The sequence below is a fragment of the Halegenticoccus tardaugens genome, from assembly GCF_004116405.1.
Classification (GTDB): Archaea; Halobacteriota; Halobacteria; order Halobacteriales; family Haloferacaceae; genus Halegenticoccus; species Halegenticoccus tardaugens.
This window is the reverse complement of the sequence record NZ_SDIC01000007.1, coordinates 1-57671: the sequence shown is the minus strand read 5'-3', so window position 1 is coordinate 57671 and position 57671 is coordinate 1. Positions and strand designations below refer to the sequence as shown.

The window sequence follows — 57671 nt, the reverse complement described above, 5'->3', positions numbered from 1 at the left end:
CATCGTATCGTCAAGGACTCGTTGGATGCTGCATCCTTTTTCAGGTTCCAAGCCGGACTCTCGCTCATGACGGGACCTTCTGGTATGTCTTCCGTCGTTTATCATGGATGCTCCAGTTGGCAATGGCATTTCTGCCGATCGTGGTTGGTGCCTTCGAGGATACGGAGGGAGTCGTGGACGTAACGAGTGCGGTCGAATCGAGTTCTTACGCTCCATCGTGGATGGGCGTTGTCAGCATCAATTTCGAGATGCTTGTCCTCTGGGCGACGGCGTTCCCGGTGTTTTTGAACGTTGCGGAGATGCTCAGCGTCGCTGGTTTCACGCTCATTGCCCTTCCATGGACCGTGTTCGTCGTTCGCCTGTGGCAGACGTTCATCGATGATGATCCACATGCCCGCCGCGAGGAACCAGCTGACGCGTCGGCATCTCCTAGCGACTGAACACGACTCGATATTGGATCGGGAAAACGTATTCTGAATATATCACAAAGATAATATTATTAATTATATTATAATATAATTTTATAAATTTAAATCACACGCCGTTTCTACAGTAGAGTTGCGATAACTCAAATCCTGATTAACGGAAGGTGGCCAACGCATAGGTCGGATCGCAGCCTCAATCGATATTTTGTTCGTGGACTTCGGTCAACAAGTCTGCAAGGGCCTGTGTCGTGCCGTCGAAGAGCTGTTTGCCGGTACTCTCATCGGCGAGGCTTGGATCGCCAACCGCACCACTGTCGGAATATTCGTCGAAGGTACGATAGACGGAGAGCGGGCCGCCGCTGACGAGATCTTTTCCACCGAGATCGTAGTGCTCGTCCCAGTATGTAGCAGGCATTTCTTCAGTATCGACCAATTCCGGGAATAAATGCAACATCATCGATGTCTCGAACTCACCGCCATGGGCCATTCCTCCAACATCGCTTTGGCGCACCTTCTCGACGAGATCAGCCACAAGTTCGAAGTATGTGAGACCGAGGATTTCTGTTTCTGAGTGAGTGGCCCCAATTTCCGAGACAGCTGCGTTAATGAGCGGCGTGTTGCCGCCGTGGCCATTTACCAACACCAGTGCGTCGAACCCATTTGAAAGACCTGTGTTGGCCGTGTCACGAAGGAGATTGAGAAGCGCCTCGAAGCTCGCAGAGAGGGTTCCACCGAACGAGAGATGGTGGGGAGAATATCCAGGCCTCACGGAAGGCGTTACTAGCACAGGAATATCGTCAACAACACGTTTGGCAGCCGCTATCGCGACGCTATTCGCGAGCAGTGTATCGGTCATGACAGGGAGATGCTCCCCATGTTGTTCAATACTGCCAACAGGAATAACGAGCACTGAGCCCTCTTCGGCACCGATAGCGGCGATATCGCTTGCGGACTGCGTCCCAAACGAAACTTGTTGGTCCAGCAGTGGAGTCGAACGGGTCATGCGATACGGTACTCCTCGATGGTCTCACGATCGACTTCAACACCAAGTCCAGGCTCTTGTGGAACATGAAGCGCCCCATTGACAATATCGAAAGGGTCAACGATAATGTCGTCCTCCCATCCATAATAGACAGAGTCAGGAGGAAGAGAAAAGCCAGGAATTCCATGCACGGCGTGTAAGATTGCCGCTGTTCTGACCCCAAGATCGAATGCACAGTGGTGAGCCATTGGAATGCCTGCATCCTCAACGATGGCTGCCTGCTGGCGTAGCCCTGTAATTCCACCCGCAGGAGTCAGATCTAAGACTGCAACATCGATAGCTCCCGCGTCGATAAGTCGGCGGAGATTGTGTGGAATGTAGGTGTCTTCATTCGGTCCCAGGGGCTGTCTCGTTTGAGCCTTCAGACTCGCCAAAGACTTGTGTGCATCAACCCGAATTGGCTGTTCCATGTATTGGAGGTAAATCCCAGCATCTGCCAGGGCTGATCCAACACGAATCGCTTGATCGATGGTCCACCCTTGGTTGGGATCGAGACGGAACTCTAATTCCCCCTCGACTTCGGTGTGCATCGCTCTAATACGGGCGATATCCTCTTTCCAATTGCGGCCAGCCTTCGTTTTCAACACGGAGTATCCCTCATTGAGAACCTCAGCAGCCCGTTGTCGCGACTGCTCAGGAGGTAGGATACCCAGACAGTATGCGATCTCAATCTTGTGTGCATCCTCATAGTCACCCTGATGATCCCGGTGTTTCATTTCCGTCTGTGTAGGTGACGTCCAACCACCGAGGAGCTCGTAGACCGGTTTCTCAAGCGCTTTCCCTACGATATCCCAACATGCGACTTCGACTGGTGCGAAGAACATATCGGCGTTCGTGTACTCGATGAACACCTGTCGCCGAAGTTTTTCGAGTTCAAACGGTGACTGTCCGACGACGAGCGGACGGACACCGTCTTCGAGAATGGAAACGGTCGCCTCTGGGGTGAGGAATGCACGAACCTCTCCCCAGCCAGAGATACCCTCGTTAGTATCAACCCGGACGAGAATCCGATCCATATCGGTCAGAGAGTTATGATTGGTCACATACGGCCCGATACCTCCGTTTTCGAATGGAACGAGTGGAACGTTGACTGCGAATGATTCGATATCTGTTATTTTCATGGATGTATTGTTGTGGGTGAATTGATCGTCAGCTCGGTTCGGGTCTGAACTCCGAGTCGTGAACGCTGGCAACGGACACCGGAACCCGTCGCTGCGTGTAAGTAACGTTCCGTCATGCGAGGGGCAGTACCGTTGAAAACATGATAACGAAGATGAGGCCGAAGACGGCAATTAACGTTGTGACAACGGTCCACGTTTTTAGTGCCTCAGCCTGTGTGAGTCCGCCAATTTCAGTGATGATCCAGAATCCACCGTCGTTATACCAGGAGAGAATGTTTCCACCGGCACCAATCGCCATCACAAGGTACGCTGGGTTAACTGTTAATTGCCCAACGAGCGGAGCGATGATTCCGGCGGTAGTAAGCATGGCAACGGTCGCAGAGCCCTGCGCGATGCGAACAGCTGCGGCAATAATCCACGCAGTGACGATGAGGCCAAACCCGACTTCCTGTAGTGCACTGGAGATGTAAGTGCCGACACCAGCCGCGGCGAGCATCCCACCGAATGCTCCTCCAGCACCGACAATTGCAGCGATGTTCCCGCCTTCTTTTAGAGCTTCCGTGAGTTCGGCGGCCCACGCTTCTATATCTAAGGATTTCATCCGATAGAAGGTGACAGCTGAGGCGAGCGCCGCAACGGTGAGCGCGAAGTTTGGGTCCCCGACGAACGCAAAGACAGTGACGAACCACGCACTGCCCGAGAAAAACGTATCCGTGACAGTTTGAGCGCCGACAAGCACGATGGCAAGCAAGATCGGCAGGGACGCCTCCAGTACACCGGGAAGCTTCGATGTAGACTGCTGTGAGAGGTCCTTCAGTTCCTCTGTCGTTGTGCCCATCGTATCACGAAGCGGGATGTCAATCCGTTTTGAGATGAACTTGCCGTAGACAAGTCCTGAAAGGACTGCCGTTGGGAAGCCGACAGCGAGGCCAACCAGGATAGTCGTCCCCAGATTCGCACCAATCTCGCCCGCGACAGCAAGGGGTCCAGGCGTTGGCGGGACGAAAACATGTGTCGTCGCAGCCGCTGCACAGATTGTAATGATGAACAACGCGTAACTGTGGCCAACGCGTACACGCATCGAGCGCGCAAGTGGGGCCAGCAAGTAGAATACGTTGCCAAAGAAGACAGGAATCGCCAGAACGAATCCACTCCCGAATAGGGCATATTCGCCGTGGTCTTCGCCAGTGACGGACGTGAAGGCACGAATTATACGCTCTGCAGCGCCGCTTTCTAACATTGTCTTCCCGATTACTGCTGCCATCAGAATTGGAATCCCCACACCAGCAAACGTGTCACCAAACCCAGTCGCTGTCTGCGTTGCCACGTCTGTGAGCGGAACCTGCGGTGCGACGAGCCCAACTGCAAACGTTGCGATGATGAGCCCGATGAAAGCAGGCAATTTGAGCCGAACAAGCAATAGTACCGTCGTCGCTAACCCTACGACGAACGCTACTAAGGGGGCATCTATGTATGCCATACACCCCCACTATTCTGGACAATTATAAAGTTAATCACGGTTTTTAGATCTATTTCGGAAAAAATTGGCCGATAAGGTTCCGATGATAGTAAAAATGCCAATTAGCCTCAGAAGCCTGCTAATCGGATGACTGCATAGAGACCCGTGAAGCAATGTACTCATTAGCGCCACAAATTCATTCGATGTGGTAGAATCGCCGACCGAAAATTGACACAGGAGCCATCGAGTACTCCGGTTGTTCCGCTGTTGTTGAATACTCAAGCGGAAATCTCAGCTCCCCACAGAAAGTGATGCAGCGCGCGTGAACTGCCAAAATCGTTTCTTTCCCATGAGCGGCAGTTAGCGTGTATGCGCCATTCCTCTGTGAGTTAAAGAGAAGCTCAGTTACTTCGACAGTATCGAAAGAAGATGCGAGAGAGTAGAAAAATCTATGTGTGAGTGGTAACCAGTGGAAAGGACATGCCTGGTACGCCTCAACAAAAGACAATTGGTGCCGTTGAGACTACCTTTGAGGTTCTCACTGTACTCGGGGAAATCGAACCAGCAGGCGTCTCAGAGATCGCTGAACAACTCGATATGTCTACGAGTACCGTCTTCACACATCTGAATACCCTCCTTCAGCAGGGATATCTGATTAAAGAAGGCACTCTGTATCAACGCTCTCTTCAATTTTTAACGGACGCTGGTGTCATCAGAGATCGGTTTGAGGCCGCACGGTTACTTGAGAACAAAGTTGACGAGTTAGCGTCATCAACTGGTGAAATCGTGGGGGCAGCAGTAGAGGAACGAGGACAAAGAGTCATCCTCTATCGAACTGCCGGTGAAATGGCTGCTGGCGATGAAATCCCTGTTGGGAATCGCACCAATATGCACTGGACATCACTTGGCAAAGCACTCCTTGCCCATCTCCCTGCTGTGAGACGTCACGGAATCATCGAACATCATGGACTCCCACGTGGGACGGAGCATACATTTACGACCGAGGACGGTCTGGAAGAGGAACTGAAACAGATACGTCAGCAAGGATATGCGACTGACGATGAAGAGCATCTAAGAGGAGTACGGGGGGTTGCGGTTCCGATTTTCAACGACAAACAAGAGGTTATTGCTTCCATCGGAATCACTGGTCCCCGGAATCGATTTCGATCAAAATATCTCACCTATCTCCTCGGATCATTAGAATACAGTAAAAACGAAATCGAAGTTCGGAACCAGTACTGGACGACCTCGACGGTATGATCGGCCGCAACCGGATGACCATTTAATGACACCGCCTTAAACAGCCATAGTGACCATTGGTTAGAATCGAAGAACGATGTCTCGGGAATTTTCTGCAGCGTTTATTTTAGACCTCGAAGTACATTCCCTTCAGTAGTCAAATAATAATTCTGGCGATCAAGCCGCTCTGGCTCTGAGAAAAGGAGATATAGGTATTTCATATTTTCAGAGAACCAGTATCCCATCGTCAAATCACCCTGTTGCATCGGCCGTGTTGTGACGTCGTCGATGACCGTGTAGCCGGTCGAAACACGGCAATGTTCCTTCATTTGCTTGTAGTGACGGTAAGCACGTTCGCGGTAGACCTCGTCTCCGGTTTCGTCATAGAGTAAGAGTGCCGGGCCAAGGTACTCCGGTCGAAGATAATAAGTTGTGGAAATAGCAGAGAGATCAGAGTAATCGACGTGCCCAGGGGGCAATCCATACAGTTCATGGACTTCAGTCCATGAATCATGGTATTCACCTCCGAGAGCAGGCTGGCCGGACTCGCAGAGAAGGCCCGCGAAAAATTGTGCCAGTTCGCTCTGTTCTCTGTTCACGAGCTCGCCACTGTTCATATCAACACGTTTGAACCACAGGTTCCCATTGTACCGCTCTGCTTGATGGGTGAGAATCCCATCCAAGAGAACACTGTACCAACGGAGGAGATCAGTATCGCCGAAGAGTACCCACCCGTCCCAGAGGTATTCATAGAGGGAGTCCACAGGCGGCCCGATCCGAGCGACTGGGTCGACCCATTCTCCAGTTTCAACATTGATGGTGGCACCAACTAAATCGAGATCTGACCGACGTTCGTACACCGCCTCCAATGCCTTCTTTGCGGCGTTGTAGTATCGATCGTCATTCACAAGCTCAGAGAGGACACCCCATTCAGCGATATGAGTTCCAATCTCGGCCAAGAAATTTTCAGATCCGCTTACCTCCCCCGTGTGGAGGTTCACGAATCGATACGGCATACCTGTAGCTGACTTTTCGAATGCTGGGAGCAAGCGATCTGCAAGATCTGTAGCTAGGTTTACTAGTGTCTCATTATCGGTAGCTAGATACCCAGCTATGAGCCCACCTACGAGACGGATGGTCGCCTCAAAGACTTGAATCTCTTGATCGTAATCAAATGTGAGATGGTTTTCAATCCACTCAACAGCGATTTCCAATTCACCATCGAGCCCCATCAAATACATCGTATCGAGGCTCTCTATAATCGTCAGTCCGAGCGACTCACCTTCAAGGAAAAACTCGTCGAACGATTTGGAAAGTGGTTTGAGTCGATCGTGGCCGAACGCGTATTCTTTGTATCCCTCCCAGGCATGGAGAAATTCGTTACGGACATCGTTCGCGACTGCAGGATCGGCTGGCCGAGTCGAAGAGGCAGACTGCTGCGTTGGCTTTCCAAGTGTCGTTTTGCTCAGAGTGTGCACCCCGAAACTGCCCCCTAGCAGACCTCCTAAGACAGTACGGCGGTTGAGTACGGTCGGCCGATCAGTTTCAGATGTTAGTTTATTATTATTCATGCTGCATTTTTATTCTGATATACTTTTATTTATATCTACCGGCGAGAGGGTGGAATAGTCGGGGAGCCACGGCTACGTGCGAAACCTACTCTCGAACTACTACGCTCGGGAATACGACCTCGTGGCGGTCGAAGACCTCAACGCGAAAGGGTTGATGGAACTTCCGTCGAACAGCCGGAACCGCGCCGGAGCGGCGTGGGGGCACGTTCCTCCAAGCGCTTGAATACAAGCTCGAGCGCGAAGGCACGCACGTTATCGCCGTTGATCCACGAAGAACGACAAAGAAGCGTTCGGAGTGTGGCGTTTCGACCGAGAAACCGCTATAGGTGCGCGAACACTCGTGCCCGTCGTGCGGGTTCGAAGCGGACCGTGACCTCAACGCCACGTACAACATCCTCTCTCGCGGACTCAATCAAGTAGGGATGGTTCACTCTGATTCAATGCCTGCTGAGACTGCGCTCCCTCCGGACACCAATTCGGTGTCTGCACAGCGCGTCGTGGAAACAGGAAGCCCCGTCCTGCTCAGCCTTGCGGCCTCGCTGGGGGCAGGGTAGTTCACCGTTGTTCCCAGCCCGGTCTGGGGGACTCTGGAAGCTCGCCCGTCGCATCGAGTAGCTCATCCTCAGTCGTCCATGGATAACACCGCCCGTGGAGTTCGAAGAGACGAAAGTCGTTCAAGTGAACTCAGCTGTACGAGGGAACGCCAATATGCTGGTCCTCAAGTTCGTTAGCCACGGCGTCGACAGTGATGTCGCTACCTGCTTGTTCTGTACGTTCGACGAGCGCCTCAAGTTCTGCAGTTTTCGTCTCCTCGTCGACGTCTGTGGCAGCCAGAATCTGTGCCCCAGCAGTGATGGGGAGGAGACGGGCTAAAGGAACGTTTGGCACTTCACATCCTGTTACTCTGATTCCTCCCCAAGCGAGGGTATGCCACACAACCACAAATATCTGTTGGCTTATTATTCCGCCATCCTGTACAGCGACAAGACTGAGTAGTTGTAGTGGGACTTAATCACTTGAATCTACAACACACTACTGAAGAGATAAATAGCTCTTTAACCAGCACGATAACATATTTTTCACTTGTTTACGTGCTGAGTAGATACTATAGCCACGGTGAGAGATTTTTCTGTACCAGCGCTTGATTAGGTTGTTGTGGCTCTGTTGAAACCCTCTTGCCATCTTGCGATTTACTGAGAAGTTCGTTCGTATCGGAACCGCGGAATTCGGTGAGAAGAGTAACTCTTCTCAATGTCAACGCTGAAGGATTTCAACAGAGCCGTTGTTGTCAGAAGGGTGGCTACAGCAACAGTGGTGTTTTGTCCTGGCAGACTGCGAGATAGGCATCGATGAGTTCCTGTTTACGGTGGTGTCGATGAAGGTGGCACCGAAGATGATCGTGACTGGTACAATCATAGTGGCATAGTGGACACGTACTCTGGTAAGCGGATGTCATCATACGGGTAATTTGCTGTAGCCACGGGCATAAACGTGTTGCCAGCCAATTGAGATACTATGTTCAGCATACTTCAAGGTGGAGCCTCCGGCCTCACGGAGCGAACCTCGGAGAAGCAAACGAGTCGGTCGGTGAGGGCATCGACATGGTGGGAGGCAACGTCACGTTGCACTCGATCGTACTATCTCGTAGTGCTATGGTGGCATAAGTTCTGCTCAGTACGGCCCGCCGTAGCCCAGCCCCGAATGGTGGGTCCGCCGACTCCGAAGGACGTTCAGGAGACGGGGCGCAAGAAACGTCCTGTCTCGTCATTTGCGGACGAGGACCACATCAAAGCCCTCCCACTTTGCTCGGTCTTGCGACCTCGCTCGTGGAGAGGAGGATCGGTTACACGGGCAATTTTTCGCGTCGTCTCGCGGAACCACTCGAACAGGTCGCGCCCTCGTACAGCAGTTGCGTGTCGATCGTGGTCGTACAGGCGACGAGATTGTTCGCACCAATATCCAAAGCGGCGGTTTTGTCCGCCAATGGTGGTGCTAGCCGAGAAGTGTCGATTGTGACTGGCTGAAAAGCCCCGAATGTCAGTGCGTGCTCGTCCCAGAACAACTCTAACCGACCCTGCTTGTTGTACTCTTTCCAGTTGAGTTCGCCCCGGACTTCGACCGGAGGCATTCCTGTCGTCCGGGTCTGTATTCGTCGTTCAGGTCTTGGCCGACGAAGATTCCGAGCCGGGAATACTCGCTCAACTCAACTGAATACGACGTATTGCGGATGTACGTGCGGAGTTCTCGGCCGTCTTCGGCGTTGCCCCAGAAGCCGGGTTTGCCGTTTGCTTCTCCCTTTTTCTTGAGCGTGAAGAACGACCGCCACGCTTCGCGGTTCTTCCGTTCGATTTGCTGAACGGTCGAAGTCCCAAGCGTGCCGCCGTAGCGGCCGCATACTCGCTGCTGTCCCATACGTCGGCGTAGTTCTCGCGGCGTTCACGAGACCTTCGGTCTCGTGCGCACACAAAATCGCATCGCGATTTTGGGACGCTCGTAGTTGATTTCGTTCCAGAGTGCGGCAGAAGCGTCCAACAGGCGTCGAAGTAACTCCTCGTCCGCGTCGGACTAAGGAACCACCTCGAACGTGTTGGTCCGCGTCATCAACGACTCCTTGAGTTCGAAGGCTGATGTGTATTTGGATTTTGTGTGTATGTATGGCAAAGAACGTCCACGTAGTAGTTGGCGATGACATGCATGAACGGTTGAAGCGAATCAAGCAAGAACACGGCCTGACGTGAGAAGGGATGTTGCTCCACGCAGCCGATAACTTGGATACCCCGGACTGAGCGTCAGTGGCTGTGTCCTTGTTGTCGGATTCATGCCCGCCGTGAACGCCGGGACTCTCTCTCCTTGATTGTCTACTCGTTGAGCGAGTCGAGATTACCGCCGGGCGGGTGAAGATTTATTTCGAGAATCTCGTTATTGTACATTACAGTATTCACTCGTACTAGTTTCCAGGGCAGCGAAATACGCTCAATAGTTGTGTCCTTGACAATGATGACGAGATCAGACCGCTTCTCGTCTAAACCAACCCTGAGATCGTCAAATGCAACCCCTGGGAGATCAGCAACGACTGTCATTTCATCTTCTCCTTCATACACATCGATGTGATAGTCAGTCGAAGAGCGTGACGTGTCTGTCTTACCACTCGGAGACGACGTAGACGTTGGTTCACTGTCTAATCGCGCCTCAGGCATAGCTGATTGGTGGTCTGGGTCGTGATCAATATGGGTGATATCGACATCAACAAGCCCTCGTAAAAGATCAGCGACTGGACGAAGCCCGATGCCAAGACGAATCCCTGAGTGACGATGGGGAGAGGTGTCTTGCTCAGGATTGGTCTCATCTTGTGTATCCTCATCATTCTCGTCTGGTTGGCGTGCCATAGTCCAGTCCCTCCTGGATTCTCCCGACTTCTTATATAAGAAGAATCGAGGAGAGTAATAAGAGTTGTGGCTAACTGGTCTGAATAGCATTGGTACAGAGATTCAAGGAGAAAGTCTACGAGTTTAGTCGTGTGAGAAGTCACCCCCCTCCGATTAACTTGCCCAGACAACATAGAGAAGCTGTGTATCTCCACTCGGTTGTCTCACGAGCAAAAATGACCAAGACTATTTTCAGTGAAAAGAACGTCACGTTTCTCGCTGGAAGTATCGCCTACAACGCGTTCGTCTCGCTTGTCCCGCTAATCCTGTTCTTCTTCCTTGCGGTATCTATAGTCGGCATCCCCAACTGCAGCAACGGATCATCGAGGTCACCACCAACAGTGTCTCCCCATCGGTCGGCGGGGTCATTAAAGTGATAATTGAACAACAGGCAAGTACCGGATCGACTGCCAGCGCATCTATCATTGGGTTGCTCACGCTCGTCTGGGGTGCGATCAAAGTATTCCGAGGGCTCGACACCGCATTCTCGGAGATCTATGAAACGACCGCGCAGAAGTCGTTCGTCGGCCAGATCAAGAGGGGTCTACTGATGCTCGTCACCCTCACGTTGGGGATCATCGCGATGGTCGTCGCCACCAGTGTCGTCGCGTTCTTCTCGTTCATTCCATTCATCGAATTCGCAGTCCCCTGCTGCTTGTCTTCGGCCTCGTTGTCGCGCTCTTTCCGATGTACTACTTGTTCCCCGGAATCAACGTCGAGCCGCGGTACTTCCAAGGGCAATTGTTGGGACCGTCGGCTGGGCACCCCTCCAGATGCTGTTTCAAGTGTACGTCTCCCTAAGTGGGGGCGGCGGCAATCTCATCGCGAGCGTCCTCCTGTTAGTCACCTGGCTTTACTTTAGCGGCGTCATCCTGCTGCTGGGTGCAGTGGTCAACGCAGTCGTCATCGGCCATGCTGGCAAGCTCGTCGACGCGGGGCGCGAGCCCCCGGCGTTAAAACAGACATGAGCAGTAATGAACTATCGGCGTCTCTATTGGTCCCGTGAGAACCCCACTGACCACTTCGAGGAGATACGTCTAGTAAGCCACCTATGACTAAAGTTGTGGGGTTTCACCACGAGAATCCAATCAAACTAAAGCTGGTGCGGTTTTGAAGTCGTTCTCGTTTAGCGTCCCGGTGTTACAGTGAAATCGAATCGATCGTGAGGCGGGAGAGTTCGAGGTCCTCGATTTGTGCGAATCTTCCTCCAATCCCATAGATCTCTTTTCCATCATCAATAAATATTGACACTTGTCCAGAAACTTCTGAGAGGGAAGGATATCGATTGTTTACCGTCGAACCCGTGTAAACGAGATCTACGATAGTTCCTGTGACGGTCTTTTCCTCACCTGTTTCCGTATCCAACCCTGTCGCAGTGACAGTGATATCAGCGCCTTCGTGGTAAAGAGGAGCAACGTCCACAACACAGCGCCGAATATTGACGTAGGTGATCGGCGGTTCGGTGTCTCGCGTCGTGTATACGATTTCCCATGGTTCCCATAGAGACGCCTCAAAGTACCAATGGAATACATAGGCGAGGGGATGATTGTTCGCAACGATACCAAACTGATACCCAGAGCCTGGTTGCGGTGAGAAACAAATCTTTGATCGATCAACAAGCGTTAAAAATGGCACTGAGAGGTCTCGCAGACTCACCTCAGTAGCCACGCCATCAAAATCAAACCGCTGGTCAAGTTCGTCCGTTGGAGTCTCAGTAGACGTGATTGACAGCTTGATAAATACGTCCCGGTTATGAGCTTCAAGGAGGAACGGACGGAGTTCATGGAATTGTGAAGGGCTAATTGCTAATTGTATTTCTATTTCTGCAGATCGGATAAAGTGCACAGCGCGTTCGGTGACTGTTTCAAGTCGCTTTACTAGTGTGACGTCGTGTTCTCCAAGCGCGGGTGCGCTCCAGAGCTCCTTCAGTTCGTCAGCTGTGTCGGTGAAGGATTCCGCACGTGATCGAAGGTCTGAAATGATCGAATCTGGATCAAGGGCGCGTGCTTGCAAGCTATTTTGTTTGTATGTTTCGACCAGTCCTTTCCTTTCTAGATCGCGAAGGACATCGTAGATACGAGACTTTGGGACACCACTTGTCTCTGCGACTTCAGTGGCGGATGTGGCGCCTTTCCGAACGAGTGTGAGATAGGCATCCGCCTCGTATTGTGTGAATCCTGCTTTCTCGAGTGTATCACGTACCAAATCCAGTTCCATCCTATCCCTAGCAAGATACGATGGGCACAAATGATTTACTACTCCAATGCAACTCGATTATTTCACTACTTCAGTACCTAGCTAACCATAAAGTCTAAATAATAGTACTGGTAAGCGATTCATTATCGGTATGAGAGAAATGACCAAGCAAGATCCAGATACCAGGCTTCCACGACGAACTGCATTGAAACTAGGCGCTGTTACGGGTGCCAGTGCCCTGGTAGGGAGTTTCGCTGGGTGTACTGAGAGATTGAGTGGCGGTGGCTCATCTGATGAGGGGAAACTGATTACGGATGAGCGTATTGGTTCTGAGGATGCCGAGACGGAATTGACTCATTGGCTGTTACCTGAGGCTTCTCACACATACGAAGATAATCCAGCACACGCTAAGGTATACGAACAGATCTTTCGAACGTGGGCGCAGAACCATCCAGATGCTAAAATTGAGCTAGAATATCAGACAAATTTGGAGCAAATGAAAACAAAACTGCTCCAAACGGCTGCCAAGGGGAGCGCTCCATCGATGGCGCAAGTCGACTCATTTTGGGTGCCGAATTTCTCACAGCACCTCCAACCAGTCACGGACGTTATCGAGGATGAAGACGATTGGTTCCCCTTCGTCAAAGAGGTCATGGTCAATGACGGTGAGTGGCAGGCGGTTTGGAAGAACACAGACTGCCGGACGTTGTATTACCGACAGGATCTCATAGATAAGTATAACGATGGAAACCCGCCCGAAACGTGGGACCAACTCATCACCGTAGGACAGGACATCAAAGACAACGAAGGGATGGCCGGGTACATGTACAACGGTGGAAAGTGGGAGGCGACAACCTTTGATAATCTTGCCATGTACTGGGCGCAAGGTGCAGACTTGGTAAACGACCAAGGGAAACCTGTACTCGATGAGCCATCGAATAAAAAAGCCCTGCTGAATGTTTTCGAGTTCTTCAAACGCACTATCGACTCGGGCGTGACACCGAAACGTATCGCCAACATCAACGATTACGCTTTGTTGGAGCAGGCAGCACTGAATGGTGAAACGGCGATGTTTCTCGGCGGGAACTGGCAAATATCAACTATTAAAGAGACTGTTGATAGCAAAGAGGAGTGGCAACAGTGGAAGGTTGCGAAAATTCCGCAAATGTCATCTAATACTGCATCGACTGGGACTGGAGGATGGACTGTCGGCGTCTTTACTCAGGATGACGCAGAACGAACGGCTGCCAAAGAGTATGCCGGGCAATATTCGAAGAAAGAGAATATGGCCGAGTTCTGTAAGACAGGCGCGTATCTTCCGACGCGTAAATCGGTCTTTGAGTCGTCATCGTACTTTTCGGAAGATCCTTACCAGCAGGTATACCAAGAGCTGCTGAAAGACGGTCGCGCTCGGCCTGGTGTCCCGATTTATCTCACGATTTCATCTGAGTGGCAGATTGCCGCTGGGAAGGTTATTACAGGGCAAGCAACCCCACAGAAAGCGGTCGAGACGATGATTACGAACGTAAACTCGGAATATGGGGGGTGACAGTTCAGCCGATGGCATCTCTTGTTGATCATCGCGGAGAGCGACCGCGTGTACAGTCGTCTCTCCCGTACCAGTGGGGTGAGCTGTCATGTCGGTGAATACCGGCTTTCTTCCCGAACCGATTTCTAACGCGTTTGCGGCCGTCACTGGCTCCTTTGAGCGCCTTCAAAACACCCCAGTAACGTGGATTGCTCCGGCTGCGTTCTTTCTACTGATCTTCCGGCTGTATCCACTCTTCGAGGCAGTTCGGATGAGCTTTACGAACATGAGTCTCACCCAGACGGGGTATGAATATATTGGCTTGCAGTCGTATCTCAACACATTATCGTCACCAGCGTTCTGGACAATGGGGAGGGTAACCGTCCTCTTCGTCAGTGCAAGTGTTATTTTACAACTCGTCTGTGGGTTCATCCTTGCGCTCGCAATCGATTATGGAGTCAAGGAGAAACTACGCGGGAGCGTTACAACACGGGTTGCGGTGCTTTCGGCATGGGTTATCCCTGGTATCGTCATTGGCATTCTCTGGAAAATCATGCTCATCGAGACTAACTATGGAGTCGTCAATTATCTCCTTGTCCAGCTGGGCTTCGACGTCGTTTCGTTCCTCTCCGATCCTCAAATGGCCTTACTATCGACTATCATCGCCAATACGTGGCGTGGAACAGCATTCTCAATGATCATGCTGTACGCAGGCCTACAGCAGGTTCCAACGCACCTGTACGATGCGGCTAAGGTGGATGGAGCGAAAGCATTCCAGCGATTCCGCTATGTTACACTCCCGCACATTAAGCCTGTCGTGTTCATCAACCTCGTCCTTATCACCATCTACACGCTGAACACGTTCGATCTGATCATGAGCCTCACAGGCGGTGGGCCTGGTCAAGCGACCGAGGTTCTGGCGCTGTTCATGTATTTCGAAGGATTCAACCGCTTCAACCTTGGAGACGCAGCCGCGGTGGCAGTGTTGATGTTATTGGTGAATATCGTGATGACAGCCATCTACATGCACTTCTTCATTGACGAGGAGGCGATGTAAAATGAGCTCTCAACAGTATTCCCTGAAGTCAACGTTTGAGAGTCTCTCGGGATACACAGCGGCAACGTACGCGGTATATGGGCTTGCGATGGTGTTTTTCCTCTTCCCAGTTCTCTGGGTCATCTCAATGAGTTTGCGGCAACCTGGCGAGGTGCTTTCGTACCCCGTTCAGTTCTTCCCGCGAGACATGACGTTCCAGCCCTATGTTGATGTCTTAGAGGACTCTGATATGCTCCTCTGGGTAGTCAATTCGATCAAAATAGCTGTACTGGAAGTTATCGGTATTCTCCTCGTGACGGTTCCTGGAGCGTATGCATTCTCTCGATTCGATTTCCGTGGGAAGAAGCCCGTGTTATTCGGTGTCCTGTTGTTCCAGATGATTTCCCCGGTCGTCATCGTGATTCCACTATACAACATGATGGCAAAATTAGATTTATTGGATACACACAGTGGTCTCATCCTCCTATATATTGGGTTGCAGGTTCCGTTTTCAATTTGGCTTCTGAAGAGTTACTTCGATACGATCCCCGCTGGCCTTGATGAAGCTGCTCGCGTCGACGGCTGCAGTCGGCTTCAAACGCTAATTTATGTCCTCCTACCGTCTCTAGCACCAGGCATCGCTGTCGTCGCCATCTTCAATTTCGTCTTCTCGTGGGCGGAGTTCGTGATGGCGTTCACCGTACTCGGTGAATCAGATCTTTATACGGTGTCCATTGGACTATTCTCCTTCCAAGGGCAGTATAGTACTGATTGGCGGGTTATTGCAGCAGCCAGTGTCATCGCGATGGTACCGATCCTCATCATGTTCGTGGGTCTCCAACGATACTTCGTCAAAGGACTCGTCGAGGGGGCGGTCAAAGGATGAGCTGCGCTCGATCATTTCTGCATTTTCTGACGGCATCGTCACCTGAAACGACAGCAACAGCAAGATACATCCCCCAAGAGTAATCAATGTCACAGATCGAAATCGATCACTTAACGAAGCGGTACCGTGATGGATCAAGCAACTTTATCGTCGCAGTCGAGGATCTCACCCTCGAGCTCGAAGGCGGGGAATTCCTCGTCCTCGTCGGTCCTTCTGGATGCGGCAAATCGACCACGCTTCGCTGTATTGCGGGACTTGAATCCGTAAGCGAAGGTGAAATCCGCTTCGGTGGGAATCCAGTTACGGATGCTACCCCCGAAGAGCGGAATATCGCGATGGTGTTCCAAAATTACGCACTCTACCCGCACATGACCGCACGGCAAAATCTCGCATTCGGATTGAAAATGACAACAGATCTTACACAGGAACAACGAGAAAAGCGTGCCGTCGAAGCCGCACGAATGTTAGGTATTGAAGATCTCCTCGATGATAAACCCAAGGAACTATCTGGTGGACAGCAACAACGGGTAGCACTCGGTCGCGCGATCGTCCGTGAACCAGAAGTGTTCTTGATGGACGAGCCGCTGTCGAACCTCGACGCAAAACTGCGGGCACAGATGCGGATGGAAATTCAGCAACTTCAGCAAGACCTCGGAGTTACAACTGTGTATGTGACACACGATCAAACAGAGGCGATGACCATGGGTGATCGCATCGCCGTACTAGATGGAGGGAACCTGCAGCAGGTCGGGACACCACTCGAGTGTTACTATGAACCTGCAAACCTCTTTGTAGCGAACTTCATTGGCGAACCCTCGATGAATTTCTTCTCAATGACTGTTGATGGCGGTTCGCTGGCGAGCGATACCCTTCAATATGACCTCTCGGATCAACATCGCGATGCTGTCGCTGGGAATACAGCTGTTACACTAGGTATTCGGCCAGAGGATGTCAAGGTTGTAGAAAGCGCGGGACGGAATACATTCACTGGGACTGTTATAGTCGTCGAGCCAATGGGCGACCAGAACTTTCTCCATCTCGATGTTGGTGGTGTAGAGGTCACCACCGCAGTGGCCGGAGAGTATGAAGTCGCGGAAGGTGCTGACGTAATGCTATCCTTCCCAGAGTCGAGAATCCATCTCTTCGAGACGAACTCTGGCAGGGCACTCATCAACTGTCAGCGACACAGTGCTGAAATTCCGACGGTCAGTGACGTTGGAGGGGAAACCGTATGACAGTCTCTCTCGCCGCGATCGGGCTCGGTCAATTGGGAATGCACGAGCTTGGCGTCTACGACCGGATGCCCGATGTCGAAATCGTGGCTGGTGCTGATATTGATTCTGCGAGTCGTGAAACCTTTGCGGGCGAATATGCCGTGCCGACTTACGTAGAGTACGAGGAAATGCTTGCGGAGCACGCCGATGAGCTGGATGCTGTTAACATCGTCACCCCCCATACGCTCCACTATGATCAAGCAATGTCATGCTTGAAGAAGGACCTTCACGTCTTTCTCGAAAAGCCTCTTACCACTGATGTTAACGATGCACAAACTCTTGTTTCAACAGCAGCGGAGTATGACCGAACCCTTGTTGTCGGATATCAGCGACACTACCATCCCGCATATCAAAAGATCAAAGAGATCGTTGACGATGGTCGTCTGGGTGATATCCACGCAGTAAACTGTTATATGGGTCAAGACTGGATTCGCAAGTTCACTGACGCCTGGCGAACGCGACCCACGCTCTCAGGTGGTGGGCAACTGTATGATTCTGGCTCACACTTGCTCGACACCCTTTTGTGGACAACTGGGACGACTCCAATCTCGGTTGGAGCGACAATGGATTATCAGGATCACGAAGTGGACGTCAATAGCGCGCTCTTACTCCAGTTAGAGCGTGACGGCCTGCCAGTCACCGCTAGTCTCGTCGTGACCGCAGATGGTGTCGAAGACCCGAGTACCTATGAAGGACTGGTCATCTGGGGTAGCGATGGACGGCTGACGTACAACCGTGACGTGCTTACCGTCACAGAGCGCGGCGATGACTCGGTCGAGATTCCGATTCAGGGCGAGACAGATTTCTTGACCCTATTAGACCGGAAGCTTACCGATTTCATCGAGGCTGTTCGGAATGACCATCCCCCCTCTGTCCCCGGTTCGTATGGGTTGACAGTCGTAGCTTTGACCGAGGCGGCGTACAAAGCCCACGAAAGCCAATCTATGGTCGAAATACAGAGCATTTTACCCTCTCAGGTAAGCCACTGAACGACTCCCCCCTCCCGCTCGCCTTCGGGACACGTTGAGAATTCTATGGGGGAGATGCTGACATAGATCCGTCGAAATCGTTCACGAAGAAGGGAAGAGGTGACCGTCTGGATCATCCAGACATGGTATGAGACGAATAACTCGCCGAGAAGGACGCCCAACTCGACGCCTACGAAGCGCGTCTCGAAGACCTCGAAGCACGCCAGCACGTCGACCTCCGCGATGTCGAAGACAAGGCTGACGCGGCGCTCTAACACATTTGGATCGCCAACCAATCCGTTGATGACATCCTCCCCGCCGTAAACGGCGGGGCTTCCCCATACAGGAGGAACCCGGCATGACGCCGGTTCGGTTTCAGGACGCTTCGCGCCACGTTCGCCGGGACGGGGTTCATCCCTCCGGCGGCGTGTCCTGTGGCACCGTCACCAGTGCTCCTATCCCGAAGCGAGTCATTGCCACGCGGTTTCTCAACGCGGCTCTCTCCCACCGGGTTACCCTTGCGGGAGGTCGTTATACCGTTTCTACCCGGCTTTCTGACGGTGCCTGCCGAAACGGACTTATGAGCACCCCGCCCGGACAGCCGAGCGGCAACCCTCTGCATGCAGATTTGTATCTCTGCTACCGGTATTTGGTTCCGCGAGATACTACGCATTGGAATTCCTACCTGCCGATTAGCGGCAATTGCGCCACAGAGCGTACGCGATTCACGCCCGCCGTGAATGGCGGGATTCTCTTGCTGTTTAAAGATAGGCGCTGACAAGCTCGATCTTCCGGTGATGTACGGACAACCTGTGGTCTCTTGACGAGAATGGGATGATAGAGTTGCGAGCGCATACCCTCGTCTTCAGGCGCGCGAGGAGGTCAACTTGCATTCAACGCTTCTGGGAGCCTCAGAAACACGGTCTGAGCGCCGTGTCTGACTGAAACTTATTACCGTTCGTCCTGCAACTCCCAGTAGATGAATCCTCGCACACCACTGCCGCCGCGGGCGAAAGAGGCGCTTGACGTGCTTCGGTCGCCGGTCGAGAACGCAGGTGGTGACCTTCCTCGTGAGCAAGCTCTCGCAGTAATTGCGTCTGAGTTCGACGAGGAGTCTGCGGAGGGGCTGTTGAATATCCTGCACAGCCGCGGCTACATCTACTACGTTGACGATCAGATCCGCATTACGTAGGCTCGCTATCTCGTGAGTCCGCAATCTTCACACTGACAGAGGGTTTCTAGTGTGACTTTCGAGGGTAGGCGAGGGCGGTCTCCTGGAGGTACTGATCTTCCCACTCGCGGCGCTCTCTCAGGGTGGAGCGACCTTCGTCGGTGATTTGGTAGAAGTTGGTGTGCTGGTCGATCCTTTATCGGAGCGTATTCATGAGACGAATATAAAGTGCCTCCAATTGCGCATCACTCACACAGCAGAGACGATACATCCATACACGAATTCGAGATTCAGCACGATGCCCTGCACGGATCAAAACTCGTCCTCTGGAACCCGTCGCTCGGAGAGCTCAATACGTTGATCTTCCACGTTTACGGAGATCCGGAAGCATAGCGAGAGGTGCTCAGCGTTCGTAAGGAGACGCTCACAAGATTGCAGGGCGAGGAAGCCCACGACTGTAGTCGTGGGATGAATCGCCCATCTTTGGTCGCAAACACCGGAATCAGAAGTCTTACGCCCCTTCCCGGCGTATCTGTGATACTCCTCGGTGGCCAAAACGGACACCGTGGAGGGGCCACCGTAGGCTGGCCCTGAACTCGGGGACTGTGACCGCGAACGGGTTTGACTCCCGCCCCCATCTTGGGGTAGAGCGTGAGAACACCGGGAATTAAAGCCGGGTGAGTCGGCTTCGGACGTAGACCACGGGTCAGAAAACCACGCAGGAACCCCCTCCGTGTGCCTGACCTGCCGATGTGAACCGGCACCCATGAGTGATCGAGTCGTGTGCCGAAACCGTCGGGGGAAAGCCCACGACTGTAGTCGTGGGTAGCTTACCTACAAGATCACTCCGGTGATGAATGATCTCTATTACTGTTCAGTCTTCAATATTTTTACGCTTTTGTGTAGTGCCATTCAAAACCAACTGGATTTAATGGAGGAGCTAACGGGCTTGTTGGGAGAGCCGGCGTTGGTTCGGGACGATTGTACGCTCGTGGCGCGATATCATTCGGTGAGGAGGGGTAAAACAGCGATGCTAGTGCATGGATGTGTTGCCGCCCTACGCCAAGCTCGGTCTGTCCACCACCATACATTTTGATATCATGCTCAAGACAATATTCGATTGTCTCAAAAAGCCGTTGGAGCGTTCCAAAGCGTGACGGTTTGATGTTGATCCACTCGGGTACGAACGGTAACTCTCCAATGCTACTGACGCCTGTGATCGGCGCATCCCACGTGATTCGATGAGAAATTCCGTCGAATAGGGCAAGAGTTTCGTTGGTCAAGACCGGATCTTCGATAAGCACATCTGGAAACTGGTCGAAAAGGAGACGATAGAGGCTCGGATCTGAAGGCTGATCGACCATTGTGCCTTGATATTGGCCTTTAAAATCCAGAATTCGAATAGCATCGGTCGCTGCAAGATCAGTAATTAGGGTATCTGACCAATCAGAGGTTGCGTCGAGTTTGAACTCTAACTCAGAATTCAATTCGAGCCAGGTTGCGATCCGGTCGAACGTCGGCGGATCGCCGAGCCGATTGCTCACAACAAATCGAACAGGGTCATAGTCGCGGTCGAAGATCGTAGCGAGATTCAACTCAGCCTGTTTGAGCGCCAGGTCAAGAGCAGCACTCTCGAATGCCCATCGCCGATAAAATTGGGAGGCTTTCCGCTCAGGTGGTCGGCCAGGGAAGAGATTTATTTCATCGAGTGCAGACGAAAAAGATTCTAAGGTATACTCACCTGCGATGGGGAGCGTAATCGGCGACTCGATAAGTGCGAAATGGTCTATATGATCATATGTTACATCTTCCCCACATCCAACAGATCCATTTCCAGTGAGGGAAATTTGGGTACAGGGCCGGGCAATAGTCGACGGAGATGGAGTTGCATCTTGAACATCTAATATAATACTTGCTCGAGCGAAGTCGCCAGAACTATTCTCTTCCTTGAAGTGTAAATCATACCTCTCGATGATAACTTCCAAATCTTTTATCTGATTGTATAGCTTCATACCATGACATACAACGCCAATCTATGAATACGATAAGGTCAGAGTCTCCAAGATAGAGTTTGAATATATCAGATTATGTACTGACCAGTTGGTATGCTCAACCTGCCACGTGATGCGGACGTGGTGAGAGACGATACAAATGTACTAATCGTCGCGATGGCTCGACTTTAGTTCCTCCCGCCCGGCGTGTCCAAACCATAATCCACTCATCCGGCGACGACACGGACGATTACGGAAGTCTGGATGAGCATCCGGATGCGGGGTGAGTCAGGTCGAAGCTGGATTGCAGCCAGTGGTGTGATCTCGCTCGTGCTAGCCATCTTCCTCTGGACAGAATTGCCCGCCGACGCGCTGTGGGTTATTGGGCTCCTCGTTGGGGTAAATCTGCTCCTGACTGGTGTTTCGATGGTCGGTGTGGCGCTCGGTGCCCGCCATGGCGAAAAGGACGCCACCGCGCCTGCCTGAGCATAGTAGAGCCGAGTCACTACTTTTGCCAATAACCGAAAGAGAAGGGCGGCTTACGAACACCCTCTTCTCAGTGCGGCACTCAGTGGGGAAAATCGCATGACTGCGGCACACAAACGTGCGCGTTATCGCTGCAGAGCCCCAGCCGGGCTAATGAATTTCGATGATGTTGACAGCCACATGATCGCCACATATACGGTTCTCTGGTGTGACTCTCGGAGTTAGGCGAACGCAGTCTCTCGGAGGTACTGGTCTTCCCACTCACGACGCTCTCTGAGGGCGGTGCGGCCCTCGTCGGTGAGTTCGTAGTAATTGGTCCGGCGGTCGATCTGCCCCTTCTCGACGTAGCCCATGTCGACAAGGACATCCAAGTTGGGGTACAATCGGCCGTGGTTGATTTCTTCGTCGAGGTTTTCTTCGAGCTCTGTTTTGATCTGTTGGCCCGAGGGCTGGTCGTGGCCGGCGATGACGATCAACAGGTCTCGCTGGAAGCCACTGAGGTCAAAGAGGGTCATCACCAAGAAGGTACAGCAGCCACGGATATAATCATCAGCATTGTGTAGTGTGAGTGACTTACCGACGGGAGGGATAGTCTTTAGACTATATTGACCAATTGAAAAGTCAAGAAGTTTGATTACGTTCGATCCATTGCCCATCAACGGCTTCTTTTCGGCGCGCGCTTCAGTCGAGGCGGTCAAGCGAGCCGTAGAACTCCTCGTTTTGAATATGAGTGCAGAACTGTGCACAGAGTCGACAGCAGTCGGCGGCATCCGTGAACGTCCGGACGCTGGCGTCCCAGCGTGCGTGGACTGATCCGAGCATCGCACTCCGCACTGATGGTTCGGTCGCGACCATCATCCGTCGGGTGCGTTCTGGTGGCGTGGCCTCGGCCGCTGATTCCTGCATGCCGTCGTCCGACAGCAGATCCTCGAAGACGCTCCCGATCTCGATACCGACGCCGAGATTGTCACCCACCTGTGGCGCGATGAAAATGGTCACGTTGCTCGCCCGCGCGAAGGCGATACTCTGTGTCGCGGCGTCCATTTCGTCGAGTAGGATCCCAACATCGATTGCGAGGAAGGCGTTGAAGCCACGGTCGCGGAGACAGTCACGCGTCGCCTGGAGGAGCCGCAAAACCTCGTCCTCGGCGTACTCACCGCTGGCCTCGTTCCACGTCGCAAACGATGGAACGTCGGTCTCAACATCGGCGTCCTCTGGTAGCAGTGTGTCAACGTCGAACGTCCGGTACGGACCCATCAAATAAACGAGAAAATACTCGCGCCGGACTGGGGGAAGGGCATCCGAGTCACCGACCGCCCGAGGGAGATTGTCGATAATCCGATCCCGCATTCGAATCGCTGATTCGGAACGGTAGCTTATAAAATCGGGTGTTTTCAGGAAAATTCTACTAGAGAACGACTAAGTACGTGGCGCGATAATCCTCGACCCGAGGTATCCACAATGGCTGAAACCGACCGCCGTCCAACCGACGAGGTCCGCCAGCCAGAGCCCCCGCTTCCCGAGGAAAGCGGGCTGACTCTCGAGGAGTACCTTGCAATGCAGCAGGCAATTGGCCACCCGACGCGGTTTCGCATCCTACGCACGCTTATCGCCAACGACGAACTGAGCGCCGCCGAACTCAAATCGGCGGTCGACATCGAACCCCACAACTTCCACTATCACCTCGCCGAACTAGTCGACGTCGGGCTCGTCGACAAGCGCCAGCGGCGGACCGCCGACAGTCAGGGATTCTACACGTACTACTGGCCGACCGCGATGGGACGCGACATTCTCGAACACGGCATTGAGGAGTTGATGCGCCGCGAACGCGAGTTCAACGACGCGTATTCGTGATAGTCCCCCACGACTACAGTCGTGGGCTTCCTCAGTCCACGACAGGACTGTCACCACAACAGGCGGCAAAGCGGTCCCAGTCTCCAGAGGCGTTCGGGTCGGGTCGGGTCGGTTCTACCCATCCCTCCCGTCCCATACGACTGTCTGGCATAGAACCTAACAATGTCGGATTCATCCCATGACTAAAGTCGTGGGTTTTCTCCTCGAACCTCTGTAATCGAATTTCGCGGGCGTCGCCGCAGTCAGTACCACGTATACTCAGCCGCCTCATCCCTCGACGAGTTCCTCATCCAGTCCTGCTTTTTGAAAAATTCTCGCGGTTTCGATTCGAACGGCGGCGGAGTCGCCCATATGTCGACGCTGCGAACTCGACCGCTTCCTCAAGTGCCGTCCCAGTCCGTAGAGCGCAGAGCGGACGACCGTGCTATAGAACTCGTCGTAACAGAACTGGCGATCCTTCCGCCAGTACTCGGGAACGAACCGCACGCCAAGTGCTTGATGCGTGGGGCAGATTCCCCTCCGAAGCTGCCCGATGTTTCGAAAATCGATTTGCCACGTTTCGTCCGGTCTGATCTCGACGATGAAGGACGCGCCGAGAAGCGCATCCGAACCGTGATCCGCCGTTCGATACAGGAACGCCGTATTGAGCGTCTTGTTTTTGTATCGTCCCGCGTGAATGTGGCCAGAGAGGTACGCTTTCCCCGCGAAGTGCGTCACGGCTTTCGTCGACGCTGTCGATCTGACCGCCGCAGGCGACTCGCTCGTCGTCCTCGTCACGTTGACGGTGCTCGCCATCGGCGCGTTCTACCGGTCGATACGCTCGTGACGACGCCGAACCGTGACGTTTGATACCAATAATCAATCTCGCTCAACCGTCGCTATTAACACGAAGAATCTACCAGAACGGAGTACGAAGGAAAAATGTTTTCAATAATAGACACCGTCTGTGAATATACCAACAGGTGGGCAAATCGTGCCTGAAATGGAAACAGTCCGATTCGAGACTGACCTCAGTCTCTTCAAATACGACAACCTCGAGCAGCTCCCCCCACACTACCGGGGCCTCGAGGAGAACGAACGGAGCGAGCGCATCGAAGCCGCGTTCGACGCACTCGGCGACGACGTCGTCGTTCTCGGACACAACTACCAGCGCCGCGAGATCATCGAGCACGCGGACTGCATCGGCGACTCCTACCAGCTCAGCAAGTGGGCCGCCGAATCGGACGCGAAGTACGTGATATTCGGCGGCGTGACGTTCATGGCTGAGTCCGCGGACATCATCACGGACGACGACCAGACCGTGATCCTCCCGAGCATGGAGGCGTCGTGCCCGATGGCCGGAATGGCCGAGGCGCTCCAAGTCGACGCCGCCTGGGCAGAGATCACCGCTGAGACGGATGAGCGCATCATCCCGATCACGTACATGAACAGCTACGCCGACCTCAAGGCCTTCTGCGCCGAACAGGGCGGGCTGGTCTGTACGTCCTCGAACGCCTCGTGCGCGTTCGAGTACGCCTTCGAGAAGGGCGACAAAATCCTCTTCCTGCCCGATAAGCACCTCGGGGAGAACACGGCCTACCAGCTTGGAATGGAGGACGAGATCGTCGAGTGGGATCCCTGGGACCCCGAGTCGAAGGACGCGAGCAAGGCCGTCGAGAACGACGTCATCCTCTGGGACGGCTATTGCCAGGTCCACGAGCGCTTCCGGGTCGAGCACATAGAACAAATCCGCGCCGACCACCCCGACGTGAACGTCATCGTCCACCCGGAGTGTCGCCGCGAGGTCGTCGAAGCGGCTGACGAGGCTGGCTCGACCGCCCGCATCTGTGAGACCGTCGAGGAGGCCGACCCCGGCGACACTTGGGCCGTCGGCACGGAGATCCACCTCACGCACCACCTCCAGCGCTGGCACCCGGAGGTGAAGGTCCTCCCTCTCTGCGGCGAGGCGTGCATGGACTGCAACGCGATGCGCCAGATCGATCCAAACTACCTCACCTGGATCCTTGAAGAACTCGTCGAGGGCCGCGAGCGCAACGTCATCGAGGTCGCACCCGCTGAGAAGGAACTCGCGCGCGTCGCGCTCAACCGGATGCTGGAGATCTAAGTGATGGCCGAGTACGAGCAAACCGACGTCCTCGTCGTCGGCTCCGGCATCGCAGGCCTGGCCGCCGCCCTGGGTGCCGCGCGCGAGGGGAGCGATGTCGTCGTCGCCACGAAGGCCAAACGGCCGGAAGGCGCCTCTTCTTGGTGGGCCCAGGGTGGTATCGCCGTCACGCGCGACAACCCAGAAGGGTTCGCGGAAGACATCATCGACACCTCGGACGGCACCGCCGACCCCGACGCCGTTGAGGTTCTTGTCGAGAACGCCAACGACGCCGTCCGCGACGTGCTCGTGGAGACCTTAGACGTCGAATTCGATAGCCGAAAGGACGACCGAGGGGAGTCATCCGAACGAGCGAGCGGCGTCCTGGCGAGTGACCCGGCCCAGGGCTCGGAAGGTGAGCGAAGCGAGTCCTCCGACAGAGCCGCGAGCAGCGGATCGGACGACAAGGAATTCGACTTCGCCCGCGAAGCCGCCCACAGCGAGGAGCGCATCCTCCACGTCGACGCCTCCACGGGCAAGCACGTACACGTCCCGTTCCTGAACCACCTCGACGCCCACGAGTCGATCGAGATTCGAGACGACACGGCAGCCCTGGAGTTGATCCGCCACGAGGGCCGCGTCCACGGCGCGTTGCTCCAACACGATGGCGACGTGGAACCGGTTTACGCTGGCGCGACGGTCCTCGCGACGGGCGGGGTCGGCGACTTGTTCGCGTGTTCGACGAACCCCGCGAACTCGACGGGCGACGGGATCGCTATGGCTGCGCTTGCGGGTGCGGACGTCGAAGACATGGAATACGTGCAGTTCCACCCGACCGTCTATCCGGGCAGGGAGGGCGACTGGAGGGAGTCCTCCGGACCAGCGAGCGGAGAGAGTGAGGCGCGGAGCGCCTCGATAATGAGCAATCACACCGCGAACCACGAAGGATCCGCGAGTGGCGAGGACGACCCGGCTACCGGCCCGTTCCTCGTGAGCGAGGCCGTTCGCGGTGAGGGGGCGCTCCTCCGGAACGGGGCAGGCGAGCGGTTCATGCCCGGCTATCACCCCGACGCCGAACTGGGTCCCCGCGACGTCGTGGCGCGCGCGGTTGTCACGGAAATCGAGGCCACCGAGGAGGTCTGGCTGGACGTGTCGACGCTTGACTTCACCGGCGAATTCCCGGATCTCGCGGCCAAGTGTGACGCTCGCGGCGTCGATGGGGCCGACGGGATACCGGTCGCCCCCGCCGAGCACTTCCTCTGTGGCGGCGTCGCGGTCGATGACCGCGGGCGGGCTTCACTCGATCGTCTCTACGCCGTCGGCGAGTGCGCGAGGACCGGTGTCCACGGCGCGAACCGCCTGGCCTCGACGAGCCTTCTCGAAGGCCTTGTCTGGGGCTTGCGCGCTGGCGAGGACGCCGCCGGACACACCCCCCTGGTCATCGAAGCGCCGGAGTTGCTCGATCGCGATCCTGACCTCCCGGACGCATTCGTCCGGGACAAGTTCCACCGCCTGCGCCGCGTCATGGACGAGTACGTCGGACTCGAACGCGACCCCGAGGATCTGAACCGCGCGCAGGCTGCCCTCCGTCGACTCAAGGGCGAAGTCGATGCGTACGTCCGTACGCGCACCTCGCGATCGCTGTACGAACTCCGTCACGCCAGTGTGACCGCGCTGCTCGTCACCCGCCACGCGCTCGCCAACGACGAGAGCTTGGGCACCCACCATCTCGTGAGCGAGAATCAGGGTCGGGCCGAGGAGGAGCCCGACCCCGCCGTCGAGAACCGATGATCTACGACTCGCAGATCGAAGCATGGGTGCGCGAGGACCTAGGCCATCACGACGCGACGAACGAGGTTCCCGGCGAGACGGCCGGCCGACTCATCTCGAATGAGGAGGGCATCGCCGCCGGACTGGACGCGGTCGTCTCGGTGTTCGACTATCTAGACTGCGAGGCGACGGCTGCGGTCGACGAGGGCGATCGGATCGACGCGGGCGACATCGTCGTCCGCGTCAAGGGACCCGCCCGGAACGTGCTCCGCGGCGAACGCGTCGCGGTCAACGTCGCCGGTCATGCTTCGGGTATCGCAACGAAGACGCGCGCGGCCGTCGAGCGAGCGAACGCCGTCGACGATCACGTTCGAATAGCGTGTACGCGCAAGACGACGCCCGGCCTGCGCGGGGTCGAAAAGTGCGCCGTCGTTGCGGGCGGCGGCGACACCCACCGCCTCGATCTGTCGCACATGGTGATGGTCAAGGATAACCACGTGGCCGAGATGGGTCTCGAGGCGGCCGTCGAACACTTCCGGGACCAAGTCTCGTTCGCGACGAAGATAGATGTCGAAGTTGAGGACCCCGCGGATGGGCCGCGGGCCGCGAAAGCAGGGGCTGACGTCGTCCTCCTCGATAACATGACGCCCGCCGAGACCGGGCAAGCAGTGGACTTGCTCGGGGAGACGGTGGCTAACCTTGGTCGCGAAATCCTCGTTGAGGCCAGCGGCGGGATAACGGTCGACGACGTAGCCGACTACGCCGCGACCGGCGTGGACGTGATCTCGATGGGGAGTCTAACTCACTCGGCACCCAGTCTCGATTACTCGTTCCGGACCGGTTGACATCCTCCCGCGCCTGAAGCCGCGGGAATCCCACGGCGCCGTGTCGCTGGATTGGGATATTAGGGTTTACAGTCTACCACTTGTTCCCGCGGTTGGAATCCGCAGGACAAGTCGTGAAGGCAGACTCCGGGCTGTGCCACCCAGCCGGTACTCCTATCCTCTGATGGAGGATTCAGGAGTACTTTTCGTCTGATGTTCTCTATGCCGTTGCAGTCCACGTTCCCGACGAAGCCGCACTCACAGACGTACAAGCCGCGTTCAACGCGCTGACGCTTGGCCGACCACCCGTACGCCGAACACGTCTTCGACGTGCCGCGTTCGGACTTCGTGACCACGTCGATGCCTTCTGCTTCCGCCTTGTAGTTGAGCATCTGTATGAAGCGATCGAACGCCCATCCGTGCAAATCGAGGTTGCCGTGACTCCCCCAGTTGTGGGCCTCGTCGTTCTTGTTCTCACGGATGCCGCTGAGGTCGCCGACGACAATCGTTCCAACGCCGCGTTCGACGCACTCCGAAACGATGTCCTTCGACAGTGTGTGCAAGAAGTGTGTCCGACGACCAGTTCGCTTACGGTCGAGACGCTTTGTCTCACGTGAGGCCGAATTATCTGTCTCGGTGCGTTTCTTGGTGAAGTAGTATTCGTCTTCCTTGAGCGCGCCACCGGGGTACAATACGGCGTCGCCGTAGGAGACGGTGACGAAATTGCAGATACCGAGGTCGATGCCTGCCACACCGTCGCCCAGCGGCTTGGATTCATCCATCTCGACGCGGCAGACGAAGTGCAACCGCCACTCGCCGTGTTCGTATACCGCGCGGACCTGTTGAACGTTCTCGACGGTGACGTTCGGACCGGCGTCGTACTTGCAGAGAATGAAGTCCGACCAGTGTTCTTTGAGGTTTCGGCCTTTCGAGAGGCGGACGCGGTCGTATTTCGCGTCGTGTTTAAAACCATCTTCTTTGAACGTGACGGTCGAACGCGGATGGTCGTAGCCGTTTTTGCGGTAGCCAGGTGGATTCGCGTTCTGGTTCCCGTTTCGGCGGTGGCTGTACTAGCCTTTGAACGCCTCAGCAAGTTCTTGGAGAACTCGCTGTGCTCAACGAGCTTCGCTCGTTGGCATCGCGAAACGGCAAAGCCGTTTCGAACGAACTCTACTGTGCGTTGAAGTCGGCGTAGCGTTCGTGGCGCTTGAGGTGCGACTTAAGAGCGCTATCCTCAGGAATCTGGCCGCATGCATCCCAAACGCGCCCGACAGTCCGCCGGGCGACGTTCCAGAGTTTTGAGGCGGCGAATCCAAGCGAATCGAGGCCGTCGCACACCTGCCGCTGGTTGCAAATACCTGCGGTGTAGGTCCGGGTAACGACCTGTTTCGCCGGCTCCGTTGAAATCCTCCCCTGGTGACAGAACTCAGCGGTCGTGCTGAATACAAGGCACAAGTCTATCAGTGGAGAAAGATTACTTCCTACAACAACTTACTCAGCAACATGGCGAATACCCTCACAGAACTCTCTCAACGGAATGAAGCGTTCTGGATTGCTTTGGCCCTATTCCTTCTCGGGGTGATTACTCCTGAGACCCTCCTTCTTGGGGGAATCGAACTCTCAAGGGTTCTTATATGGATTGGTGGGGAAATTCTTCTGGTCAGAGTTCCCGTCGGCACATACAGAATTCTCAGAACGACGGCAGAGGCGGGAGTATTTGGCTATCGTGAGGGGGGAACAGGGCGACAAATAGAACCTTTGTATCTTGCACTCCGTTACTGACAGTGGTTAGGATCTTGCTAACCGACTGCTGAATAGAGGGTGTATATCGGTCACAGAGTCTACTGCTCGACCGTTCAGTTCTGTCGTCGAAAGACATCGATATCGAACCGCTGGGAAGAATCAGGATTTTTCTCTGCCAACCAAATTTTTATTCAGATCATCGAAGATGACATGGCTATGGTACGGAGAGTTATCGAGCCAAAAAACCTAGCCGACACAACGCCACATCACTTCAGCCCTGCAATCGTCGCCGACGAGGCGTTTTACATATCGGGACAGGTCGGGACGGACGAAGACGGGAACTACGTCGGCACCGATGTCGAGTCGCAGACTCGACAGGCATTCGAGAACGTCGAGACGGTTCTTCAGAGTGTGGACAGGGAACTCGAGGACATCGTCAAAATCACGAGCTATATTGTCGACATTAGGGACCACTACGAGGCGTTTCAGTCAGTGTATCGGGAGGTTTTTTCGACCGAGCCCTTTCCCTGCCACACCGCCATCGGTGTCGAGAGCCTCGCGAGCGAAACACCCCTGGTAGAACTGGAGGTAGAGGTTCCTGTTGACGACGAACTGTGACGAGAGTCCCTCGTCTTCTCCTTCGGGGTCCAGCGAACAATTTCCCACACAAGGTCCGTACACGACCAACGTATCCTCTGTATTCAGCACGCTGTTTGTATCATATTCTGAGAATTTCAACAGAGCCTTGTATTTGAAGGTGAGCACCAACGAGCGATCGGTCTGTGTACTCGCATACCTGGACATGAGCGCATGAAGCGCGTCCAGATCGATGACTTCCGATGGTGGCACAGAGAGACGGTGAGCTGTTGGGTCGATATGAGCAAGATCTGCAAGAGCAAAGAGGAGCACGTCACTTGGCCGTTCTGCGGGGCCAATCTCTTGATGTCCACACGGCGACTGCTCATCTTCGGACCGCTCCCCGGGGATTCTCATACGATATCGTACATGATTACCAATGCCAGCCTTCCGTATGTAACTATTTTATATTCATCCCTGCTGTGTGACGGTGACTTGAAATGTGATTTCGGAGGAACAGTCGTGTTTCACTCAGCGGGTAGCAGGAGGTAGCAGGGCAAATCTCTCGAGGGTCGATTGAAGGAGGTTCATCAGAGTCAGCGGACGTTCATCTCGACTCGGTGTAGACAGATCACCCGATCACGCCTTCCTATGTCCTCTGAGAGAATATTGAGAGAGATAAATTCACGAACGCGAGCCATATATCCTACCCCGCGCGGCCCCATTCTGGTAGTATGGTCGACTCGCATGACGCTATTAGCGTTCTCCAGGAGCTCGGGCTTAGCGAGTACGAAGCCAAATGCTTCGTCGCACTTGCCCATCTTCCGCAGGGCACCGCCAAAGACGTGAGCCGCCTCGCAGACGTCCCCCGCTCACGTGTGTACGGAGCACTTGACCGGCTTTCCCGAAAGGGGTTAGTCGACATCCAACGCTCAAAGCCGAAAGTATTCCAAGCGGTCGAGATCGACACCGCGTTACACTTACTTCGCAAGCGGTACGACACCTACTTTGACACGCTTGAAGAGTCGCTGCGTGACATTGAACCAGCCTACAAGGAAACTGACCGAGCCGTCTGGGCAATCGAACACCATGAGAACGTCACCGAACGCACGTTAGCTCTCATTGAAGAAGCCGAGGAGGAACTCGTCTTGCTCATCTTCAATGACGCGATTCTCGACGATGAGATGTTGTCATCCCTGCAGCAAGCGAGCGATACTGGTGTTTCCATCCACGTCGGGACGGTCACCGACGAGATCCACCAGCAGCTCTCAGTCGAGGTGCCAGGAATGACCGTGTTTTCCTCTGCGCTACTCGAGTGGGTCAGTGATACGCCAGAGAATCACGGACTCGGACGTGTGGTGATGAGTGACCGGGAAGCGGTGTTAGTGAGTTCTATTTGGGGCGAGCCTGTCCTGGGATTTCCCGATGAAACGGCAGTCTGGACCGCTGGAGTCGACCACGGCTTTTCGGTCTTCGTCAGAAACATCTTAACCTATGAGCTCGAGACAAGCAAGGCGTGAGCCCGGGTGTGGCGCCTACTCTACTTCGGAGGCAGAGCACTCAGCCAGCGTGAAACCGCGAGTCATTTACCTCAGTCCCACAGTCTGTGCAGACTGGACGTTTCGCGCGTTCATCGACCGGCTCAGAGACACTGCCGAAGAGTTCGGCATCCGAGTCGAAGAAGCGTCGGAAGCGTGGACTTCTCAAGAATGTCCAGAGTGCGGGTCAACCGACCAGACGGTGCGAGAGGGAGATTCGCTTACATGTCCGTGCGGGTTCGACGGCCACGCGGACCTCACGGCGTTCGCAAGACGCGTCGCGTCTTGCGTGCCCACGAGAACCTTCGGTTCTCGGGACGTCCGAGACGTTCCTAAGACGGCAAGACTACGAACCAAGGCCGATGGCACGGCCCGTGCGATTCGAGTGGGACGACCACGGATGGTCGGCGGTACCACACGCTCCCGCGAGGGAAAGTCTCAACGAAGTGCGCACACACCAGAGTACGCTCCCGGTTTAGCGGAAAGTCGCTTACGGTGGGGACGGCACTCGGGCCAGACCCCCGTGTAAGGATTCCCGCGTCTTGAGACGCGGGAGGGTGTCAAGCGTATTGGTCTCTTGAATTACTCATCACCCTAAAAAACGCAATTTAATATTTCTATAGTTGTATCTATTAGGAAGCTTTAAACAATTTTGTCGAGAGGCACGCACATGCCACAGGGAACGTTCGGTGTTTTATCCCTCGTACCGCCGATCCTCGCGATCGTTCTCGCGATGTATACGCGGCAGGTGTTGGTGTCGTTGTTCGCCGGTGTGTGGATCGGCGCGCTGATGGTCGCAAACTGGGATCCGATCGCGGCGACGGCGCTGTCAATGGATTGGATTATCGAAGTGGTTCGGGAACCATTCGACACCAAGTTCCTGATCCTGATCATGTTTATGGGTGCCGGTGCCGCATTCATCTATAAGTCTGGAGGGATCATCGCACTCGAAAACTGGATTGGCCATCGGGTGAACACGGCCCGTGATTCGCAGATTCTGACGTGGCTCATCGGCGTGTTCATATTCTTCGACTCGTACACGAGCACCATCGTCACGGGGAACGCGACGAGGGAGCTCTCCGAAGAGAACAACAGCTCGCGCGAGATGCACGCCTACGTGCTGGACTCAACAACCTCGCCGGTCACCACATTCGGACCGGTCTCCAATTGGATCGGGTTCCAGGTGTCCATGATCATCGCCGGGTTCGAGGCGGCAGCGTTCACCGCTGAGGAGGTAGGGATTACCGCGTTCGACCTCTTTCTCCGAAGTATCCCGTGGAATATCTATTGCTTCCTGGCGTTCTTCATGGTCGGACTTATTTCGATTACCCAGCGTTTTTACGGGCCAATGCTCGACGCGGAGTGGCGCTCGCGCAAGGAGAAAAAGACGCTCCGGGAAGACGCAACGCCGCTTTCGGACATCACGACCGACGTCGGCGAGCCGAGCGAGGAGAACCCGACGCTGTTCAACTTCTTTGCTCCGATCGTGACGCTCCTAGTCGTCGGGTTGGTCGCCATGTGGTGGCTGGGCGGCGGATACCAGCCGAACGTCGACGTCGCGACCGCGTTCCAGGAGACCGACGTCGCCCTCGGGCTTCTGTACGGCGCATTCGCGTTCATGGCCGTCGGAATGATTGGCGCGCTCGGCTTCGGGACGATGGGTCTCGACGAGGCCAGCGACACCGTGATTAACGGGTTCAAGACGATGATGATCGCGGCTGCCATCATCATTCTCGCGTGGAGCATCGGTCACGCCGCCGAACAGGTCGGTACTGCCCAGTATATCGTCGGCGCGATGGTCGGCAGCGGCGTCCCGGGGTCGTACCTACCGCTTATAATCTTCATCGCCGCCATGTTCATCGCGTTCACTACCGGAACCTCCTGGGGAACCATGGCGATTCTGACGCCGCTTGCCATCCCGCTGGGTTATGAACTCGTCGGTCTATCGATCCTGCCGGTTCTCATGGGCGTCCTGTTCGGCGGCTCGATCTGGGGCGATCACGTCTCGCCAATCAGTGATACGACCGTGATGTCGTCGATCTTCGCCGGGTCCGACCACATCGACCACGTGAACACGCAGATCCCGTTCGCAATGACCGCGGCTGGCGTTACGGTCCTCGCCCTGCTCCTATACGCGGTCGGCGTTTCGTCGATCTCAGTGTTGCTTCCGCTCGCATTCGCGCTCACCGCCGTCGCGGTTTTCACACTGAACAAACTCGACGCGCGCCGCAAGAACCTTCCCGAGATCATGCCGACCGCCCAAGAAATCGACGCGGGCGAGGTCGACGTCGATGCGATAGAGCGGGGAGACGCTCGCCCCGAGACCGAGGACGTGAACGGGACGTACGATCACCTCGCGACGATCCCCCTCGTGGCGGTCGGTGTCGTCGTGGGGTACCTCGCGCTCGTATTCGCATTCGCCACGCTCGGCAGTTAAGGGTTCGTCGAAATCGGCCACCGCCAATCGGAAACCGAGAAGCGAAGTTCTCCCGCCACCTCGACGACTCTACGAACTCACGAACGATCGCTTCGCGTTTATTCGGACGACAGCGCGTCGCAAGACCTGAGCGCGGAGGTTCTCGAAGCGGTCTCGGAGTCACAGAAGGACTCACGATCTACCGCCGACAGGATGAAGATTCGTCGAGAATTGCCCCCGGACCACACCTCATAATCGGTCCTGTTTCTTCGAGTAGAACGACGAGGTTGTCTATAAGAATTCTGATAGTTCTCTCTACGGTTATACCTGTCGCTGACGTACACCTCACATGTCTGTTTCACCCTCCGTCGAGAAGCTCATTGGTGACGCGACCCTCATGGCGCACTCGCAACTTCGGTGAATGACCGCCCGCACGTCGCGCCAGTCTGGTACGGCTATGACGACGGGCACGTCCACATCCTCACCGGGGGCCGAAAACTAGAGAACGCAAGCCAGAATCCACGGGTCGCCATCTCCATTGAGAAACACGCCGATGGCGACGCCGAGTGGATGGTCGTCATGCAGGGCACTGCCGCGACCATCACGGATTCAGCCCGCATCAACGACGCAGCACGACGTATCTTCTCGAAATATCTCGGACCGACCGAAGCGGAGTGGGCCGAGTATTACCGTGAGGCTCTGACGGACGAGCCGAACAATACGCTCCTCGACGTCCGCATCGGGTCGGCGACGGCAACGCGGTTCTAAGCACCATCGCGCTCCAGATATGAACGATTCCTTACGCCAGTTCCGACTAGACATGCCGGAACTTGCCGCTAGTGGGATCGCGTTGTGGGGCCCTGTCTGCCCGTTCAACGCTCACATCGATGATCTCCCGTTGCTGCAGGAACTCAAGAACGTCTCGTTCGACTCGTTCCCAGACCTTGGATTCCTCGGCCGTCGCGGTGACGTCGAGGCGAACGCGGAGCGTGTTCGGCTCGGTCCGAACGATCTGTGCTCGCCGGACACCAGGCACCCCCTCGACGACGCTCGATATGGCTAATGGAAAGACCGGGATCGTCTCGCTGTCAGCGGTTTCGAAGCGGAGAATGTCACCCTGTCGTCCATCGACTTCGATCACGGCAGTACGGTCAGCCTCGGCACGTCCGATTCGTTCGCGGACCGCTGTCGCGTGGTCACTGTCGTTAGTAATAGCGTAGACCCGGCGGCCACCGTTTGCGAGCAATCCGGTGGTCGTGTTCCCGACGCCGGCGCCGGCCTCAAGGCAGGTCGCCCCGTCGACGGGGCGGTCTTCGAGCGCTGCCGTCACTGTCTGGGGAACGTCCATCGAGACCTCCAGGTTCAGTGGTGGAGCTGTTCCGGGACGGGGCTCTCGTCGTGGCGAGCCTCCTCGACGAGCGATCGCTGGGCCGCCTCGTCCATGCCGTCATACCGGCTCGCGGCCTCGAGCACCATCGCGACGAGCTTCGGGTCGCCGGGACTGACGACGCTGGTCAGGCCCTGCGAGGCAGCGAAGTCGAACCGGTCACGGATCTTCTCGGACGTGTCGACGGGCTCATACCAGTTCGCGTACGGGCGGTCCCGCTCTGAGAGTTCCTCGGTCGGCGGCCACGACCCTTTCGCGAAGGCCTTGATGCCGAGCGTGCCGATGTTCTCCTCGTTCGCGCGCTCGAGCACCGCCTGGTAGTCGTGATCCTCGTCGTCCTTCCCGACGACGACCGGGTTCAGCGGGAACATCACCGTCTCGAGGTCGTCGATGCGGTCGATCGCCTCGAGGATGAGCTGGGGGTTCCCGTGACTGGTCAGCCCGATGTGATCGATGACGCCGTCGGCCTTAGCCTCCCGCATCGCCTCGAGGGCACCGTCGTCGGCCGTGATCCTGTCGAGTTCGTGCTCGTACTCCAGACCATGGACTTGGTACAGGTCGATGGTGTCCACGCCAAGGCGGTCGAGCGACTGTTCGAGCTTCCGCTTCGCACCCTCGTAGCCCCGCTCCTGGGTCTTGCACCCGAGGAAGATGTCCTCGCGGTGCTGGTGGAGCTTCGGTCTCAGCTTCAGTTCGGCGTCGCCGTAGGCCGGGGCCACGTCAAAGTGATTGACTCCGTGATCCAGGACGAGTTCCACCATCTGATCGGCCCCCTCCTGTTCGAGCCAGTTCAGCACGATCGCACCGAACGTCATCACAGTGCTGTCGTGCCCGGTCTCGCCCAGTGAACGCGTTTTCATACCTGTGGATCAGGGGTGGCGCACATAACAGTCGGGGACGACCCACTCATCAGGGTATTCTACCGGTTGAGGAACCGGATTACTCGCTGCCGTCGGAGAAGTTCACCCCGCTGGCATCGTTACATGTCAGTATAATGATGGTGTGAAGTGATAGTTCCGATCGCGGTTTTCTCGTTCGTTTGGTCGAGGTCACGGACGGTGGACGGTGGGGTCGGAGCGAGGTGGCCAAAATAGGAGCTCAACGTCTTTGTTCCGACAGAGAGGGCGAACACGGAGCGCGAATGCCTGATCACGGACTATACGCTCGACGATGATCGATAAAGAACGAGATTGCTATTACTCGAGGAACGACTCAATTCTGGTTCTCATCCCTGCCTGCTGAATAGAACCTCTGTCTCCAGCAAACCGTTTATGTCGAATTATTGTTTAGTGCCCCTAACGCATTAGTGTGACTGTATTATGCCTTAGGAAGACCGAAGTGTGGGAGGATGAGCGCGCCTGTCCCTGCCGCGACATCCTCGCCCACCTAGGGTGAGGATGCCCCTCCCGTAATTCGGTCACCTCCGTATCGTCGCTTACGCGCCATCAGATGCGAGCCATCTGGTGGATGGGATGAAGGTCTACATCGGAACTGGAAGTCCGCGTTGATCACCCCTATCCACCATGGGTAGCGCCGTGCCGCCTCATGGCGCGGTCCGCTACCCCACTATCGCTCTCTGATAATAATTTAATGGATGGTACCAAGCTACCCGTTATCGTGAACAGTCACTCTGTGACTTGAAGTCAACACTTCCAACGATCGTTGCAGCAAGAGGTATGCAGCCTCAGAGTTGTGCTTCCAAATTTAAGACTATCTAGGTTTTATATTTCATGACGTAGAGATAGGCCATAACCTTCAGTATCGTTCCGTTTGTGAGTCTCCCGCAATGACTGGATTCTCCCAGTACGGTTCGAATACACGTGTGGAAACAAAAGAGGGCCCTGAGTCCGCTGCAACTGAGCAGCTGTGCCCGGAATGTGATTCCGGGACAGTGGTCAAAAGCACGGATACCGACGAATTGGTGTGCACAGACTGCGGACTCGTCGTCGAAGAGCGCTCAATTGATCGAGGGCCAGAGTGGCGCGCGTTTACCCAGACTGAGCGGGACTCGAAGTCGCGCGTGGGCGCGCCGACGACACAGACACTGCATGATAAGGGGCTCACGACCACAATCGACTGGAAGAACAAGGACGCATATGGGCGGTCCCTCTCGGCGCAAAAGCGTGAACAGATGAGCCGGCTACGCACGTGGCAGGAACGAATCCGTACGAGGGACGCGGGTGAGCGGAATTTACAGTTTGCACTCTCAGAAACCGATCGAATGGCCTCTGCACTCGGTGTACCGCGATCCGTCCGTGAAGTGGCGTCAGTCATCTATCGCCGTGCATTGAATGAGGATCTGGTCCGCGGGCGCTCGATCGAGGGGGTTGCGACAAGTGCGCTGTATGCCGCGTGTCGGCAAGAGAATCTGCCCCGGAGTCTCGACGAGATTACCGAGGTCTCTCGCGTTGATAAAAAGGAGATCGGCCGTACGTATCGCTATATTGCCCAGGAACTTGGCCTCGAGCTGCAACCGGTTGATCCAAAACAGTATGTTCCGCGATTTGGCTCCGAACTCGGAGTGAGCGAGGAAGTCCAACAGAAAGCAAACGAGATCATTGATACGTCCGCTGAAGCGGGTTTACTGTCGGGAAAATCACCGACAGGCTTTGCTGCGGCAGCACTGTATGCCGCGAGTCTGCTCTGTAATGAAAAGCAAACTCAAAGGGAGGTGGCCCAAGTGGCAAATGTAACTGAAGTGACTGTTCGTAATCGGTATCAAGAGCAAATCGAAGCGATGGAGCTCTACTAAGCCCACTACGCTCGCTCAGCCCACTAAGTCTACTAAGAGGTATGCACTCTACGTCGGCAATAGATGGTTTGTTCTATCTCAGAGATGCGTACCGTAGTCTCATACACCACTCCATCAGGTACCCACGACTACAGTCGTGGGCTTGCTTTTGCGGTGGGCCAACCGCCTCGGCAATTTAATTGCCCATGAGACTCCGACTCTGATGCCTGGCGGCGTGGGAGCATGGAGCAACCACTCGTGTTCATCGTCTCGGATTCTCGGGCCTCCTGACGGGCGACCCAACCCACGGGGAGCGCGTGTCTCGGCCGGACGCGGCCCACAAGTCTCCGAAAGAGGGCCGGAGGTGGCGCAACCGCCTGCGGTTCGTTGGCCCCGTGGTACAGTTTTCCATGCTGGACCTCGGATGGCTCGACGGAAAGGACGCGCCCTCGCCCCACGAAGCGGTTTTCACGTCGCTCGCGGTGCGTCCGCGACGTGTGCCTTTGTCGGACGAGGTTCCCGTGGTTCACCATCCCAATCGGCCGATTCGAGGTTTGTGCCGTTCGATACTAACACTTCCGGTGGGGTTGGCGGCCTACCATCGGTGATGGTTCGACGGGCTACTGTCGGCTTCCTCCCACGACTTCAGTCGTGGGTTTCCGCCTCGAAATTGTGTGAGAGAAGAGGGTGACTTAGCGACGCATCAATGTCACCCCGGTAATCAGTCATGATCAGTGAGTTGATCGGTGAGTAGATAGACTTGTTAGCGTTAAAATACATACAAATAGCCATAGTACCACCATAATGATGTGAGCGCAATTCTAACGTTTGACGTCGTTACTGACGACTTTCCGTTCGGACGAGCACTTGAAGAGAACCTCCAACTTACCTTTGAAATTGAGCGAATTATCCCACTTGGGGAGCACACCTTCCCTTTAGTATGGGTCTCTGGCCCGGATAGAGAGCGCTTCGATAAGGAGATTCCTAAGCATCCGCATGTAGATGATATCAGATTTTTAGGGAGTAAAAAGCAAAAGTCACTGTATCTTGTTGAGTGGGAGGGACTCTCGCACGGGCTCATTCAGACGCTCGTTGACGTTGAGGCAATTCTTCTGTCTGCCTACAGTGAAAATAATCACTGGACGTTTCGAGTCCTCTTTACGGACGATTCAGACGCAAGTGAGTTTCATACTCACTGTCGTGCTAATGGCATTCACATTACCGTAGTGAAGTTGGCCTACTCGGTCGATCTCACCGATTCTACTGACGAGGTACTTACTCAAGCGCAATACGATCTTCTCACTACCGCTCTCATGGAAGGGTACTTCGAGGTTCCGCGCAAGATCAGTCAGGCTGAACTCGCACAGACACTTGGGATTTCGGGACAAGCTGTTTCTGAGCGGATGCGCCGTGGCGTTCAGGCGCTTCTCGTGCGGATGTTGGAGATCACTCCAGAGACGTCATTTCCTGAAGATCAAGAAGAATGAGATGTGTGCCGTTGAGAGGAGACTAAAGGAATTCTCAGCAACTAGCGTGATCCAGGAAAATCGACTGGCTGGGAGGCTTTATGACAGCGGCCCCTAGACATATTCAATGATGAATTCTCGCACACCACTGCCACCGCGGGCCAAAGAGGCGCTTGACGTGCTTCGCTCGCCGGTCGAAAACGCAGGTGGTGAACTTCCTCGTGAGCGAGCTCACTCAGTGATTGCGTCTGAGTGTGGCGAGGTGTCTGCGGAGGCACTGCTGAATATCCTGCACAACCGTGGCTACATCTACTATGTTGGCGAGCAAATCCGCATTACGTAGGCTCGCTGTCTCATGAGCCCGCAATCTTCACACTGACAGAGGATTTCTAGTGTGGCGTTCGAGGGGAGGTGAGGGCGGTCTCTTGGAGGTTACTGGTCTTCTCCCACTCGCGGCGCTTTCGGAGGGCAGTGCGGTCTTCATCGGTGATTTCGTAGTAATTGATCCGACGGTCGATTTGGCCAGTCTCGGCGTAATCTTTGTTGACGAGGACGTCGAGGTTGGGGTACAAGCGCCCGTGGGTGATCTCTTCGGTGCGGGCGTCTTCGAGCTCGGTTTTGATCTGTTGGCCCGAGGGCTGGTCATGGCCGGCGATAACGGTGAGGAGGTCGCGCTGGAAGCCGCTGAGGTCGAAGAGCGTCGTTCTCGAGAAGGTACAATAGCCACGGAAATATTCTTTAGTATTGTGTGGTGTGAGCAACTAACCGACAAAATGAATCGCCTTGTCCTATGTTGAATAAATGGGAAGATGGAAAAGTTATCCTATCGAGCGAGAAGATGGTCTGGGGTGTTTCTCTCCTAACCTACACTCAGTCGGAGGAAGCTGTATGGATCATTGACATCCTCCACGCGCCTAAAGGCGCGGGAATCCTCGCGCTCGAGGTCTGGCAGTAGCGCCACACCCGACATGAGCGACTTTCTCCTATCCGTGGATACTCCGGTTCGTGCGCGCTTCTTTGGGACTGTCGTGAGAGTGTGGTGACTCCAGCCAGTGGTGGCTCACCGTCGAAACTCCTTCCTCGTACAGGCGTTCGAGAAGATCACGTACCAGCGCGTTCTGTGCGTGGTCGCGCCGTCGCGTCCGGCCACGGTACAGTTGCCGAATCCGGTTCGAGGAGTAGCGTCCCTCTCGGAGTCTCGACTGGAGACGGGCAATCTCTCGCGTCGTCTCGCGGAACTGGTCGAACAGGTCGCGGCCGTGGTACAGGTACTATTTGCCGGTCGTGGTCGTACAGGTGACGAGGTTGTTCACCCCAATATCCAGAGCGGCTTCTTCGGAAGCCAGCGGTGCATCCAGTCGAGAATCGTCCACGGTGACTGGCTGAACGGCCCTGAATTGGTTCGAGGACTCGTCGTAGTACAGTTCTAACCGACCCTGTTTGCCGTCCCACTTCGGAACGCCCGCGACTTCGAGACGAAGGCGCTCGGTGTATCCGAGGCCATACTTCGCTTTGAGTTCCTTCCCGACGGGGATTTCGAGACGTGAGCGGTTGCCCATCTCCAGTGTGTACTGGTCGTTGCGGATGTACGTGCGGAGTGTTCGACCGTCCTCGTTGCCCTAGTAACCGGGCGGGGAACAGTATTCGCCCGTCTCTTTGAGCGAGAAGAACGATTTCCACGCGCTCTTGCTCTTGCGGATGAGTTGTTGAGCGGTGGCGCTTCCGAGAACACTGACGTACTGTTTGCGGTAGTCGGTGGTGTCCCAGGTGCTTTCGCCGTCGAAGTAGTTCTGGCGACGTTCGTAGGTAAGTTCGTTCCAGAGGCTGGCTGAGGCGTCCAAGAGTTCGTGTAGCAACTCCGCGTCCTGTTCGGAGCGGGGTCGAACAACGAAGGTGTTGGTGCGCCTCATCAACTATGTGTTGCATCAAACACACATAAATATTCTATTCATGTGATACTGTATGGTTGCTATCCGAATCGAGTTTCACGACGAAGACCAGTACGAGCGGTTGAAAGAACTGAAGAAGCACCGTGGTCTGACGTGGAAGGGATTACTCCTCGAAGGCGAGAAGCGTGTTCTGGAACAGACCCCGGAGTGAGCGTCGTCGGTGGATTGCGTCGTTCTGTGATCGCTCAACCCCCGCCTGAAGGCAGGGGCATGTGCGTGATTATCTGTCAACCGATTGAGGATGTGTATTGGGGACGGGGTTTGGTATACCCACTTTTTGAGCCTCTTCTGCAGAAATTGACAAACCTCATCCGTTGATAAGTTCCGCAAGAATACAGTGTTGGCACTGAATAGTTCTGAAGATTAATCATTAAATGCCGCCGTCGTTTCGTACCATTAAGTTATCTTTTTTCAAATAAGAAGCCTCGCCCTTTAAAGCGGACGAGGACGTCACCCGAAATCTGCTCAGCGGCGTTCTTGTTCGTTCAGAGCGTACCTAACGTGTTATGCCGTATGAGACGTGCAACGGGGCAAGCCTCTACTTCGAGGACAACGGGGACGGCACGCCGATCGTCTTCCTCCCTGGCGTGATGACTGGAGTCCGATTCTTCGCACACCAGCTCGCGGACCTTCCGCCCGACCACAGAATCGTCGCGCTCGACTACCGCGGACACGGGCGCTCTGAGAAAACGGAAACTGGCCACACCGTGCCGGGGTACGCCGACGACTTGCAGACGTTCCTCGACCGGCGGGATCTCGACGATATTGTTCTCGTCGGCTGGTCGATGGGCGCGCTCGTCGCGTGGGAGTACGTCGATCGGTTCGGAACCGACCGGGTGCAAGGACTCGTGGACGTCGACATGTCGGCCTCGGCGTTCGCCTGGGACGACTACGAGCACGGGAACAACGACCTGGCGCGACTGATTGGGACCATCGAACTCGTCCAAACCGACCAAGCCGCGTTGATCGAGGGGCTCGTCGACGCAGCGTTCAAAGAACTGCCATCTCCCCGGACACGAACTCTCGTGCTCGACGAACTGACCCGCACACCGCCGCCGGTGAAGAGCGCTATCCTTTTCGACTACACGATGCGCGACTACCGGGACACGCTCCCCGGAATCGAACTCCCGACGCTCGTCTGCGCCGGCGCGGACGAGAAGTGGCGGACCGTCGCGGCGGTCCGTGACGTCGCAGACCGAATCCCAAACGCCGAGTTCGAACTGTTCGAAAATAGCGGCCACTGCATTACGCTGGAAGAGCCCGAACGGTTCAACCGCATACTTGCGACGTTCGTCGACGGGTTATGAGATCGGCGAGGCGACGATGCAGTGGAAGCGACGGTACGGCACGTCGGCCAGGGTTCGTCACAGTCTCCATGCAACCACTCCCGCTAATGAATGACCATCTACTGACTTCGAGATCTCGCTGGTCACTGGGTTGCAAAGCCGTTTTCTGAACAGACAGACCCTGACATCCTTATTTATTCGGTGTCAAGTTCGAATTGTTCGTTTTCCACTGGAGCGTTGAGAACGACCGCTGTTGATGACTCAATGATGTCTGCATCGGCGAGGAGCTGCTTGATGAGCGTGTTCATATCATCAGTACTATGAAATTTTCCGATTCCTATAATGTCAGATTTGCCTGTGACTTCGTAGATAGAGATCATCTGTGTGTGATCTTGTAATCGTTCAGTGACATCAGGAAGGGCACTCCCCTCAACCTTGAGCTGCAGAACGGCAGTCACATCATAGCCGAGCGTATCGTAATTGACAATCGGGGTATACCCTTCAATAACTCCACTTTCTTCGAGATCACGCAAGTGGTTAGAGACGGTTGTGACAGACACATCTAACTCCTCAGCAAGGCTCCGCAAACTCGCACGCCCATCTTTCATCAGACTGTTCACGAGGTCAGTATCGAGATTTTCGTACGCCATCTTCGAAGATTGTTCGCTCTATGAATTTAATAGTAGGGTATGTTCCAGCAGACCATACATCAGTCTGAGATCCCCTGTATCGATCGAGATTGAGCTCGAGCCGTCATGTGAAAGGAGACTGGCTGCTGACTGTATCAGTATATAGACTGTGGCTGGACGGAACACGAATCAGGCTTTGGGGCAGATGGAAATGAGCGGCAGCACCCTATTCGTCAATACACGCTGAATCGAGGGTACTCCCGTTGGTTCGCAAATTGAACAAGATTGAATTTGCCTTTCCAGTGACCCAACCCAGCGCGAACTCACACATATGTGAAGCACCCAAAGATATATTGAGAGCAACCGCCTACAGATAGGTATGACCGAGTTCGATCCGGCCCCAGAGTCCGACGATACTCAGCGACGGTGGCAGACGGGAACAGACACGTTTGGTCGTGTCTACGACGTCGTCCTCGGAGTTACCTCTCCGACTGCGTACACCGAGATCGCTGAGCTTGCGGACTGCTCTCCAAACGCCGCGAAAAAGCACCTCGACCGCTTGGCGGAGATGGGCATCGCTCGAGCCGATAGAGACAGCCGCCCGGCGAAATACGAACGAAACGAGGGGTATCTCGAATGGCAGGACGCCAGTCGAATCGCAACCGAGCTCTCTGTCGAGGAGATCATCGACCGCGTGGAGGCGCTTGAAGCCCAGCAGACGGAATTCGAAGCCCGGTTCGAAACGACTGACCCAACAGCCGTCAACGTGTTTGATCACGGCAGTCACGAAACCATCCACAAGCGGATGACCGCAGTCAGCGAGTGGCAGAGTGTGATTCGGGATATTCGGCTCTATGAACTTGCTCGCCAGCTCTCCCAGAACGACGGACATCTGATTCCGGCGTAAATGAGCCAGCCACCGGAGGATTCGGCCCCACACTCGACAGGCCCACCGGATCGACAGACGCTGCGCCTGCTGGAGCGACACCTTTTATCGGATTCGCTCGTCGCCGAGACTGCGTTCGACCCGGATTCCTACGAACCTCGACTACTTCGTGGACTGCTCGACGCTGGACGATACCCGGACTCGGTGACAGCGGTCCGACTCGACATTCGGTGGTTCACGACTGGTGATTTCTCGGTCCACTACGTCGAAGAACACGAGGACGAAGAACTCTGGGAGTGTCGCTGGGACCGGCACCCGAACACGCACAACACCCGGTTGCACTTTCACAAGCCACCGTCTGCCAGCGGAATTACCGACCTCGAACTCCCGTCGCTCCATCCACTCGAAGTATACTCCACCGTCCTCACAGCAATAGAGCAACGGGTAGAGACACTGTGGTCGTCACAGTAAGCTACCCACGACTACAGTCGCGGGCTTCCTCGCCCTACAGTTATGTGAACGACTTCTACGACCGCGTGTTAAACAGCGGTTTCAACGGTCGTCCTGTCGGCCCAGGAGAATGCGAAGAGGTGGTTGTACGAATTATGGAAAATCGAGGAGAAAGCTCCACCGTTCGCGGCGGGGAATGAATCCAACATTGGGGACACAGCCGCCGGAAGTAAGTCGTTTGACAGCGTACCGCGTGGTAAGCACAACGGGCAAAAACTGGCGGTTGGATTGGGATCCGCCTGGACGACGAAGGCCACCACACCGTTCCCGCGAGGGCGTCTCCAAGGCCGTGGCAATGCGGCAGGCAAAAAACGACCCTCGCCCGCTTGTGTCTGCCCACCGTGGCAGATAGATCAGGCAGGCCGATGGCACGGCTCGTGCCCGGACGCGCCGAAAGGTGCGACCAGGTGCATCCTCGCCGTCTCTCCGAGACGAACGGGATGCACGGTGCAATCGGGTACCGCGTCCGAACGGACGCCGAATACAACACACCCCTTGTGGGGCCGACGCATCGCGCACGAACTCGGTACCGCCCCGCCGATCCCCATCTGACAGGCGGGAAGTTACCAACGGGGACGTACAACCGGCGTGCTGTCCCACGCTGGAATCCTCGCGCTTCAGTGCGGGGAGGATGGCAAAATATACACCGTCTCTTCGCCGCCCTCAAAGGTCGTATACGAGTCGGAAATCGCATATACTGAGGGGCAAAAGCGAGATGAGCGTAGGGTCACGAGTATGGAAAACGGGAGACAATCGAAATGAATGACGGTGACAACGATGATTCGGGTGATGAAATACGTGAATCGCTTGATCGAGCAGCGTCGGGTGCACCTGCGGCTGGCTGGGCGGTCCGTGATCGATTCTCAGCGAACGAAATTTTCGAACGGGTTCTCGCGAGCGCCGACGAGGAGATCGCAGCCAATAAACGACGACTGTTTTTCAGCGGGCTAGCCGCCGGATTCGCCATCGTTCTTACGTTCCTCGGACACGCAGTCGGCGTCGCGGCTTTTCCCGATAACCAATTCTTAAGTGCTACCTTGTACCCGGTCGGATTCATTTATATTATTCTCGGTCATTACCAACTGTACACCGAAAACACGCTACCGCCCGTGGCGCTGGTTTTGGCTCGTCTTGCCAGCGTTCCATTATTGCTGCGTGTCTGGGGGATTGTCTTGGTCGGTAACTTGTTTGGGGCAGTTATCGGCGCATATCTGCTCGTACATGGTCACGTGCTCTCGCCGGAGGGAACGCAGGCCGGTGCGCATTTCGCCCGATCCGGCCTCAAGCACGGGTGGTGGGTCGTCTTCAACAGAGCCGTCTTTGCAGGCTGGTTAGTTGCTGGGGTCGTATGGCTCGACCACGCAGCGCGTGATACGGTCTCTCGGCTCATCATGATCTATATTGTCTTCTACATGATCGCCGCAGCCGAACTCTACCACGTTATCACGACTGCGTGTGAGGTGTTTTACTTCCTGTTCGTCACAGACCTCGAGACGTTCACCGTCTTCTCTGAGTTCTGGCTTCCGGTGTTTCTCGGAAACACCATCGGCGGCGTGTTTCTGGTCACATTGGTAAACTACGCACAGACCAAACAGGAACGGTATCCCGATGTCCGAGAACTCACCACCAGGGAGCTCGTTTTTAGTTGGCGTGGCGGCGCGGAAGCTCGCACCCCCCCGCACGAAGAAGCCGACGAGGGAGCAGAAACCGACTGACCGAGTCGGAATTTCACGGCTCGATTCCACGAATACCAATTTTCGGCCAGAAAACAGACTAGACCCCCTCATCGGAGCTGTCAGTCTCCCGTTCATCAACACGTTGAATATCGACTACTGCATCCGCCCCGTATCCAGGCAGCGAAACGAAGTCTCGTTCCTGATCGTATACGACGATGTCGGCATGCTCCAGTCTCGGGAGATGAGTGTGATAGAGCTCCAGATAGATGTCCTTCACGTCCTCGGCGCGGATTTCAGTGAGGGGATCAGTCACCTCCCAGACCGCTAGCTCGTCTGCCACGTCGGCCAACGAGAGGGTTATGTGTCGTTCGAGACAACTCAGCAGCCGGCGGCGGTAGGGGTGGGCACGAAGTTCGGGACAGTCAGCCGTTGGTTCGAAGTCGGTGGACATGGGATGGTGAGTGGGAAGTGGATCCGTCTTGGACCGAATCACGGTATATTTGAGTCTATTCGATTAGTTTGATGTCGACGAAATGGTCGGCACCCAATTCGTCGGTATGCGCTCCCTCCAGAGAAAGCGCTGCCTCCAGTTCGTCGACCGTTCGTTCGAACGAACAGGCGGTGCACCGGACGTGGTACGTCACGCACCACCTCGCTCTGGTTCCAGATCGAACACTTGTGTCTGAAGGTCGTCTTCAGCGGCGAGTTCGAGATAGGGGTTCAGCTCATCGGCCGTCTCGTCGAGTTCGATCAGACATTGGGTCGAGTCGAACGTGAGTACACCGTTCTCCTCGAGTTTCGGAAGATGAACGTGATAGAGCGACGCCATGATCCGTTCGTGGTCGTCGATAGCCGTCTCATCCCATGACACAAGCTGGTCAGCCAATTCTCGCAATTCAACGGCGCCAGCACAGTGGGTGAGATAGTACAGGATGCAGCGCCGTGGTCTACTGCTGAGCAGGTCAAATGCAACATTTGCAGTAGTAGTGCTGCAGACGATGTCTGCCCCGGACCGGTGTGTCTCGAACTCGGTCATTGCTATGTCCCTCGGTAGGATTCATCAAGAACCCGAAGACTAGTCTACTAGTGACCAGAGGCCGAGTGTTATAGCACCACTGGCCACGGGCTGGGTTATTCAAAATTTTTCGGTACTGTAGTTTCGCTAGCCGGGAGTGTCGCGACTACGTTCTCGCCGTTCCTGGAGAAGGCGTGCTATGCATTTCCAAAACCATTGGATTGTACAATTAGTTCATCACCTGTGGCGTCATATCCTAGAATATGTCCCAGACCACCATCGCGACTAGAGACGGAACTACGACCACGCTGACCGAGGAAACCGTCGAGGCATTCCACCAGAGCCTGCGCGGCCCGCTGCTCTCCCCGACCGACGAAGGGTTCGAGGAGGCGACGCGCATCTGGAATGGGATGATCGAGAAGACGCCGGCGCTCGTCGTCCGGCCGACAGGTACGGCCGACGTCGTGGCCGCGGTGAACTTCGCCCGCGACCACGGCCTCCTGCTCTCAGTGAAGGGCGGGGGGCACAACATCGCCGGGACGGCACTGGCCGACGGCGGCCTAACCATCGACATGTCTCGACTCCGGGGAGTCCTCGTCGATCCCGAAGAACGGATCGCGACGGCCCAGGCCGGCTGTCTCCTCGGGGATCTCGACCGAGAGACCCAGCTCCACGGCCTGGCCACGCCGTGCGGATTCGTCTCCGAGACTGGGTTGGCGGGGCTGACGCTCGGCGGCGGGTTCGGCTACCTGACCCGCCGATTCGGGTGGGCGGTCGACAACTTGCTCGAAGTCGAAATCGTCACCGCCGACGGGCGGGTCCGTCAGCCCAGTCGCGAGGAGAACCCGGACCTTTTCTGGGCGATCCGCGGAGCCGGCCACAACTTCGGCGTCGTCACCTCGTTTACCTACCGCCTCCACGAGGTCGGTCCGACCATCTATGGCGGACTCATCGCCTGGCCCTTCGACCGGGCCAACGAGGTCCTCGAGGCCTACCGGGAACTCACCGCTGAGGCACCTAGGGAACTCGCGGTGTTTCTGATCCTCCTGCGGGCCCCGCCTGTGCCGTTCGTCCCAGAGGAAGCCGTCGGTGAACTGGCCTGCGCGATGACCGTCTGCTACAGCGGTGACCCAGACGACGCCGAGGCGGCGCTCGAGCCCATCCGGGCGCTCGACGACCCCGTCATGGACTTGCTAGGAGAGCGACCGTACGTCCAGCAGCAGTCGTACCTCGACGCCACCGAACCCAAGGGCGACCACTACTACTGGAAAACCGAGTTCGCCGCCGAGTTGAGTGACGACCTCCTGTCGACGGCGCGAGAGTTGGCCGCGGAGAACCCGATCCCCGACGGCCAGATCGTCTTCGCGCACATCGGCGGAGCACTTAACGAACACAGCGACGACGACGGTGCCGTGAACAACCGCGACGCCCGATTCGCGTACGGTGCGGCCGGCAGGTGGGCGCCGGACGATCCCGAGGGGGATGCGTATCGCGAGTGGGTTCGCGATGCGTGGGAGGAACTCCGACCCTATTCAACCGGCGGGAACTACATTAACTTCCAGACCGTCGATGAAAGTGAGGAGCGCATTTGGGCGACGTACGGCGACAACTTCGCTCGCCTCGTCGAAGTCAAGGAGAAGTACGATCCGGAGAACGTCTTCCGCGTGAACCGGAACATACAGCCAGAGTGAATCGCCGTTGAGGAGTACTGATATCGCATGAAAGAGGGTCAGAAAGTCGGGAACGAGGGATTCCCGTCATGTCTATTTGAACAGGCCTATCTCGTCGATTCGTTCCAGAAGCTTCTGGGTCGCTTTTCGAACATGGAGGTAGAATGTTGGGGAGGTAATACCGAGTGCGTCGGCGAGGTCGTCGCCTGTCGAGTGGCGTGGTGACTCGAAAAACCCGGCATGATAGGCGAGTTCCAGTACCTCGCGCTGCCGAGCAGTTAACACGTCCTCAAGCCCATTACGTGGGACAGTGATCGGCTGGACAGGTCGGTCGACCGACCGTTTGGCGACGAAGGTCGTGTTCGAATATTCCGCCTGGATCCCGGTGATGATCGTATGGGTATCCACATCCGGAGCGACTTCCCCGACGATCGTCTCTTCACCGTTCTCGACGATTTTGGACGTCACGGACGCTCCGTAATCGAGTAGTTTTGTCATCGGAGATTCGCTAATCCGGTATTCGATCATTCCGGTGGACTCCGTTGCGTCGATGACACGTGCGTGATCGATCACTGGTGAGTCGGAGAGCGATTCAATAACCGTGGCCGGAGCTGCTCCTTTGATGGCCGCATAACAGAGGAACGCGTTCTCCGAGGCAGGGACGACGGTTTCGAGTTCCAGCCGACAGTTGAGTTCCTCGGTCAGTCGAACGAAGACCGATTCTGCACCTGTCGTCCGGAACTCCAGTTCGACGACGGTATCCGTGTGGAGGAGTCGTTTGTTCTCCGCTGCGTGAATCGCGTGACCAATGCGTTCCCCGAGTTCGCGGAGCAGCCCCTGTTCGTAATCGTCGAACGCGTTCGGTCGCTCCGAGTAGACCACGATCACGCCATAGATGGTTCCCCCGAAGACGACGGGAATGGCAGCCGCGGATTGATACCCGCCGTCTAGCGCCTCGTCATGCCGTGGTTCGAATGACGAATCAGTGGGGATGTTCCGGGCTGCTTGGACGTCGCAAGAGCGGACGGCCCGGCCGACCGGCCCCAAGTCAGTGTCGCTCCCATCGGTCCTCACCTCGGAGTCGTCGAGATACTCGTCTTCGACCCCGGCCCACTCCTTTGGGGTGACTCGATCGCCTTCGGGAGCGTAGTCGCCGTACCACGCGAAGCGGTAGGCATCGGAGGTCGCGAGCTGTTCGCAGACGACCTGTTCAATCTCGTCTCGGGTCGAGACCCTCGCGAGCATCCGGTTGAGTGGCCGGAGGCTATTGATGATCTGCTGGACGCGTTCGAGCGCGGTTCGCTGGGTTTCGAGCGCATGTTCGCGCTCCTTGCGCTCGGTGACGTCGTAGGCGAATCCCACGACCTGCGTGACGTCGCCCCCTTCGTCGAACACTGGCTGACACGTTCCTTCGAGCACCCGTCCAGCAACATCTACGGTACTGCTCACCCGTTCCCCGTCAAGCGCTCGTCGACAGAGATCGAGAAGCGTGCGGTGATCAGCGTACAGGTCGAAGAACGATTGGCCGACGGCTTCCCCAGGATCAAGTCCGATGTTCCGAAATGCCTGTCCCTCCGATCGGGTGAAGATGCCGTCCTTGTCGAATGTGAAGAGTATTCCCGGGATATGCGAGAGGATAGTCTCGATACTTCGCCGTTGCTCACGAAAGTCGCGCTCGCGGTCTTTCCGCTCCGTGATGTTCCTGACGACGCCATCGATATAGGTCTCTCCACGCTCTTCGCGCTCGATCGCGGTGATCGATGTCCAGATCGACTCACCCGTCGCGGTTCGTAACTTCAGTTTCTCGTCCAAGAGGATCCCCTCCTCACGGATTTGTTCGCACAACGACTGTCGGTCATCCGGATCGGCGTAGAAATCGGCGGGGCCCATCTGAAGGAGTGCGTCGTTCGACTCCACATCGAGCATGTCCCGCAAGGCCGGATTCGCTTCGAGGAAGGCTCCATCGGGATCGGACTCGGTTCGGCAAATTCCATCTGGGAGGTGCGTGACAATATCTTCGTAGCGCTCGAGTTCAACTTGCCGCTGTTTCCGGTCACTGACATCCCGGATTACACCCGTAAAGAGTTGCTGGCCGTCGTGAGTGTGTTCACGGAAGCTGATCGAAACGAGAACCTCGTGGCCCTCCTCGTGTTGTGCTGGCAGGTCGATGCCGTCCCAGTCGATCTGTGGGTCGCCAGTTTCGAGATATCGCTGGAATGCTTGAACGTGATCTTGGACGAGTCGGTCCGGGATGAGCACCAACAAGGACCGACTGACCAGGTCGTCCGGACGGTACCCCAGAATACGTTCGAGCGCGGGGTTCGCGAAGACAATCGTGCTGTCTTCGTCGATCGTGAGAAGCCCTTCGGACGTGTTCGCCACCAGTGTTTGACAGAAATCTGTGTCGCCGAAATCGAGAGGTGAGTTAGCAAAGATGGTCTCGAGTGTCTGGTCTTCTTCGGCGGAAGACCCGTTCCGCTCAGTCATCTCCCATGAATATGAAGGGCAGGCGCAAAAAGTCCGTTGAAATGAGCGTATTGTTGCCGTATGAGGCAACTTTCGTACGCGAAATCCCTTTCTCTGCAGCATAGTTGTCAAACTAGGCTAATATATTCTAGTTCCGATGTGTGAATGAAAGGTACGCATCAAATCCATCCTCCGAGGTTGTGTGCAGCTGTGCCCGTGTCGGCGAGCGCTGCGTAGGTGGTGCCGTCAAGAAGTGATTTGTCGGGGTCAATCTTCGTCATGTGCGTCCAGTCCATCCACGGGACCAGCATACGCTCAGTAGTCGCACTGCAGGCAAACCGCTTTCTCTCGACGAGAAGGGGATAGTCTTGGATTCAGTGCGTCTGGTCGCCTCAAAAACACGGTCTGAGAGCCGTGTCTGACTGAGGCTTATTACCACTCCTCTGTAACTACCGATAGATGAACCCTCAAACATCACTCCCGCCGCGGGCCAAAGAGGCGCTTGAAGTGCTTCGGTCGCCGGTCGAGACTGCAGGAGGTGAGTTGTCTCGGGAGCAAGTTCTTTCAGTGGTTGCGTCCGAGTGTAGCGAGGAGCCTGCAGAGGCGCTGTTGACTATTCTGCACAGCCGCGGGTACATCTATTACGTCGGCGACCAGGTCCGGATTACGTGGAAACAGGCGCAAAGCCTCGCCCTGTAGGGCGGGGAGGATGTCAACTAAGGATATGCTTGTGAGGGCTCAGTCTTCACTCTGACAGAGGGACTACCAGCGTGATTTTTGAGGTTAGGCGAGTGCGGTCTCCTGGAGGTACTGATCTTCCCACTCACGGCGCTTTCTCAGGGCATTGCGGCCCTTGTCGGTGATTTGGTAGAAGGTCACAGAAGGACGAAAACTCACGAAGGGAGAAAGTTACGCCACTGGCTCGAGGTTCTGGTTCATTCGGAACAGGTTTGTCGGATCGTACTCGGTTTTGAGTTCGACCAGACGCTCGTAGTTCTCACCGTAGGCGAGGTTCTCCTCTCCCTCCCGTTCACTAATGAAGTTCACGTAGACGCCGCCGGTCGCGTACGGGGCCATGGCGTCGAAGAACTCTCGGGACCAGGCGATACACTCATCATCCATCGCAGGGTCCTCCCAGCGCGTGTGGACATTCATCGCGTATGCCGCGTCGCGGTGGGGGTAGGCCATCGCATCCGTCGGTACGCGCGCCATCGCGCCGCCCACCTGACCGAAGAAGATCTCGGACAGTGGAGACGGAAGTGTTGCTGCATACTCGACTGCGGTGTCGATGGCGTCGTCCGAAAGCGTACTGAAATTGTGCGATTTCCAGTAATTCCTGGCTCCGTCAGTGAGCAAGGGATCGAACGATTGCTGGAAGGCGGCGTAAGGGACCGGGCCGACGGCGTCGGCGATTGGGTCGCCAAATGAACGAATCGGGGCCAGTACCTCTTCGCCCGTCTCCATCTCTCCCGCGTAGAACGCGACTACGATGACGACCCCGATACCGTGGACGGGTTCGGGAAGGAACGGGAGCGGTGGTGCCTTGCGGAGGATGGCCCAGACGGTCGACTCGTCCGGCGCGTCCTCGTTGAAGTCTCGTACATGTCGCAGAACCGCTGGTGCGTCCTCACCGTTGTACACGATCGGTCCGGCAAGAACCTCTGGGCCGACCTCGTGGAGATCGAACTCGAACGACGTGATGACGCCGAAATTCCCACCACCGCCGCGGATTCCCCAGAAGAGATCCGGATGCTCGTCGTCGCTCGCATGACGCAGCTTGCCGTCCGCCGTGACGATATCGACGGAGCGCAGGTTATCCACGGTCATTCCGTACCGACGAGTGAGCCACCCAAACCCACCGCCGAGCGTGAGCCCCGCGACGCCAGTCGTCGAGTTGATTCCGAGCGGAGTCGCCAGTCCGAACGCCTGCGTCTCGTGGTCGAGATCGGCGAGGGTAGCGCCCGGTTCAACCCGAGCGGTCTCGCGATCCGGATCGACGCGAATCGAGCGCATCTCTGAGAGGTCGAGCATCAACCCGTCGTCGCACACTGCGTTGCCGGCGATATTGTGTCCGCCACCGCGGATCGCGAGCAGCATGCCCCGTTCGCGGGCGAAGGTTACCGTGGCGATCACGTCAGACACTCCCCTCGAGCGAACGATGAGCGCCGGTGACCTGTTGATCATGCCGTTCCATATTGATCTGGCTTCGTCGTAATTCGGATCTCCAGGACGGAGCAATTCGCCGTGAAGTTCCTCGCCGAATCCGTCTATTACACCGTCGTCTACGGGAGTGGTAGTTTCTGGCATTGTCTCTCGAGACTTATACGCCCCACCTGGGCATATAGTCGCCCACAATCAATAATTATGATATGGCTGTTTTCGAGAGACATTCGAGACTCGATCCTCCCGACCGAGGAGCGAGAACCGGCATCCGTATTTCGGCGCGTCATCCGCCAGTCATAACTGCAAGACGGACCGTCGTGTGAACACTATGACTTCTTTATCGTCGTCGGAATCGTATTCAGATTATGGCACACGGAGGAAAATCACTAGGAGACGGGACGATCGCCCACATTCAGGACGAAATTCAGTCGTTCGAAGCCGAATTCGGCGGCGACATTGTTCTCCCGGGGGACGAGAAGTACGACGAGGCCCGATCAGTCTGGAACGGCATGATCGACAAGTATCCGGCGATGATCGCTCGTTGTTCCGGCGTCGCCGATGTTGTCGCGTCGGTAATCTTCGCCCATAAGCAGGACCTCCCGCTCGCGGTGCGAGGTGGAGGACACAACGTCGCCGGGACGGCCGTCTGTGAGAGTGGTATTGTCGTCGATCTTTCGATGATGAACGGTGTGCACGTCGATCGGGAGGGGCGTACAGTTCGCGTCGAAGGCGGCGCGACGCTCGGCGACGTCGACCGCGAAACGCAACTTTTCGGCCTCGCAACGGCCCTTGGCGCGGTCTCGGAGACGGGCGTTGCCGGACTGACGCTCAACGGCGGCTACGGACACCTGAGCCGACAGTACGGACTGGCGATGGACAACCTTCGCAGCGTCGACGTCGTGACGGCTGACGGGAAGGTCTACACCGCGAGCAGCGAAAAGAACGAGGACTTGTTCTGGGGGATCCGCGGTGGTGGCGGGACGCTCGGGATCGTCACGTCGTTCGAGTTCGACCTCCACGACGTGGGACCCGAGGTGTACGCGTTCTTCGCGTGGTTCCACGGTGACGACACAACGACAGTTATGGAGCAGTACCTCGAGTGGGGCGCCGATGCACCACGCGAGGCGGGCGTGCTCGCCTTCACTGCACACGTACCCGACCTCGAGGGGTTTCCCGAGGACGCCTGGGGTGAGCCCGCGTTAGCCATGCTCGGATCCTACCGCGGAGACCTCGAGGACGCCGATGAGGTCTTTCGCCCGCTACGAGAGAGCGCGACGCCCATCGCCGACTTCAGTAGCCCGATGGAGTACGTTGACCTCCAGTCGATGCTTGATGAGGATTATCCTGACGGACTCAGGTACTACTGGAAGTCGATTTTCCTCACCGAAGTCACCGACGATATCGTCGATATCATGGTTCGGTACACCGAGTCGGCACCTTCTGCACTCTCGACGATCGACCTCTGGCACCTCGGCGACGCGGTCGAGGAGGTCCCCCAAGACGCGACCGCGTTCTGGCACCGGGACAAGCCGTACATGCTCACCTTCGAGGCCAACTGGGAAGACCCCGCTGACGACGATGCGAACGTCGCCTGGGGCCGCGACGGGATCGCCGAAACGAGAGAACTGACCGTTGCATCGGGGAGCTACGGGAACTTCCCGGGACTGAATGAGGATCCCGTGAAACGACGCTTGGGCAACAACTACGAGCAGTTGGTCAACCTGAAGACGAAATACGACCCGGAAAATCTATTCGGCGGGACCGGGAGTGTTACTCCACGGTCCAGAGCCGACTGATAGATCGCCATCAGTCGACGAAGGCCGAGACCGGTACTAGTACCGGTACCCTCCTTCGTTATCGACCGCCGTACGGAACGAGCATTCGTCCGAGACTACTTCACGGCCGTGTGGAATGACGGCGAGCTCAAGCCGTTCGACACCGACGTAGTAAGTGACGACTACGTCCTCCATCACCAGACGGACGACACCTACTCGGTCGACGAACTGCGGGTGGCCGGGCAGAGTGGTACGAAGCATTTCCAGATCTCAACAACGAGATTGAGGACGTGATCGCGACCGCGGACAGGGTCGTTGTCCGATACCGATTTTCCGGGACACACAAAGGGGAAGCCGTGGGTGTTCCGCCGACGGAAAGCGAAGTCGAAACCGCAGACATCGTCATTTTCAGGGTTGAAGAGGGGCAACTTCTCGAGGCCTGGGCACTCGACGACACGCACGGGCTCTTGGAGCAACTCGGTGCGATCGTGCCCTGAGCAGGCAAACCGTACAGAATCGGCTCCTGGGCGCTTCGCGTTCCAGCAACGATCTGCTTAGAAGAGGCCTATCTCACCATGTCGCGCCCCACAGCCGCTTGCCTCTTCCTAGTCATGGCGTGGCGTTCCCCACGATTAAAGCCGGATTCGCCAATGTACTGTCGCCACTGCTCGCAGCACCCCGATATGACCTCGAAGCAGTGTTGTTACTCAGCATAATTCAAGGTGGAGCCTCCGACCTCACGGAGCGAGCGGAGCGAGCGAGTAGGTCGGAGAGGAAACCGACGAAGGACGACGCAACCGCACGACGGTAGCTACCCGACTCCCGAACATATAAGTACCGTCGGGGAGCAATCTGAAATATGGAGGTGCGTCGAACCGCGCCGGTCAAACTCATCATTCCTGATGAGCACCGCGCCGACCTCCACGAATCTGCTCGACAGTTCCTTCACTGCGCGAACCGTGCCGCCGAGTTCTGTTGGGACGACGACTCCTACGCGAACTGCGTTACGGCGAATACGACCGCACGGGACGCGCTCTACAAGGAACTCCGATAGGAAACCGACCTCACCGCGAACCTCGTTCAAGAGGCCATCCGACGTGCCGTACAAGCGACGAAAGGGTGCGTCGAACGGTGGAAACAGGGCAAGCGGGTGAGCCAGCCGAAATTTACCTCATGGAGCATGGTCTACGACAAGCGGAGCGCGACGTTTTACCGCGACCGTGTGTCCCTCTCGACCGTCAACGGGCGCGTCGAGTGCAACTTTGAACTTCCGGCAGATAGTCCGACGCCCTACGAGCGGTACGTTCTCTCGGGGACTACGAGTTCCGGGCGAGCACACTACAATACGACAAGGCGACCGACGAGTTCTACTTCCACATCACGACCCGGAAGTACGATAACGACGAATCCGAGGTTTCGGAAGATGCCGAGCACCAAACA

At 56.0% G+C, this 57671-nt stretch carries 48 protein-coding genes and 9 pseudogenes; 35 read left to right on the top strand and 22 right to left on the bottom strand.

Features of this window, described 5'->3' with window-relative positions; all coding sequences use genetic code 11:
- Nucleotides 1–107: 107 nt before the first annotated feature.
- Nucleotides 108–440 (top strand): hypothetical protein, encoded by a 333-nt coding sequence (locus tag C3L37_RS17690; RefSeq protein ID WP_164974796.1) that lies wholly within the window; start codon nucleotides 108–110, stop codon nucleotides 438–440.
- Between the two features lie 178 nt (nucleotides 441–618).
- Here C3L37_RS17690 and C3L37_RS17685 read toward each other — a convergent pair whose 3' ends face one another.
- From C3L37_RS17685 to C3L37_RS17675, 3 genes are all read right to left on the bottom strand, one after another.
- Nucleotides 619–1428, bottom strand: a complete 810-nt coding sequence (locus tag C3L37_RS17685) for a creatininase family protein (protein ID WP_129115919.1) — start codon at nucleotides 1426–1428, stop codon at nucleotides 619–621.
- Nucleotides 1425–2588: a mandelate racemase/muconate lactonizing enzyme family protein gene (locus C3L37_RS17680; RefSeq protein WP_129115918.1), complete on the bottom strand. Its 1164-nt coding sequence runs from the start codon at nucleotides 2586–2588 to the stop codon at nucleotides 1425–1427. Before C3L37_RS17680 ends, C3L37_RS17685 begins: the two co-directional genes overlap by 4 nt.
- A gap of 112 nt (nucleotides 2589–2700) precedes the next feature.
- Nucleotides 2701–4068 carry a GntP family permease gene (locus tag C3L37_RS17675; protein WP_129115917.1) on the bottom strand — a complete coding sequence of 456 codons (1368 nt, stop codon included), beginning with the start codon at nucleotides 4066–4068 and terminating at the stop codon, nucleotides 2701–2703.
- A gap of 459 nt (nucleotides 4069–4527) precedes the next feature.
- On the opposite strand from C3L37_RS17675, the gene C3L37_RS17670 reads away from it, so the two are divergent.
- On the top strand, nucleotides 4528–5307 hold the full coding sequence (locus tag C3L37_RS17670; RefSeq protein WP_129115916.1) for an IclR family transcriptional regulator: 780 nt from the start codon (nucleotides 4528–4530) through the stop codon (nucleotides 5305–5307).
- Between the two features lie 101 nt (nucleotides 5308–5408).
- Here C3L37_RS17670 and C3L37_RS17665 read toward each other — a convergent pair whose 3' ends face one another.
- Nucleotides 5409–6764 (bottom strand): glycoside hydrolase family 47 protein, encoded by a 1356-nt coding sequence (locus C3L37_RS17665; protein WP_228546317.1) that lies wholly within the window; start codon nucleotides 6762–6764, stop codon nucleotides 5409–5411.
- 181 nt (nucleotides 6765–6945) lie between these two features.
- Here C3L37_RS17665 and C3L37_RS17660 point away from each other — a divergent pair.
- A pseudogene (locus C3L37_RS17660) lies at nucleotides 6946–7411 on the top strand (RNA-guided endonuclease InsQ/TnpB family protein); the annotation flags it as partial.
- A gap of 130 nt (nucleotides 7412–7541) precedes the next feature.
- On the opposite strand, the gene C3L37_RS24990 reads toward C3L37_RS17660, so the two are convergent.
- The 3 genes and pseudogenes from C3L37_RS24990 to gvpH form a co-directional block, all read right to left on the bottom strand.
- A complete protein-coding gene (locus C3L37_RS24990) occupies nucleotides 7542–7745 on the bottom strand; it encodes a hypothetical protein (RefSeq protein ID WP_228546316.1) in 204 nt (67 codons plus the stop codon).
- Between the two features lie 899 nt (nucleotides 7746–8644).
- Nucleotides 8645–9458: pseudogene (locus C3L37_RS17650) on the bottom strand (transposase); the annotation flags it as partial.
- A 257-nt stretch (nucleotides 9459–9715) separates the two neighbouring features.
- Nucleotides 9716–10243 (bottom strand): gas vesicle protein GvpH, encoded by a 528-nt coding sequence (gene gvpH / locus C3L37_RS17645; RefSeq protein WP_164974795.1) that lies wholly within the window; start codon nucleotides 10241–10243, stop codon nucleotides 9716–9718.
- Nucleotides 10244–10568: 325 nt separating this feature from the next.
- On the opposite strand from gvpH, the pseudogene C3L37_RS24985 reads away from it, so the two are divergent.
- Together C3L37_RS24985 and C3L37_RS24980 are read left to right on the top strand one after the other, a co-directional pair.
- Nucleotides 10569–10841 (top strand): annotated as a pseudogene (locus tag C3L37_RS24985) (YhjD/YihY/BrkB family envelope integrity protein); the annotation flags it as partial.
- 40 nt (nucleotides 10842–10881) lie between these two features.
- Nucleotides 10882–11250 carry a YhjD/YihY/BrkB family envelope integrity protein gene (locus C3L37_RS24980; RefSeq protein WP_228546315.1) on the top strand — a complete coding sequence of 123 codons (369 nt, stop codon included), beginning with the start codon at nucleotides 10882–10884 and terminating at the stop codon, nucleotides 11248–11250.
- A 172-nt stretch (nucleotides 11251–11422) separates the two neighbouring features.
- On the opposite strand, the gene C3L37_RS17635 is transcribed toward C3L37_RS24980, so the two are convergent.
- On the bottom strand, nucleotides 11423–12499 hold the full coding sequence (locus tag C3L37_RS17635) for a TrmB family transcriptional regulator (RefSeq protein WP_129115913.1): 1077 nt from the start codon (nucleotides 12497–12499) through the stop codon (nucleotides 11423–11425).
- 139 nt (nucleotides 12500–12638) lie between these two features.
- On the opposite strand from C3L37_RS17635, the gene C3L37_RS17630 reads away from it, so the two are divergent.
- From C3L37_RS17630 to C3L37_RS17610, 5 genes are all read left to right on the top strand, one after another.
- Nucleotides 12639–14027, top strand: a complete 1389-nt coding sequence (locus tag C3L37_RS17630) for an extracellular solute-binding protein (protein ID WP_164974794.1) — start codon at nucleotides 12639–12641, stop codon at nucleotides 14025–14027.
- Nucleotides 14028–14115: 88 nt separating this feature from the next.
- Nucleotides 14116–15063, top strand: a complete 948-nt coding sequence (locus tag C3L37_RS17625) for a carbohydrate ABC transporter permease (protein WP_129115911.1) — start codon at nucleotides 14116–14118, stop codon at nucleotides 15061–15063.
- A gap of 1 nt (nucleotide 15064) precedes the next feature.
- Nucleotides 15065–15928 carry a carbohydrate ABC transporter permease gene (locus C3L37_RS17620; protein ID WP_129115910.1) on the top strand — a complete coding sequence of 288 codons (864 nt, stop codon included), beginning with the start codon at nucleotides 15065–15067 and terminating at the stop codon, nucleotides 15926–15928.
- Between the two features lie 86 nt (nucleotides 15929–16014).
- Nucleotides 16015–17163, top strand: coding sequence for an ABC transporter ATP-binding protein (locus tag C3L37_RS17615; protein WP_129115909.1), 1149 nt, complete (start codon nucleotides 16015–16017; stop codon nucleotides 17161–17163).
- The gene (locus C3L37_RS17610; RefSeq protein WP_129115908.1) at nucleotides 17160–18191 is read left to right on the top strand and encodes a Gfo/Idh/MocA family protein; all 1032 of its coding nucleotides are present in this window, start codon (nucleotides 17160–17162) and stop codon (nucleotides 18189–18191) included. The genes C3L37_RS17615 and C3L37_RS17610 overlap by 4 nt, the downstream gene beginning before the upstream one ends.
- On the opposite strand, the gene C3L37_RS17605 is transcribed toward C3L37_RS17610, so the two are convergent.
- Nucleotides 18176–18448 carry a hypothetical protein gene (locus C3L37_RS17605; RefSeq protein WP_129115907.1) on the bottom strand — a complete coding sequence of 91 codons (273 nt, stop codon included), beginning with the start codon at nucleotides 18446–18448 and terminating at the stop codon, nucleotides 18176–18178. The two genes, C3L37_RS17610 and C3L37_RS17605, sit on opposite strands and share 16 nt — an antisense overlap.
- A gap of 701 nt (nucleotides 18449–19149) precedes the next feature.
- Here C3L37_RS17605 and C3L37_RS17600 point away from each other — a divergent pair.
- The gene (locus C3L37_RS17600; RefSeq protein ID WP_129115906.1) at nucleotides 19150–19362 is read left to right on the top strand and encodes a hypothetical protein; all 213 of its coding nucleotides are present in this window, start codon (nucleotides 19150–19152) and stop codon (nucleotides 19360–19362) included.
- A gap of 869 nt (nucleotides 19363–20231) precedes the next feature.
- Here the strand turns inward: C3L37_RS17600 and C3L37_RS17595 are convergent.
- Complete coding sequence (locus C3L37_RS17595; protein WP_129115905.1) at nucleotides 20232–21353, bottom strand: hypothetical protein; 1122 nt, start codon at nucleotides 21351–21353, stop codon at nucleotides 20232–20234.
- A 243-nt stretch (nucleotides 21354–21596) separates the two neighbouring features.
- Here C3L37_RS17595 and C3L37_RS17590 point away from each other — a divergent pair, with 243 nt between their 5' ends.
- Nucleotides 21597–21818 (top strand): hypothetical protein, encoded by a 222-nt coding sequence (locus tag C3L37_RS17590; RefSeq protein WP_129115904.1) that lies wholly within the window; start codon nucleotides 21597–21599, stop codon nucleotides 21816–21818.
- 221 nt (nucleotides 21819–22039) lie between these two features.
- Here the strand turns inward: C3L37_RS17590 and C3L37_RS17585 are convergent, their stop codons facing one another.
- Nucleotides 22040–22333: a PadR family transcriptional regulator gene (locus C3L37_RS17585; RefSeq protein ID WP_129115903.1), complete on the bottom strand. Its 294-nt coding sequence runs from the start codon at nucleotides 22331–22333 to the stop codon at nucleotides 22040–22042.
- 166 nt (nucleotides 22334–22499) lie between these two features.
- Complete coding sequence (locus C3L37_RS17580; RefSeq protein WP_129115902.1) at nucleotides 22500–23168, bottom strand: DUF7509 family protein; 669 nt, start codon at nucleotides 23166–23168, stop codon at nucleotides 22500–22502.
- 111 nt (nucleotides 23169–23279) lie between these two features.
- Here C3L37_RS17580 and C3L37_RS17575 point away from each other — a divergent pair, with 111 nt between their 5' ends.
- The 5 genes from C3L37_RS17575 to nadC all read left to right on the top strand — a co-directional run bounded on the left by C3L37_RS17575 (nucleotide 23280) and on the right by nadC (nucleotide 28370).
- The gene (locus tag C3L37_RS17575) at nucleotides 23280–23672 is read left to right on the top strand and encodes a winged helix-turn-helix domain-containing protein (RefSeq protein ID WP_129115901.1); all 393 of its coding nucleotides are present in this window, start codon (nucleotides 23280–23282) and stop codon (nucleotides 23670–23672) included.
- Nucleotides 23673–24348: 676 nt separating this feature from the next.
- A complete protein-coding gene (locus tag C3L37_RS24490) occupies nucleotides 24349–24498 on the top strand; it encodes a hypothetical protein (RefSeq protein ID WP_164974793.1) in 150 nt (49 codons plus the stop codon).
- A gap of 156 nt (nucleotides 24499–24654) precedes the next feature.
- Nucleotides 24655–25776 carry a quinolinate synthase NadA gene (nadA, locus tag C3L37_RS17570; protein ID WP_394345803.1) on the top strand — a complete coding sequence of 374 codons (1122 nt, stop codon included), beginning with the start codon at nucleotides 24655–24657 and terminating at the stop codon, nucleotides 25774–25776.
- A 3-nt stretch (nucleotides 25777–25779) separates the two neighbouring features.
- Nucleotides 25780–27546: an L-aspartate oxidase gene (locus C3L37_RS17565; RefSeq protein ID WP_129115899.1), complete on the top strand. Its 1767-nt coding sequence runs from the start codon at nucleotides 25780–25782 to the stop codon at nucleotides 27544–27546.
- Nucleotides 27543–28370, top strand: a complete 828-nt coding sequence (gene nadC / locus C3L37_RS17560; RefSeq protein WP_129115898.1) for a carboxylating nicotinate-nucleotide diphosphorylase — start codon at nucleotides 27543–27545, stop codon at nucleotides 28368–28370. Before C3L37_RS17565 ends, nadC begins: the two co-directional genes overlap by 4 nt.
- Before the next feature lie 59 nt (nucleotides 28371–28429).
- Here the strand turns inward: nadC and C3L37_RS17555 are convergent.
- Nucleotides 28430–29756 (bottom strand): annotated as a pseudogene (locus C3L37_RS17555) (RNA-guided endonuclease InsQ/TnpB family protein).
- Nucleotides 29757–29765: 9 nt separating this feature from the next.
- Here C3L37_RS17555 and C3L37_RS17550 point away from each other — a divergent pair.
- From C3L37_RS17550 to C3L37_RS17525, 6 genes and pseudogenes are all read left to right on the top strand, one after another.
- Entirely contained in the window at nucleotides 29766–30131 is a 366-nt protein-coding gene (locus C3L37_RS17550) for a hypothetical protein (protein ID WP_164974788.1), read from the top strand.
- Between the two features lie 177 nt (nucleotides 30132–30308).
- The gene (locus C3L37_RS17545) at nucleotides 30309–30710 is read left to right on the top strand and encodes a RidA family protein (RefSeq protein WP_164974792.1); all 402 of its coding nucleotides are present in this window, start codon (nucleotides 30309–30311) and stop codon (nucleotides 30708–30710) included.
- A 692-nt stretch (nucleotides 30711–31402) separates the two neighbouring features.
- Nucleotides 31403–32188 carry a TrmB family transcriptional regulator gene (locus C3L37_RS17540; RefSeq protein ID WP_129115895.1) on the top strand — a complete coding sequence of 262 codons (786 nt, stop codon included), beginning with the start codon at nucleotides 31403–31405 and terminating at the stop codon, nucleotides 32186–32188.
- A 94-nt stretch (nucleotides 32189–32282) separates the two neighbouring features.
- Nucleotides 32283–32685 (top strand): annotated as a pseudogene (locus tag C3L37_RS17535) (transposase); the annotation flags it as partial.
- A 254-nt stretch (nucleotides 32686–32939) separates the two neighbouring features.
- The gene (locus C3L37_RS17530) at nucleotides 32940–34643 is read left to right on the top strand and encodes a Na+/H+ antiporter NhaC family protein (protein ID WP_129116097.1); all 1704 of its coding nucleotides are present in this window, start codon (nucleotides 32940–32942) and stop codon (nucleotides 34641–34643) included.
- A gap of 396 nt (nucleotides 34644–35039) precedes the next feature.
- Nucleotides 35040–35390 carry a pyridoxamine 5'-phosphate oxidase family protein gene (locus C3L37_RS17525; RefSeq protein ID WP_228546312.1) on the top strand — a complete coding sequence of 117 codons (351 nt, stop codon included), beginning with the start codon at nucleotides 35040–35042 and terminating at the stop codon, nucleotides 35388–35390.
- A 352-nt stretch (nucleotides 35391–35742) separates the two neighbouring features.
- Here the strand turns inward: C3L37_RS17525 and C3L37_RS17520 are convergent.
- Both C3L37_RS17520 and C3L37_RS17515 read right to left on the bottom strand, forming a co-directional pair.
- Nucleotides 35743–35970 (bottom strand): annotated as a pseudogene (locus C3L37_RS17520) (class I SAM-dependent methyltransferase); the annotation flags it as partial.
- A 14-nt stretch (nucleotides 35971–35984) separates the two neighbouring features.
- Nucleotides 35985–36869 (bottom strand): aldo/keto reductase, encoded by an 885-nt coding sequence (locus C3L37_RS17515; RefSeq protein WP_129115894.1) that lies wholly within the window; start codon nucleotides 36867–36869, stop codon nucleotides 35985–35987.
- 962 nt (nucleotides 36870–37831) lie between these two features.
- Here C3L37_RS17515 and C3L37_RS17510 point away from each other — a divergent pair.
- Nucleotides 37832–38761 carry a transcription initiation factor IIB gene (locus tag C3L37_RS17510; RefSeq protein WP_394345802.1) on the top strand — a complete coding sequence of 310 codons (930 nt, stop codon included), beginning with the start codon at nucleotides 37832–37834 and terminating at the stop codon, nucleotides 38759–38761.
- 788 nt (nucleotides 38762–39549) lie between these two features.
- The gene (locus tag C3L37_RS17505) at nucleotides 39550–40227 is read left to right on the top strand and encodes a bacterio-opsin activator domain-containing protein (protein WP_129115892.1); all 678 of its coding nucleotides are present in this window, start codon (nucleotides 39550–39552) and stop codon (nucleotides 40225–40227) included.
- A 368-nt stretch (nucleotides 40228–40595) separates the two neighbouring features.
- On the opposite strand, the gene C3L37_RS17500 is transcribed toward C3L37_RS17505, so the two are convergent.
- Nucleotides 40596–40862, bottom strand: a complete 267-nt coding sequence (locus tag C3L37_RS17500) for a helix-turn-helix transcriptional regulator (RefSeq protein WP_228546350.1) — start codon at nucleotides 40860–40862, stop codon at nucleotides 40596–40598.
- Between the two features lie 405 nt (nucleotides 40863–41267).
- Nucleotides 41268–42116, bottom strand: a pseudogene (locus C3L37_RS17495) (RNA-guided endonuclease InsQ/TnpB family protein); the annotation flags it as partial.
- A 52-nt stretch (nucleotides 42117–42168) separates the two neighbouring features.
- Here C3L37_RS17495 and C3L37_RS24485 point away from each other — a divergent pair.
- Together C3L37_RS24485 and C3L37_RS17490 are read left to right on the top strand one after the other, a co-directional pair.
- Nucleotides 42169–42306 (top strand): hypothetical protein, encoded by a 138-nt coding sequence (locus C3L37_RS24485; RefSeq protein ID WP_164974791.1) that lies wholly within the window; start codon nucleotides 42169–42171, stop codon nucleotides 42304–42306.
- A 355-nt stretch (nucleotides 42307–42661) separates the two neighbouring features.
- Complete coding sequence (locus C3L37_RS17490) at nucleotides 42662–43462, top strand: alpha/beta fold hydrolase (protein WP_129115890.1); 801 nt, start codon at nucleotides 42662–42664, stop codon at nucleotides 43460–43462.
- Between the two features lie 173 nt (nucleotides 43463–43635).
- Here the strand turns inward: C3L37_RS17490 and lrp are convergent, their stop codons facing one another.
- A complete protein-coding gene (gene lrp / locus C3L37_RS17485; RefSeq protein WP_129115889.1) occupies nucleotides 43636–44091 on the bottom strand; it encodes an HTH-type transcriptional regulator Lrp in 456 nt (151 codons plus the stop codon).
- A 358-nt stretch (nucleotides 44092–44449) separates the two neighbouring features.
- On the opposite strand from lrp, the gene C3L37_RS17480 reads away from it, so the two are divergent.
- The 3 genes from C3L37_RS17480 (at nucleotide 44450) to C3L37_RS17470 (ending at nucleotide 47181) form a co-directional block, all read left to right on the top strand.
- Nucleotides 44450–44977, top strand: coding sequence for a winged helix-turn-helix domain-containing protein (locus C3L37_RS17480; protein ID WP_129115888.1), 528 nt, complete (start codon nucleotides 44450–44452; stop codon nucleotides 44975–44977).
- The gene (locus C3L37_RS25820) at nucleotides 44978–45427 is read left to right on the top strand and encodes a hypothetical protein (protein WP_129115887.1); all 450 of its coding nucleotides are present in this window, start codon (nucleotides 44978–44980) and stop codon (nucleotides 45425–45427) included. It abuts the gene before it with no gap.
- 797 nt (nucleotides 45428–46224) lie between these two features.
- Nucleotides 46225–47181, top strand: a complete 957-nt coding sequence (locus tag C3L37_RS17470) for a formate/nitrite transporter family protein (protein ID WP_129115886.1) — start codon at nucleotides 46225–46227, stop codon at nucleotides 47179–47181.
- Nucleotides 47182–47239: 58 nt separating this feature from the next.
- On the opposite strand, the gene C3L37_RS17465 is transcribed toward C3L37_RS17470, so the two are convergent.
- Nucleotides 47240–47593, bottom strand: a complete 354-nt coding sequence (locus C3L37_RS17465; RefSeq protein WP_228546310.1) for a DUF7344 domain-containing protein — start codon at nucleotides 47591–47593, stop codon at nucleotides 47240–47242.
- A 189-nt stretch (nucleotides 47594–47782) separates the two neighbouring features.
- Complete coding sequence (locus C3L37_RS17460) at nucleotides 47783–48178, bottom strand: DUF7344 domain-containing protein (RefSeq protein ID WP_228546309.1); 396 nt, start codon at nucleotides 48176–48178, stop codon at nucleotides 47783–47785.
- 242 nt (nucleotides 48179–48420) lie between these two features.
- Between C3L37_RS17460 and C3L37_RS17455 the strand changes: the two genes are divergently transcribed.
- Nucleotides 48421–49848, top strand: coding sequence for an FAD-binding oxidoreductase (locus C3L37_RS17455; RefSeq protein WP_129115885.1), 1428 nt, complete (start codon nucleotides 48421–48423; stop codon nucleotides 49846–49848).
- A 72-nt stretch (nucleotides 49849–49920) separates the two neighbouring features.
- On the opposite strand, the gene C3L37_RS17450 is transcribed toward C3L37_RS17455, so the two are convergent.
- The gene (locus C3L37_RS17450) at nucleotides 49921–52416 is read right to left on the bottom strand and encodes a bacterio-opsin activator domain-containing protein (protein ID WP_228546308.1); all 2496 of its coding nucleotides are present in this window, start codon (nucleotides 52414–52416) and stop codon (nucleotides 49921–49923) included.
- Nucleotides 52417–52752: 336 nt separating this feature from the next.
- On the opposite strand from C3L37_RS17450, the gene C3L37_RS17445 reads away from it, so the two are divergent.
- A complete protein-coding gene (locus C3L37_RS17445; RefSeq protein ID WP_129115883.1) occupies nucleotides 52753–52992 on the top strand; it encodes a hypothetical protein in 240 nt (79 codons plus the stop codon).
- Between the two features lie 210 nt (nucleotides 52993–53202).
- On the opposite strand, the gene C3L37_RS17440 is transcribed toward C3L37_RS17445, so the two are convergent.
- Nucleotides 53203–54600 carry an FAD-binding oxidoreductase gene (locus C3L37_RS17440; protein ID WP_129116094.1) on the bottom strand — a complete coding sequence of 466 codons (1398 nt, stop codon included), beginning with the start codon at nucleotides 54598–54600 and terminating at the stop codon, nucleotides 53203–53205.
- 221 nt (nucleotides 54601–54821) lie between these two features.
- On the opposite strand from C3L37_RS17440, the gene C3L37_RS17435 reads away from it, so the two are divergent.
- The 3 genes and pseudogenes from C3L37_RS17435 to C3L37_RS17425 all read left to right on the top strand — a co-directional run.
- Nucleotides 54822–56252, top strand: a complete 1431-nt coding sequence (locus tag C3L37_RS17435) for an FAD-binding oxidoreductase (RefSeq protein ID WP_164974790.1) — start codon at nucleotides 54822–54824, stop codon at nucleotides 56250–56252.
- 236 nt (nucleotides 56253–56488) lie between these two features.
- A pseudogene (locus C3L37_RS17430) lies at nucleotides 56489–56728 on the top strand (ester cyclase); the annotation flags it as partial.
- A gap of 362 nt (nucleotides 56729–57090) precedes the next feature.
- Nucleotides 57091–57671, top strand: a pseudogene (locus C3L37_RS17425) (RNA-guided endonuclease TnpB family protein); the annotation flags it as partial.

Coding starts and splice junctions, on each gene's coding strand:
- C3L37_RS17690 (WP_164974796.1), top strand. CDS start 108: ATGCTCCAGTTGGCAATGGCATTTCTGCCGATCGTGGTTGGTGCCTTC.
- C3L37_RS17685 (WP_129115919.1), bottom strand. CDS start 1,428: ATGACCCGTTCGACTCCACTGCTGGACCAACAAGTTTCGTTTGGGACG.
- C3L37_RS17680 (WP_129115918.1), bottom strand. CDS start 2,588: ATGAAAATAACAGATATCGAATCATTCGCAGTCAACGTTCCACTCGTT.
- C3L37_RS17675 (WP_129115917.1), bottom strand. CDS start 4,068: ATGGCATACATAGATGCCCCCTTAGTAGCGTTCGTCGTAGGGTTAGCG.
- C3L37_RS17670 (WP_129115916.1), top strand. CDS start 4,528: ATGCCTGGTACGCCTCAACAAAAGACAATTGGTGCCGTTGAGACTACC.
- gvpH (WP_164974795.1), bottom strand. CDS start 10,243: ATGGCACGCCAACCAGACGAGAATGATGAGGATACACAAGATGAGACC.
- C3L37_RS17635 (WP_129115913.1), bottom strand. CDS start 12,499: ATGGAACTGGATTTGGTACGTGATACACTCGAGAAAGCAGGATTCACA.
- C3L37_RS17630 (WP_164974794.1), top strand. CDS start 12,639: ATGACCAAGCAAGATCCAGATACCAGGCTTCCACGACGAACTGCATTG.
- C3L37_RS17625 (WP_129115911.1), top strand. CDS start 14,116: ATGTCGGTGAATACCGGCTTTCTTCCCGAACCGATTTCTAACGCGTTT.
- C3L37_RS17620 (WP_129115910.1), top strand. CDS start 15,065: ATGAGCTCTCAACAGTATTCCCTGAAGTCAACGTTTGAGAGTCTCTCG.
- C3L37_RS17615 (WP_129115909.1), top strand. CDS start 16,015: ATGTCACAGATCGAAATCGATCACTTAACGAAGCGGTACCGTGATGGA.
- C3L37_RS17610 (WP_129115908.1), top strand. CDS start 17,160: ATGACAGTCTCTCTCGCCGCGATCGGGCTCGGTCAATTGGGAATGCAC.
- C3L37_RS17600 (WP_129115906.1), top strand. CDS start 19,150: ATGAATCCTCGCACACCACTGCCGCCGCGGGCGAAAGAGGCGCTTGAC.
- C3L37_RS17595 (WP_129115905.1), bottom strand. CDS start 21,353: ATGAAGCTATACAATCAGATAAAAGATTTGGAAGTTATCATCGAGAGG.
- C3L37_RS17590 (WP_129115904.1), top strand. CDS start 21,597: ATGAGCATCCGGATGCGGGGTGAGTCAGGTCGAAGCTGGATTGCAGCC.
- C3L37_RS17585 (WP_129115903.1), bottom strand. CDS start 22,333: ATGACCCTCTTTGACCTCAGTGGCTTCCAGCGAGACCTGTTGATCGTC.
- C3L37_RS17580 (WP_129115902.1), bottom strand. CDS start 23,168: ATGCGGGATCGGATTATCGACAATCTCCCTCGGGCGGTCGGTGACTCG.
- C3L37_RS17575 (WP_129115901.1), top strand. CDS start 23,280: ATGGCTGAAACCGACCGCCGTCCAACCGACGAGGTCCGCCAGCCAGAG.
- C3L37_RS24490 (WP_164974793.1), top strand. CDS start 24,349: ATGTGGCCAGAGAGGTACGCTTTCCCCGCGAAGTGCGTCACGGCTTTC.
- nadA (WP_394345803.1), top strand. CDS start 24,655: ATGGAAACAGTCCGATTCGAGACTGACCTCAGTCTCTTCAAATACGAC.
- C3L37_RS17565 (WP_129115899.1), top strand. CDS start 25,780: ATGGCCGAGTACGAGCAAACCGACGTCCTCGTCGTCGGCTCCGGCATC.
- nadC (WP_129115898.1), top strand. CDS start 27,543: ATGATCTACGACTCGCAGATCGAAGCATGGGTGCGCGAGGACCTAGGC.
- C3L37_RS17545 (WP_164974792.1), top strand. CDS start 30,309: ATGGTACGGAGAGTTATCGAGCCAAAAAACCTAGCCGACACAACGCCA.
- C3L37_RS17540 (WP_129115895.1), top strand. CDS start 31,403: ATGGTCGACTCGCATGACGCTATTAGCGTTCTCCAGGAGCTCGGGCTT.
- C3L37_RS17530 (WP_129116097.1), top strand. CDS start 32,940: ATGTATACGCGGCAGGTGTTGGTGTCGTTGTTCGCCGGTGTGTGGATC.
- C3L37_RS17515 (WP_129115894.1), bottom strand. CDS start 36,869: ATGAAAACGCGTTCACTGGGCGAGACCGGGCACGACAGCACTGTGATG.
- C3L37_RS24485 (WP_164974791.1), top strand. CDS start 42,169: ATGGTTGCTATCCGAATCGAGTTTCACGACGAAGACCAGTACGAGCGG.
- C3L37_RS17490 (WP_129115890.1), top strand. CDS start 42,662: ATGCCGTATGAGACGTGCAACGGGGCAAGCCTCTACTTCGAGGACAAC.
- lrp (WP_129115889.1), bottom strand. CDS start 44,091: ATGGCGTACGAAAATCTCGATACTGACCTCGTGAACAGTCTGATGAAA.
- C3L37_RS17480 (WP_129115888.1), top strand. CDS start 44,450: ATGACCGAGTTCGATCCGGCCCCAGAGTCCGACGATACTCAGCGACGG.
- C3L37_RS25820 (WP_129115887.1), top strand. CDS start 44,978: ATGAGCCAGCCACCGGAGGATTCGGCCCCACACTCGACAGGCCCACCG.
- C3L37_RS17470 (WP_129115886.1), top strand. CDS start 46,225: ATGAATGACGGTGACAACGATGATTCGGGTGATGAAATACGTGAATCG.
- C3L37_RS17465 (WP_228546310.1), bottom strand. CDS start 47,593: ATGTCCACCGACTTCGAACCAACGGCTGACTGTCCCGAACTTCGTGCC.
- C3L37_RS17460 (WP_228546309.1), bottom strand. CDS start 48,178: ATGACCGAGTTCGAGACACACCGGTCCGGGGCAGACATCGTCTGCAGC.
- C3L37_RS17455 (WP_129115885.1), top strand. CDS start 48,421: ATGTCCCAGACCACCATCGCGACTAGAGACGGAACTACGACCACGCTG.
- C3L37_RS17450 (WP_228546308.1), bottom strand. CDS start 52,416: ATGCTGCAGAGAAAGGGATTTCGCGTACGAAAGTTGCCTCATACGGCA.
- C3L37_RS17445 (WP_129115883.1), top strand. CDS start 52,753: ATGAACCCTCAAACATCACTCCCGCCGCGGGCCAAAGAGGCGCTTGAA.
- C3L37_RS17440 (WP_129116094.1), bottom strand. CDS start 54,600: ATGCCAGAAACTACCACTCCCGTAGACGACGGTGTAATAGACGGATTC.
- C3L37_RS17435 (WP_164974790.1), top strand. CDS start 54,822: ATGGCACACGGAGGAAAATCACTAGGAGACGGGACGATCGCCCACATT.